This window comes from Rhodococcus zopfii NBRC 100606 = JCM 9919, assembly GCF_001895025.1.
Taxonomy (GTDB): Bacteria; Actinomycetota; Actinomycetes; order Mycobacteriales; family Mycobacteriaceae; genus Rhodococcus; species Rhodococcus zopfii.
In genome coordinates, this window is the sequence record NZ_BCXI01000052.1 from 1 (window position 1) to 47,787 (window position 47,787).

The window sequence follows — 47,787 nt, forward strand, 5'->3', positions numbered from 1 at the left end:
GGTGAGTGGTGTTGGTCGGCGGGGGTTGGGTGGGGGCTTTTCGCAGGTGTTTCAGGTGGAGAAGGGGGGTGATGGGGTGTGCGCGGTAAGCCCCCGTGTGGAGGGTGCGTTGGTGGGGGCCTTGTGGCTGGAGTGGCTGCTGGGTTCAGTGCTGGCGCGTTGGACGTGATGTGAGGAGTGGTGTCGGTGCCGGAGTACGTGGAGAAGGCGTCTGAGTCGGGTCTGGAGTTGCGGCTTCCGATGACGCGGAAGCGGCGTGCGGCGGCTGCACGGCGGGGCAATCAGGGGATCTCGTCGGGGACGGTGCGGCGGCACGGGTGGCGGCGCACGGCGGCGGATGAGCAGTTGCTGGAGTTCGCCGGCGCGTTCGGTGCGATCACGTTGCGGCATGCCGCCGAGCATTTCTATGGCGGGGTGTGGGAGACGGCGCGTAAGCGGGTGCAGTTCATGCGGGAGGCGGGGTTGTTGGAGCGGTCCGACAACCTGCGGTGGGCGGGGACGGTGCTGTATCCGACGGCGGCGGGGATGGCGGCTGCGGCTGCCCCGGGGTTCCCGGACCTGCGCGCGTTGGTGCCGTCGGAGGAGCGGATGCTGCACCGCTTGTTGGTGGCGGAGGCGGCGCTGCGGATGCGGGCGCGTGGGGTGCGGGTGGTGTCGGAGCGGCAGATGCGCGCGGTGGAACGCGCGACCGACAGTGGGGAGGCGGCGGAGGCGTTCGCGCGGCTGAGTGGTGTCGCGGCGGCGGGGTCGGCGGCGGGGGAGGAGTTCGGTGTGCGGGTGTCGCCGACGGTCGATGGGACGGGTCGGGCGCGGTGGTTCGGGGTGCCGGTGGGGGCGGCGGGGGAACTGCATTGGCCGGACTTCGCGGCGATCGTCGGTGGGCGGATCGTGGCGGTGGAAATGGAGATCACGCACAAGGAGCGGTGGCGGATGCTGCAAGTGCTGCGCGGCTACAAACTGTCGATCGAGGCTGGTCATATCGCGCAGGTGCTGTGGGAGGTCACCCCGGATGTGCAGATGCAGTTGGAGGGTCGGCGCAGTGTCGATGGGTGGGATGACGGGTTGCTCGCGGACCTCGGTTTCCTCGAGTCCGGACAGGCTCCGGACTGGTCGGTGAAGGGCCGGCCGATGGTGGTTCGGTCGGCGCAGGGACGTGATGACGGGGTGCGGTACGCGCTGTCGCAGAAGACGCTGCCGCCGTCGCTGCGGTGCTCGTACCGGTTGTGGCGGCAGTGGCTGCAGGTGTGGGAGCGGGACGACTCTGCGTTGGAGTTCGAGGAGTGGTTGATGCGGCCGCGGACATTGGCGCGGTTGCGTGACTTGGTGTCGTGAAGACGTTCCAGTCGGTCTGTCCAGCTACAGTGACCCGCCAACACGGGGAGATCGGACAGCTATGGAACCTGAGATCGAATTCATCACTTCGGCGGAGCAGGCCGAGAACAATGCCGCGAAGCGGATGCGGGAGATGGGGTTCTCCGATGCTGGGGTGACCGCTGGCGGGCCTGATGGAGGCATTGATGTGCAGGCGTGGAACGCGGTCGCTCAGGTGAAGTGGAAGTCCGCGCAGACAGGTCGGCCGGAGCTGCAGAACCTGTACGGCGCTCGCGGTGTCGACCACTCCAAGCAGATGCTGTTCTTCACCGCATCTGGATACACGCGGGAGGCTGTCGAGTATGCGGACAGCACGGGGATGGCGTTGTTTGCATATGACCCGACCGGCGCGGTGCGCGCGGCGAGCCGTGCGGCCGAGGCGCTGCTGGCACCGGCCTCGCCGTGGGCTGCCGCGGCAGGGCCCGCGTCGTATGACCCGGACCCGTTTGTGTCGGGGCCGACCAGGTCCGCCGGATTCTCGCCGACCCGGGCCCGGGACCGGAGCCCGCGGCTCGGAAAGACCGTGACTGTCACGATCGTGCGCCTCGCGATTCTTCTCGGTCTCGGGTTCGTCATGACCGTGACGAGTACGGATTTCTGGTTCATCGGGGTGGCTGCGCTCATTCTGATGATCGGTTGTCTGGTGTGGTGGGGGATCCAGAAGTTCCGATCTCCGAGCCGGTGATCGCGGCTCTCGCTTGGAGAGCACATCTGCGCGAGAAGCGTGCCTTTGGATCACCGTCTCGGTGTGACTGGGCACTGATGTGAGATGGCCCGGACCTTGCCGGGGGAGGGAAGGTCCGGGCCACTCGGTCGCCACGCAAGGGGGAGGAGTGTGGCGACCAGCCCGTCATCGTTCCCACGGGGGACAGGAACGAGGACGGGAGTCTGGCTACACCGGTTTGGTGTCGGTGCGTGAGTCCACTGTCGCAACCGCCTTCTCCAGGTGTTGCAGATCGGCGTTCGGGGCTGCAGCGAAGCCGCCGCGGCGGTCCGAATGGGCGATGAACCCGAGCTTGGAAAGTGCGTTGAGGCGGTCCGGGTCGGTGAGTTTCCCGGAACGCAGTTCCTTGCGGCGCGACTGAACCCACATCCCGAGTGCGAAGCCGTCGCCGGTGACGTGGCGGCGCGGTACATCGGCGTCACCGTGCGCGGCGACATACGTACGGAGGTGGTCGAGTCCGTGTTCCCACTGCTGCTGGTGCAGAGATGTAGGGCCGCGGACACCGCGGCGGCTGGTGGTTTCGAATCCTGCGGCGCGGAGTCGGGCGAGGCGTTCGGGGGTCAGTGCGGCGTTGCCGGAGCGGAGGGCGGTTCGCTTGTGGGCGACCCAGCTGCCGAGTGCGAACCCGCAGTCCGGGCACACCCACGATCGGGGAACGTGCCCGTCACCGCGCTGGTCGACGTAGGTACGAAGGTGCGCCAGACCCGTCTCGAACCGCTCTTCCCTCATGGCCGCAGACGGTAGAGAGCACCTTCTCCAGGTCCCGCCGCAGAAGCAGGCAAGCTCCGTGTGGCGGTGGCGGTCGGCACGGTCCACTCCTGTAACAGCGCAGGGCGTGAATGCGACACCATCGCCGGTAGTTGGAAGGTGCGGCGCCGCTGCGTCTGGTCGAGACAGGCAGTTGATTGGATACGACAGGTCTCATCGGGATCGCCCTTTTCGGATTGGGCTTGGTCGTGACGGCGATCCTCGCTGTTCGTTGGGGCAGGCGACTCGACGCGAAGGACGCCGCCGACGTAGATCACCGCGAAGCGGACGACCGCGAAACGTTGGATCGCATCCGGAACGCCGAGACCTTCGGACATCCGCTCCCACCGGTGGCCTCGCTCCGAGCGGTCCTACCGGACCCGCCGCAGCACCATGCCTGGGAGATTCATGTTCAGTACGACGCGGTGGGAGTGCCGCACGTGGTGTTGGCGCTACTGACGTTGCCGGGTACGGCGGTCGTCGACTCGGTGTGGTTCGACCTTTATCAGCGTCGGGACGGTGGTAGGTCGCAGCAGCCATGGGCCGCGTACTACCGTGCACTTCCCGGTCACGACGATGCGTTGCGCGAATTCAAGCATCAGGTCCTCGGTCCGCTCATGGATTGGGCGCGACTGGCCGTCTACCGCATCGAACGGCCGGATGACTACGAGATCCGTGCGTGAACTGATGCATCGCCCACGCGGGCTTCAACAGCATCGGTAGAGCGGGCTATCCGTCCTCGACGGTGGCGAGGAGTCCTTGGATGCGGGCGAGGAGTTCGTTGGTGCGGTCGTCGAGGTCGTCGAAGGTCGGCTCGAGGTCGGCCATTGCTTCGGCCGAACCCCGGCGTGCGGCGAGGCCGGCTTCGTAGCGGGTGGCGATTTCCTCGCTGGACAGGTCGGCTGGCTCGACCTGGTCGGCGGTGGTGGCGTCGTCTTCGGTGATGGATTCGACGACGTCCTCGACTGCGTCGGCCCAGCCGTCGTCGAAGAACTTCACCTGGCGTTGGTCGCGGGTGCGGGTGCTACCTGTGAGGTGTGCGGTGAGGATGCGGGTGATCGCGCGGCGAGATAGTCCTGCTTGGCCGGTGTTGGCGTGGCCCCACTTGTCGAATGAGGGCAGCAGTGGCCCGTTGTGCCGGATCGCGGGGAGCAGTTGGAGGCCGGTGACGGTGTCGTCGGTGATCGGAGTGGCGGTGGTGAGGGACTCGCCGAGCCACCGGTTCGACGGGGTGCGGTCGGTGAAGGCCTGCAGCCTGGCCCATCGCAGGTACACGGCGACCGGGTCGGTGCGCGGTGATTCGTCGGGGTCGTGGTCGACGAGGATGCCGTGACTGGGGATGCGGAGGGTGCGGCCGTCGAAGGTGATGTCGCTGCGTTTGAGGCGCCCGATCTGGATGGGGGAGAGGCCCAGGCGGCAGGTCAGGGTGAGCAGGAGGGCGTCGCGGCGACCGAAGAGACCTCCGGGCCAGCCCGTGGTCGGCAGCCGGCGGATGACGTCGTCGGCGGCGTCCCGCAGGTCCGGGCGGGGCCGGGTCCGGCGGGTCAACCGCTTCCGCAGTGCCTGTGCAGTACCCGGCGCCGGGTACCCGCAGCGGGTGTGGACGGAGTTGATCGCGGCGATGCGTCGGCGCTGGGTGCCGGGTGCGGCGGGGTTCTCGTCGAGGTACAGGGCGACCGTGATCGGGTCGGCTGGCATTCCGGACAGGTCGACGGCGTTGCACCAGTCCGCGAACAGCTGCCAGTCGTACCGGTATCGATCGACGATCGCGACTGTCGGCACGAAAATGTCGGTGCTGTGGGAGCTCATCATTGCGTGATGCTCGCATCGGCCTGGTCCTGCTGCGTGGGGCCGAAGTCCGTGCGTGGCAGCTGCATGAGCGCGTCGGTCACGAGCTTCTCGACGTGGTGGGCGAGTCGTGAGAAAGGCCCGTGCCAGATCCGGATAGCGTCCTCAGGCCCGGGAAAGTCTGTGGCTAGTTCGAGCTCTTCGCCGTTCGCAGCCTGCATCGACCATGTATGTGACTGAGCTCCAACCCACTCGACCAAGCGCACCGCTTCCTCCAGTACAGAGTGGAGGTCATCCGTGACCACGGAGAAGGCCGCTGACTGAATGTCCTGCAGCATCGACCGCACAGCATCCACGTGCGGCTTCAAGGTATCGAATGCGGTGGGATCACTCGGCAAAGAGTCAGCCTTCGGGGGACGTTTGCCCTTCGAGCGCTCGTCGTCGTACGCCATGAACGCGAAGTCGGACTCGAGCATCTGCGCTGTGAACTGCCGCAGAGCGGGGAGCAACCCGACCACTGTTGCCCTGTCTGCCCGCAGCGTCGCCTCCCGAAGCTGCTCACGGTGAATGCGATCTGCATCAATCCTGGCCGCCTCCGCATCGACCCGAGCCTGCTGGCTCTGCCGCAGAGCCACAACCACGGCGAACACAGTCCCGGCGCCGGCGAACCATCCGCCTGCGGCAGCCCATCCGTCGGCAGTCCACTTGCTCGGATTGACGACGTCCCAGAGCAGCGTGAGGCCGATGACCACAGCCGCGGTCGAGGCGACAAGGCATGTCGTCAGCTTCGCGATGTCGCGGGTGGACAGCGGCCAGCGGGCGAGGGTGGCGCGGTCGGGGAGTGGTTCGTCAGTCACCGGTGAAGGTTATCCAGGGTCCGCGACAGGTCCGACCTACTCCGACTGGGTGCCAGGGAGTGGGCCGATGTGCTGGTCGTGCGGGTTGTTGGGGCGCCTTGCGCAAGCCGAGGGTGACAGTAGCGGGTTCGGCGCGGAAAGCCCCCGGCACCGGGTGGTGTCGGGGGCTTCTGGCGCCGATCGGGTGAGGGTCAGACGGTCTTGTTGGTGCCTGCGTCGGCGAACTGGTCGAGCAGGCACTCGGCGGGGGCCTTGTCTTGGCGCTGGCGGATGAGGCGCGGCTGGACCATTCGCGGGTGTTCGGGGTTGGTGACGTAGAGGAAGGTCACGACCCAGACCTGGCCGACCTCGACTGCGCCTTTGCCGATGGTGGACGCGGTGCCGATCTGGACGAGGTTCCCCTCGGCGTCGTGGACGGAGAGCTCCGCGGAGTCCTTCACCTGGTGCAGTGCGGTGACGACGACGTCGACGTCCTTGATGAGCTTGTGCTTGACCAGCAGGGTTGAGCGGCGACCGGACTCGTAGGTTCCGCAGGAGTGGCGCAAGATGATGCCCTCGCGCTGCTCGGTCACGGCGGCGGCGAGCATGTCAGCCTTCGCCTGCGCGGTCACCGCGACGGGCGCGAGCACCACCGGGCTGCCCTCCGGGGCCTTGTCGACGGCGGGAATGCCCAGCACCTTGGTGAGGATGGTGAGCGTGTGGTGGCGGACCGGGAACCCCATCGACTCCCGCGTCCAGGTGTTGACGCCGTCGGTGGCGACAATGAGGTCGAACAGCACCAGGACGCGACCCACCACTTCACCGTCGAAGACCCAGCGACCGGAATGCAAGGCAGTGAACGGATTCAGGTGCGACGGTCCGACGTTGCGGACCTTCGCCTGACCCTGGCGGTTGAGGACGCGAATCTCGCCGTTGTCGACTTCGATGACGACGCGGTCGCCGTCGTACTTGAACTGGGCGTACCAGTCGTCGGAGTCCATCGCGTCCGCCACGGTCGCGGCGGGCTGCACGGAGGCCAGCATCGGTCGCACCGGCAGCGAGGGCATGGTGTCCTCGGCGACCGCGGGCTCCCCGAGGAACACGGTGGCGGTCAGAGCCTCGACAGCGAGGGCGGTGAAGTCGTCGCGGCGGGCGTCCATCTCGACGGCGGCGACCGGCTCGGTGACGATGCCGACGGCATCGCCCTTCTGCAGACTCTCCACGAGCTTGTCGAGCACCGTGAGGTTGTCCGCGGTGATGACGGTGCTCGTCTCGACGGCACCCGAGCGCACCGGCTCGTAGCCCTTCTTCACCTTGCCGGCGAACTTGGCTGCGGCGGCCTTCGCTGCCGCCTCGGGGCTGGCGGTCTCGACGATCTTGGTGAAGGTGCCCAGGGTGCCGTTTCGGCCGTACTGGGAAACCCATGCGGAGTCGAAGGTGAAGGTTCGGTAGAACTTGTCGTTTCCGGCGCGCGGGTCGATGTAGACGGCCTCGTTGATGTGGGCGGTGGTGGTCACTGCGGGTCTGTTTCCTTCCGGGGGTGGGGTCGATGTGCTGGTCGTGGGGGTCAGGACGCTTTGAGCAGGCCGACGGTGTGGGCCAGGCCCTCGATGTCGTCGCGGTCCTCTCTCGTCTGGATGGTTGGGTTGACGATCGTGACCGGCAGTTCCGCGTCGAGGTAGAGGGTTCCGGCCTCGGTCTCGACGCTGACCATTCCGGGCATGACGTGCGACGGTTCGACGGTGCCGGTGACCTGGATGCGGCCGTCGTGGTCGCCGACGATCACGGCGCCGGTGATGTGGGCGAGCTCGGTCGGCGCAATCTCGATGTGCGCGACGGCGGCGGGGCTGTAGGAGTGGGTCGTCATGGTGTCCTCCTGGTCGTCGGTGCTGGTCTGGGGCAAACGTAGGAGTGGGCCGGTCCAGGTGTTTCAGCACGACAATCCATGAGTCGGTCCGGGTGTGGCCGGCCGTCGGTAGGTTGCGCAGATGGCTCAGTTCACGAGTGACCCGGTGCGGACCCGTCAGCGGATCGCCGAGCTCGACGAGTACATGGCCCGCTCGGTGTACGGCAGGAACGGTTTCGTCTGCGACTCGGCCGCACGGTGCCGCCGAGCGGCGGCGGACAAGGGTGCCGACTTCTACGAGGGACAGCTCTCCCACGTCGGACTTCACTACGACCTGTTCGATGACGGTGTCCCACTGCGGGTTCTGGTGCTGGGGATGGAGATGGGACGACCGGACCGGACCGGGGTATTTCGCTTGAGGCGCGGCGCCTTCGGCAGGACGAGGCGATTGGGATGCGGTTCGGCGCTCGGCACGCGCACATGCTCGGTACGACGAGTGCGCTGCGTGTCGCATTCGGTCGGGCTGGGCGACGACCGGGCCGGTGAGCTGCTGCCGCTGTCGAACGACCCGGTCCCGCAGCACGTCATGCAGTGCTACGCGCTGGTCGACAAGCGCCTGTGCTCGGCGGTGCGGGCGGGCGAGTCAGCGAAGGGCCGCCGGTTCCAGGCCTCGGGGGTGCCCGCGATGGACAGGGCCTGCCTGCCGCACCTCGCCGTGACGGTCCGGATCCTCGAGCCCACCCTGGTGATCCTGCAGACCAAGAGTCTGCGATCGCGCATTGGGTCCCATCTCAAGCACGTGGAACTAATCGATCCTGACATCCCGGATCTTGAGTACGCCGAGTTCGCCGGGGTGCCAACCGTGATCGCAAATTTCAGTCATCCAGCTGCGCAGGCGCCCTACAACTGGGGCCAGCTCGCACCGGAACAAGTACGCGATGGACGTCGTGGAGCCGACGCTCTCGGCGGCTCGCGAGTTCGTCCTGGGGTAGACGGCCAGCGGACTTGGCTCCCGCTATCCCTGCCGACTGTGTTTGTGCTGCTTACACTGCCGTCATGGGTGAGCCCTGGGCCGACCATGAGCGTCTCGTCGACGCCGCTGACCTGTTCGCGGAGAAGGTCGACGTGCTGCTCGACCGTGTCGTGGACAGCACCATCGGGCCGTCCACCGCTCATTCCCCGGAGCAGTTGCGCGACGACAGCGCGGCGCGGCTGCTGACACGGATCGCGATCGAACACCGCGCCGGCGTGGATCCGGCCTTGGATGTGCAGCGCGCTCTGCGCGCGGGGATGACGTGGGATCAGATCGGCGGTGCGGCCGGGATCGGGGCGGACGCTGCGCGTGCACGCTGGTCGGCCGGACAACCGGCCGATCCTCATCCAACGCCTGAGCCCGTGCCGGTGCCTCCTGAGCAGGCTCGGCGTCGCCGGCCAGGACGCCGTCGCGCGGGCGATGACCAGCAGATGTCGATGTTCTGATCCGACCTGCTGGCGCAGGTTGACTCCTCGCTGACTGGTGAAACACGTGGAGAAGACGTAGGGGATGGTCAGCGGCAAGCTCGGCGGCCCGACCGAGCGGTCCCGCGCCACATCGGAGGTTCCATGCCTGTCACACCCGCGTCTGCCCAGATCCCCGAGGTCAAGCCGGAGGCGCCGCCGTTCGTCCCCGACTTGGTTGGTGCGCTGAGCCCGGTGTGGTGGCTGCTGCTGGTGCTCGCTCTCGTGGCCTTCGCCGCCGGTTTCGCGTCGTACCGCGGTCTGATCCGGCTGTCGATCAGCTCGGAATTCCCGCTGCTGTTCGGCGGCCCGATCGTGGCCGGGTTGGCGATCTGGGCGCTGAGCTACGGCACGTAGCGGCCCGCGCACATCTTCACGAGAAACGGCAGATGGGCTGCTCCGAGACAACTCGGCGCAGCCCGCCTACTGTGGGGAACCGCTGCAGCCCCCCGATCAACGGTCGACAGCGGGTTGGCGTAGAACTCAATTGTGCGCCGGAAGTCAGACCGAGGAAACCCCGGCCGCGGCAGTTCAGCGGGCGAAGCGGGTGACGGCGTTGCCGGTCAGTGGGTTGTGCTCGCGGGCGTAGATCCCGACGGTGGTGGGGGAGGCGTGCCCGGTCTGCCGTTGGATCTCGTGAGGTTGGGCGCCGTTGCGGAGGGCTTCGGTGACGAAGCCGGCGCGGACGGAGTGGCCGCCGAGCTGCGCGATCTTGGCGGGGGAGAGTCCGCCGGCCTGGGCTGCCCTGCGGTAGGCCGCGTGGATGGCCTGCCCGGACAGTGCGGTGTCGCCGAGGTTGCCGTTGACGCGGATCGGCCGGAACACCGGCACGTCGATGTCGGTGAGGTCGGGGTGGGGGAGGTGGCAGACGTGGCCGGTCGGTTCGTCGTCGGTCCGGAGCAGTCGGATGATGCCGGGTCGGCCGTCGGCTTGGTGGGCAGCGAGGACGTCGAGCCAGCGGCGGTACGTGCAGGGCCCACACACGGTGTGGGTGAGAGCCACCGGTGCAGCTTTGACCAGGCCTTGGCCGGTTTGGTCGGTCTTCGAGCGGCGGACCCGCATGTGGAGGCCGTCACTGGAGTGGATGGTGACGTCGCGGATCTGCAGGTCGGACAGTTCGGAGCGGCGGAACGCGCCGAGGAAACCGAGGAGCAGCAGCGCGGAGTCGCGGCGCTCCCGCATCCGGGTCTGCCAGGTCGATGCCTGCGCTCGCAGGGTGGTGACGATGTGCTCGATCTCGGCGAGCTCGAGCGGGGCGACCCGTTTGACCGGGCGGTCGCCGGCGGCCGCGTAGGTGCGGCGCAGACCGGCGATCGTGTCCTTGACGAGCTGGAAGTCGCCGGGTCCCCGGTGGTCGACCGCGCGGTGCCAGTAGTTGATCGAGGCAACCCAGCGGGCGAGGGTGTTCATCGAGTAGGCGCGCTCGCCGGTCTCGGTACGCAGGTCAGCGCAGTCGGTGAGGTAGTCGGCGACGACGGCCGGGTGCGCCGGTATCGAGATGTGGCCGTGGGTGGTGCACCACGCGGTGAACTTCTCCCAGTCCTGCCGGTAGTTCCGGGCCGTCGATGGGGAGTGCCGCTGCTCGAGCGCGGCGATAATGCGGGCCTTGGCGTCGGGGGACAGCACTGGAGGTGTCGGCGTCGAGCTGCGGCCGACTGCCGTGGCGGCCAGTCCGCTGATGACGATGGCCTCGCCCGGCGTGGTCTCGGTCGTCATCACCTCTCCTCTCCTGTTCGGAGGGAGCCTACTGAGGATCGCCGACGATTCCGTGTATCCGCAGCTCATCCCCCTTGTGCTGAGGTCGGAGGTGAGTCAGCCGGGATCAGGCTGGCGAGAACGCTCAACCGGCCGGCGAGATGCGTGGTGATGCGCGGCGCGTTGTCCAGGTGGGTGTGCGGCCGGGACAAGGGTTGAGTGCGGCGTAACACCAAGGGGTCTGGGGTAGACATTCCAAGCAAGAAATGTGTCCTGCATCACACTTCAAGGGGTCGGGATGTCAATCCGAAAGCTTGGACTCACAGCAGTGGCCGCGATTGCGGTAGTCACCGCCTGCAGCAACACCGGAGGCGAGTCCACGCCAGACGCGGGGACGGGTGTTAACCACCCAGACGCGACCTCTGAGGTGACGACCTCCGCCGAGCCGGCGACAGCGAAGTTCGGGGAGGCATTCACCTTCCGGAACGGCCTAGGGGTGGCGGTCAGCGTTCCCCAGCCCTTCACTCCGAGCGTCAGCGCCGCGGGCTTGGAACCCGGAGACCAGGCCGTGGTCTTCACGATCACCATCGTCAACGGGTCGACCGAGAACTACGACCCCGCCCTCTTCTCGACCAGCCTGCAGAGCGGAAACAGGGAAGCGAGTGAGATCTTCGATACGCCGAATAACGTCGGGGGTAGCCCGAGCACCGCGGTGCTGCCCGGGCGGGAATCCGAGTTCCAGGTCGCGTACAGCGTCACGAATCCGACCGACCTTGTGATGCAAGTCAGCCCTGGATTCGAGTACCGGGACGCGATCTTCACCTTCTGACCGATCTGGCACGCGAGATCACTTCCTCACCCCGCGACCTGCTCAGGTGGTTCGCCCGCGGCGATGCGGGCGAGGCGGTGCTGTTGTTCGCCGATACTCCGGGTGGCAGCAAGTGGAGTGCGGGCGTGTGGCCAGACCTGTTGGGCAAGCCGGGTGTAGTCGCGGCTGGCGAGGATCACGACGTTGGGATGGCCGAGGAGTCCCTGCTGATCGGCCTGCTCCTCAAGCTGCTCTGCGGTGATGGATCCGGGTCGGCCGAAACGCAGATCGTACGGGGCGATGATCTGGTCTAGCGGCAGCAGGCCGTGGAGGGCGCTGACGATGCGGATGTTGTCGCTGCTGGTGAGGGCGTCGGCGGCGCGGCGGGTGAGGCGGTGGTAGCTGCCGGTGTACATCTCGCCGGCCGGACGGGGGAAGGCTGCTTTGGTGGCGCCGCAGGGCACGATGACCAGCGGGTCGCCCTGCTCCTCGGGGTAGACCGGGGTGATCCCGAGGTCGGCTGCAGCGGCCTGTCGCTGCAGGTCGTGGGCCACGTGGTCGGCGATCGTCCACCGCAACCAGTGCCAGCCGGGCCGTTCCGAGAGCTTGAACTCGCCGTGGCGGTGGCCGGCGGTGATGAATGGGGTGTTCCAGAGCTGGACGTCGGTGTTCGGGAGGGTCATCTCGACCTGGTCGTGGGGTCGCCAGAGGCGGGTGTGGAGCGGGCCGATCGCGCGGGGGATTCCGATGTACCGTCCGCCGGTGGCAGGGCCGATTCCGGGCAGCGATTCCACGAGCCCGACCTGCATGATCAGGTCGGCGCCCGGGGACGGCGGGGTCAGGTCGGGGTCGTCGTAGTCGTAGGTCGGGCGGAAGTGCGGAGACATCGGGGTTCCTTCGACGGTCGGGGCGGTTGAACTCGTCGAATGGTGCTGAGCAGGGGTGCGGGGTGTTGCAGTTCTGGGCGTGGTCGGCGCAGGTAGAGGGCACAATCGTCCGCATTGCGTCACAGTGACGATTTCGGCTCGAACCGATAGCGGGACAGCCTGCGTGGAGCCGGTTGGGGAGGGTCGCGTGCGTCGTTTGGCGCGCGAATCGGGGGAGTCGACGGCCGACGCGGCGGGTGTTGACTGCCGTCAACGAGGACCCGATATGCGCCGGAATTGTCCGTATTTGGGCCGCGCCCAGGTCACCGCAAGGGCCGAGAACGCCCTCGCCAGCCGCCCCAGGTAAACGAATCGATGTTGGCGCTAACTGTCATTAGCGCTACTCGCGCCACCAAAATGGGCCGCTACTCGAAATGACGGCCTGTGAGACGCCAAAAGCCCAGGTCACGGAACTTCACGAAACGAGCGGACTCCGCGCTCTCATCCGGCCGTCACAGACAACGACCTACCCCCATTAACTCATCTACCTGCACATTCACGCCGCATTTCCATCACGACGACGAGCCATCTCCTGGTGTCAGGGGAGATCCGCGACGTTCTGCTACTTTCGTGAGCTAGAGCCACGTTGCATGGCTGATCCCGACGCTGCCGACAGGTGCCCGCATCACCACCCGGCCGCGCCTGAGGGCAAGGTCCACCGGATCTGCAACCCCCCTTGAAGACCGTCACATCGTCCGTGGCGGCGGATGCGGGGCGCCGCGACGACCATGTGATCGGAGCCCGCCATGACGAAGAACTCGGCCCGCAAGAAAGCCGCCCGCGCCTATCAGGCCGCGCACCCCGAGACCACCTTCCCGGAAGCCATGCGCGCCGTTGCCCGCAGCGCAGACCCCACCTCTGCAGTCGAAGAGACATCGCTCCTGCAGCCCTCCCAATCGGGTGTCGACCCGAAGGCCCGACACACGGCGATCGAGGTATTGACCGCACTTGCGCTCAGCACCCGAGAAGACGGCAGTGCCATCGATTTCGCCGACGAGCTCGCCGGCATCCTCGCCTCCGTCACCGCGAACGTCGGATCAGTCGAGCGGCTGCTCATCGGGCGGACGGGCTCCTGGGAATCTGACCTCGTCGCCCAGCTCGTCAACGGAACAGTCATGGAAGAGGACCTTCCGCGACGACGGACCGCGCCTGTCCGTGTGCTGCTGGACGTGGACCAGTACTGGTACAACTCAGGCCTCGAAGACGTCTACATCGAGGACGTCGACGCGATCGAACAACTCCTCAACCACCACGCAGACGACCGAGAACGAGAACAGCCCCCTGTTGACGAACTCGACACCATCGCCGAACTCGACGACGACGACCGAACGGCCTACATCGCTGCGTGGACCCGCCACGCCCAGGAGGCCGCAAGAGAACTCGGAGTCGAGGCGCCGATCACCGTCGTCGTCGCAGAAGACACTCGCGCCTACACGGACATCGATCCTCTCGCCGACCGCATCGAACAGCTCGCTCATGCGCGGACCCCTCACCCTGTCGTACCCGAACTCGGGACACTGGTGGGGTCGATGAAGCACCCGCCGGAGGCCCTTGCAGCGCGCATCCGGGCTGCCGGGCGCAGCTATCGAAATCGGGCCGCGAGCGCTTGAGTTCTGGTGGTGACACCTCCCGACGCTCTTGATGAGCAACTCCCGACGGAGAAGTTCGGGTCGTGATGCGACCGCCGACAGGTCGGTGGCGCATAAAGCACGAGGTCCTCGAGATGACTGTCATCTCGAGGACCTCAGAACTATGGGACAGCCTGGGGCTGTCAGCAGGTCACCAGGAAGGAGAAGATCGCGTTGGCGTTCCGAGGGGAATCCTCCTCAGCCAGCTTCAGCTGCACGTCGCCGGTGCCGTCGATCTCAACTCCGTTCATCCCCCAAGTCACAGACTCCGTGCGTATCGGATTCGTGACGGGCTGTATCTCCGGCGCGGTCAGTACGACCGTCTCGGTGGCACCGTCGATCTGGACCTGAATGTCATTCGGGAAGACCACATCCGCCTTCAATGACGGTCCCGTTCCCTCGCATGTGACGGACGCAAGGGCAGGGGAGACGTTGTCGAACCCGATCTTCTTCTGCTCCTTGTTCCAATTCACTTCCAGCATGACGCGCCCGTCGACCTGACTCACTGAGCCAGAACGCGTCGCGGAGGCGGCGGTCGACGACCCGGTCCCCGATGCCGCTTCGCTCCCGTCATCGTCGGATGAACCGCATGCCGCGACACCGATCAAGCACAGCGCAGCGAGCGCACTTCCTGCGTACGTCTTCATCCGGGTCACGACCGTTTCCCCAACCTTCCGCGGCCGCCGTACTTCGGCGGTCTTGGTTCGAAAACTACCGGACGAGCGATACGGCCTCTCGGATGCAACACGACTCCCTGTTGCATCCTGTGCCGGTCGACTCGCGCGCGCCGGGGCCTGGAGAAGGCGTTTCCGAGACTGCTTCCGACCGCATTCCGGTGAAGGGAGCACGATGTCCGACGAGGACGGCTACGACGAGGACCCTGGGTCGTCAGGGCGATCCAACGAAACGTCTGCAGGACTACCGATCGCGGCCCGCGCCCTGGCGGTGCTCGTTCCGATCGTCACGGTTCCGGCGACGATCGCAGTGACTGCGGTGTCATTACTCGTCGTCGAGCGGCGACGAGTCCGCGGGCGGTGGTGGGCAGCCTGGGCGGCCCTGAGTTTCCTACTCGGCGTCCTCATCTCCGGTTCGGTACTGGCCTGGGCGCTCCAGCCTCTCCGACTTCCCGCGTGGCTCATCACATCTCTGGCTGGCGCATCGCTGGCCGACGCGGCCTCCGGTGTCGACGGTGATGTCGGCGCCGCGCTGCGGGACGTCGCGACGTCGACAGCCGGCGCCGCGGTACTCGGGCAGCTCCTATTCGCCTTGCCTGTCGGCTTCGCGGTCACCGCGGTGTTCACCCGGGTGCGCCGATTCAAGCGGGAGAAGCTCGGCGAGATCGAAGGACCCGAGTTCTCGAACTGGCGGCCTGTCGGCGTCCTCGATCGGATGCGTGCGCGCCGCGTCACCGAACAGATCCGCGCCGGCCATCACACCATCGCACCGACCGAGGCGACCACATGACACTGAATCCGATCTCTGCCACGACCACGCTGCTTCGCCGGCACGGCCACGATGCGGGGCAGGTGGCCGTCGGCATCGGCCGATACGGTCACCCCGCCGTATGCGACCTCGACACGTTGAAGCTGCCGGCGCTGGTGCTCGGCGGGCCCCGTACCGGCAAGACACGACTCGCGAATTCGATGAACGCTCAGCAGGTCCGGGTGACCGGTGGCGGCGCGTGCATTATCGATTTCAAGGGCGGCGACGACATTCCCTCCTACTGGGCGGAGGTCGCGCAGCAGGAGAATCGGGCGTTCCATCACTTCACGCTGAACGAGAAGTCCTCCGGCGCCTACCGTCGCCCACACCCGTACGCGCGCACCCAGCCCTCGTTCTACGACCCGCTGGTGCGCGGCAACGGTGACAGCAAGACCGCGATGCTCCTCAATTCGGTGGACCGTGACGGCGACGCGGCGGCATACCTGCGGACAGCCGAGGATGTCGTGATGTTGGCGTTCGACATCGCCGACCTGACTGGGTTCTCCGCCGGCAAGGGCGGGCTCGAGACGCTCACCGCGATCCTCGACCCGGCCGCCCTCGACAAGGCAGCCAACCAGCTGACGGTCGACGCGGTCCTTCGCGCGCATCCGTCGATGGCCGATGTCGATGCCCGACGCCGCGTCAACGATCTGCAGCAGCGGGTCGCGGAGATGGGGCAGAAGACCCGCGGGGCGGGCAATCTGCTGGCCGGGGCGATCGGGGACAGCCAGACGCTGATCTCGAAGTTCGCGAACTCGTCGGCGCTGGGAGGTCGAATGCGCCCGGGCCGCGATGCGACCGACACGATCGATCTCGTCCGGGCGGTGTTGCAGGGCGAGATCGTCGTGTTCTCGCTGCCGTCGAACGACTACCGAAGCCTGTCCATTCTGGTGTCGACGATGGTGCTGCTCGATCTGCAGAACACGACCTCGACGCTGCGGAAGAACATCGCCGATGTCCGGAGGCTGACCGGGGATTCCTCCCGCAAAGCTGACGCGACGCCGTGGAAGCCGTTCGTGGTGCAGGTCGAGGAGCTCGGGTCTGCGAAGTCGACGGCGGCCGCGGCCGCGTTGCTCGGGCTGCTCAACAAATCGTCGAACGAGGGCATCCGTGTGGTCCTCTCGTCGCAGGGCTGGGGTGACTTCGTCGCCGTCGACGGCACTGGCGTGTGGGCGAACCAGGTGCTCGAGCAGGTCTACAACCTCTTCTGTTTTCAGCTCGGATCCGACGCCGACGATCAGGCCGTCTGTGGGTTCTCGGGACAGGTCGACAAACGCAAGCCACGGATGAAGCACGAGATCGACATCGGTGGCAGGTGGCGGCTGTGGTCCGGCGCCCGGTCGATGAACTCGGGCATGACCGATTCCGTCCGGGAGACTCGCATTCCCCTCGGAACGCTGCAGGAGCTGAACAAGGACGACGCGACCGACACCCGCGAGTTCATCTGGATCGCGAAGACGCCGACGCTGAGCGCGGTGCACACCGTCAACGAGGGGCCGAACATGTGGTTCGAGCCGCTGCGGTTGGTGACCGTGCTCGAACCTCCGAACCGGCACGATTTCTTCGGCGATCCGGCCGCGGTGGAACAGGCCGAGGCCCTCCGTGACGAGGTGCTCGACAAGACATGGGAGCGGGTGCGGTCGGACGCGGTGCTCGCTCACGTGCTGTCGGCGGATGCCGCTTCGGTCGAGGAACCTACGCGCGAGGCCGCGGCGGTGCCCGTGCTGACCGCCGCCGAGGATCCGTGGGCCGTCGCGGCGCCACCGCCGAGGAGAGTGCAGCAGGTTTCAGAGCCCGTCTCCGGACATCCGGGCGATCCCGACGTGCCATTGCCGCCAGACCCTGGTCCGGACCCCTGGGACGAGACGGACAGCGAGTGGGGGCTCGACCCCTGGGATAGCGACCCCGATCGCGGCCAGGCCGAGGTGGAGAAGCACGGAAGTTGAATGTGCCCGCGCAGTGAATTGACCACGCCGCCCGACGCCACCGATCTGTGAGGCCTTGAATGTCAGCTCCCACCCCGCCGCCCGGGTATCGGCCCGTGCACCCGCTTCCGGGTTACACGCCCGCGCCGGCCGATCCGCACGCAGCGTCGGCTCCTCCTGCTGTCACGCCGACCATTCCTCCGGTCCCAGAACGCAGGCCGCCGCGCAGGCCGATGCCGCCCGCACAGGTAGCTGCCCCCGGGACGGCTGGAGCTGCCCCTCGCATGCAGGAACGCCCGACGCGGCCGCGCCCAGCGCCGCCTCGGGCCCCGACTGAGCCGCAACCCGAGCCGGCCTACACCGCTACGCCGGACACCCCGCCCGCGAAAGACAAGAAGACCGGTAACAGCCTGCGCGGGCGAGCAACGGCCGCGTTCTCGGCCGTGCGCGGAGACCACGAGCCGGCGCCAACGTACGACGGCTCCGCCAATGCCGACTTCGATGTCCCGCCGATCGGTGGACGTCCGTCCCACACGAAGAGCCGACAGTGGGCGGTGCGGCTGGGTATCCCGGTGGGTGTCCTGCTGTTGGCGGCGGGCACCACGTTCACGGTGGGGGTGAACATCGGATCGTCGCGTGTCCCGGCGCAGGGCGCGATCTCGCAGAACGAGGCGCTGCGATTCCGTCTGTCGTCGTATCCCGTCGAGCAGGCAGCGGTGTTCGGTCAGCAGTACCTCAACATCTGCCTGACCCGTCCGGCTGCCTCCGACACTGCCGCGGTCCGCACCCGCGGTGAGGTGTTGGCCCGGATGGCGACGAGCGGCACCGAGTCGGGCTGTGGCTACTCCGGTACATCGACAGCAGAGGCGGAGAAGCCGGAAAGCATCGTCTTCACCGGACAGATCAGCTCGGTGCGCGAGGGCTACACCGAAGGGGCCGCAGCGTATTTGACGTACCAGGTGGCGTACGGCGCGGAGAAGACCTTGGAAGCGGTCGTTCCGGTGTGGGTCAACGATCGCGCAGACCCGACGATGATGCGGGTCGTCGGCAATGTCGGTTTCATGCCGGCGCCCCGGTTGGGTGCTCCTCCCGCCTACGCCGAGACCCGAGCCAAGGACGCCCAACTGGCGACGCAGCTGCGCGATCAGGTGCTCTCTCCGTTCATGCAGGCGTGGGGATCGTCGGATGCCCAGCAGCTCAATCTGACGTTGACCGAAGACGCATCGTTTGCGGCCCGCGCTGGACTGCGTGGCTTGTTGGTCAACCCCGCGGTGGAGAAGGTGACCGTGTACACGGCCCGGACAGAGTCCGGCGGCACCATCCACTACCAGTCCGGCGACGAGGTTGTCGCCGAGACCACCGTGGAGTGGACCAGCGCGATGAGCACGTCGAAGCAGGCTGGCACGTACCAGATCCGGCTGCGGTACGTGCAGGGGAAGTGGGCGGTTCTCGACGTTACGGGGTCCGCCTTGGATCCCTCTGGGGGACCGGTTCCGAACAGCGGCGCAGCCGCGTCGTCATCGGGTGCGCCCGACAGTTCGTCACGCAGTGGATCGCCTTCGACCTCGTCGTCGCCAACGCCTGTGCAGCCGCAGGAGCCGACGCAGGCCGCGTCCGTTCCGTTCGATCCCGCAGAGGTCCCCAGCGCGTAATCCCCAGGAAAGTCCCTCGTAGAACGCCAATTTCGGCGGACGTTCGGCTCAGGTGGAGAACCCATGCGAGATCGTGCAGTCGCCGCGACTGGCCCGCCTGGCGGGTGCGGCCCTCACGAGAAAGGAAGCACAGCATGTGGGATCAGGTTCTGGCGTTGTCGGGAGACCCGTCGACCACTGTCGTCGCACAGCAAGGGTGGGACACGGTCAATGGCATCGGTGAGAACGTCCGCGACAATCTCCTCCTCATCGGCAGCACTCTGCTGACCGTCTTCGGGTCCATCCTCGCCGTGAAGATCGGTGGCTCCGGCAAGGGCAAGATGCGCGAGCGCATCGGTGACGTCGGCGTGTGGGTCTTCGCCGGGGTCTTCGCCGGCCTGGTCACCTTCATTCCGGGCCTCGCCACCTCGCTCGGCAAGGAGACCGTCCAGTCCGGCACCACTGGTGGCGGGGTATCCGTGGTCGACGGACAGTAGGGCCTCGCGATGTCCGCCGGCGACAACTCTTCCCGAATCATCTCCCATGACTGGACCAACCTGTTTCGGCACCGGTCCCGTCAGTTCTCGTTGGACGAGTTCCGTCTCCCCGGCGTGGACTGGGTCGGAGCAGGTGTCGCAGGCGGAACCGCGCTGTCCGTCGGGATCGGCACATCGCTGCTGCTGTGGCTGCTCGGAATCGGCTGGTGGTGGATCGGACTGCTGGTCGGCGTCGTAGCTGGCGGCGCGGCGTACACGGTGGTGGCCAAGGACACCGAGGGGCGGGTCACGCCGCTCGAATCGACCACCCTGTGGGTCGACTACCACCTGTTCCAGCCCGCGATGCTGCAGGGCACCGGCAAGGACGAGTACCCGACTGATCTGCACTGGCAGGTGATCCTCTACCGCCCCGAGGACATGCCGGACTACAGCGACAGCTTTCCCGCACCCGCGCCCTACGGCACCTACCGGAAGTAGCCTCCCGTGACATACATCTTCATTGGCGTCCTCGTCATTTGCGGCGTCTACTTCGGCGCTCGGAAAGCCCAAGCGCGCAAGACCTCCGCACCAACGGGCCGCGCTCGACAGAAGAAGCTGACAACCGTGGCGGACCGGGAACGGCTGCCGTACCGATACGCGGACGATCTGATCTTCATCTCCGACGACTCGGTATGGACCGCGCTGCGGCTCGCCGGCACAACCGACGAGTTCCTCACGGCCGAGGAGAAGCAGTCCGCTGCCGAGTTGGTGGCGCAGACCTACAACACGCTGCTGGCCGTCTTCAACGGCAAGTCGGTGCAGTGCCACGAGATCATCCGGTACCGGCCGACGTCGGCGGAGGAGTGGGCCCGGGGTTACCTCAAGACGTCCTGGAATCCGTCGCGACTGATGCGTCAGCTTCTGCGCCACGTGTCGGCGTTGCTGTCCGAATCCACACCGGAGCGCCAGCGCTACCTGATGGTGCGGCTCGGCGAGTTCACCGGCGAGACGGTTCCCGACCCGCTCAGCGTCATCGCGAATCGGGTCACCGCCGTCGCTGACGAACAGTTCCGAGCATCGGATCTCGAACCGTTCCGCGATCTCGCGATCCGGGTGCACCTGCAGCTCGCCACCTTCCGCGCAACACCGTGCACCCGCGGCGACCTGATCTGGCTGATCCGAAAGACACTGTCCGGGCACCGCTTCCCGACCGAGCAGCCGATCCTGACATCGAAGCCACTGCGGACAAGTTTCTTCGACATGGCGGTGAACTTCCGCGGTCGCAATGGGCAGGACTACGTCGAGATCATCGACACCGACCCGGACACCGGGGATGAGCGATCGACCTACACCGCGACCCTCGTCGTTGCGTCGTCCGCACCGATCCTCGAGTTCAACCCGGTCATGGCGTGGGGCCCTGCCCTCGCGCAGCTTCCTCGGCCGGTCGAACTGTCGTGGCGGTACGAGCTGATCTCGGCGGCCGAGTTCAAGGACCGAGCCCTCAAGGTCGCCAAGAACATCAAGGATGAGGCCGCCGACCGCGACAAGGTCCAGGCCTCGGAGGATCCGCGATTCGAGAACAAGTACGACCGGGCGCAGGCCTTGTTCGAGGAGGCGAGTACCGCTCCGCAGCCCGCGATGATCGGCCGTTTGCGGCTGGTGCTCTCGGCGCCGACACCCAAGGAACTCGTCGCCGCAGAAGAAGATGTCCGCGCGATGATGGGCGACTTGGAAATGGTGCGCGTTCCCCGCGCCCAGTCCCACCTCCTCAAAGAGCAGCTGCCCGGGGACTACACGGGCAAGATCTTCGGCGGCCTCGTCGCTGCGCAGGGCGGCGGGGTGAAGATCGGCGAGCGCACCACTGACGTGTGGGCGCCGGCGGTGGCCCGCCTCGACTCGGACGACCAGGTCGGTGACGCCGTCGAGGCCAACCGGGGGAGGACCCGAGGCTGGCGAGGGTTCCCGGTCGGCTACACCTACACCAACGGCGCACCGGTGCACTTCGGGTTGCACGTGCAGGTCGCGCGGGACCGCGGCGCAGGCATCGCGATCATCGGCGCATCAGGCGGCGGCAAGTCGACTCTCGCCCTGCTGCTGTACTTCTGGGAATCCGAGTCCGGCACCCAGTGCATGGTGCTCGACCCGAAGAACGACTTCGAAAAGTTCACGTACTACATCGCATTCGGCGATCAGGTGATGCAGCCGGGGTTCTCCGCCGACGCCGAAGCCGGCATTCTCGGCACCGAGGAGTCCCAGTTCCAGCCGGTCAACCCCGAGTTCTGGGCCGAGACCACGATCGTCAGCCTCGCCCGTGGTGCCGCCGGCCAGCTGGATGCGTGGTCGCTGACCGACTCGTACGCCGAGGCCGACGAGCTCGCGCGCGGCCAGGTCGAGGTGCTGTTCACCGACAAGGACGACCGCACGATCGTCGAGCAGGCGTTGGCCGCGATGAAGGAAGCCTACGACGCCGAACAGGCCGGTGAGCCCATCCACGGCGACCCGATCGTGCCGTCGATGGGGACAGTGGTTCGGTTCCTCGAGCAGAGCCGTGAGAAGTACCGGCCGATGGCAGAGGACGCGGACAACGCGAACGCCTTCAACGCGACCGAGAAGCTCGAACAGCTCGATCGAGTGATCAACCGGTTCAAGCGTGCCCGTGACACTCGATACGCCAAGCTGCTCGTCGGCAACGGCCAGCGAGTAGACCTCGGCGACATGACCCGTCGACGGGTCATCTTCACCCTCCACGGGTTTGCGCCGCCGAAGAAGCCGGACCAGCCCGAGACGTGGTCGGAGTCCGAGCGTAATGCAGCGGCCGCGATGTTCACGGTGCTCGATCTGGTGCAGAAGCTGTTCGACGACCGGCCGAAGCCAAATCCGGTGACGGGAGAGATGAAGACGCCGCCGCGTGCACTGTTCGTCGACGAGGGGTACATGATCGCCCGGCAACCGACCGGACAGGGGATCCTGTCCCGCGGCCTGCGTCAGGGGCGCTCGCTCAACCTGGTGATCGTGTTCATCTCCCAGCAGCCCCGCGACGTGCAGGAGATCGAACAGCAGGCCAAGGACGCCGGTGAGGCCGACTCGAACCAGTTCGGCACCATCTTCATGTTCCGGCAGAAGTCCCCGGTCGAGGCTGCCCGTGCGCTGGAGCTGCTGCGGGACACCAGCGGCGGGACCACAACCGAAACGGTCGCGCTGGCACGCAAGCTCCTCGAGGAAGGCAAGAGCGCTGGCGGTCAGCTTCGTGGTGGTCGGTGTGTGATGCGCGATGTCGACAACCGCGTCGCCACGGTGTCGGTGGACCAGATGTTCGCCGAGCTCGCCCGGGCGACCGAGACGAACCCGAATGATCGTCCTCGAGCGCAGAGCATCCCGATCAGTGGCAGCGGGCGGGACTGGGAGATCGACCCGACCACGATGCTCGAGGTCCGCACGGGCATCAGCGAAGCCAACATGCGCGGCGACTACACCGATGACCTCGAACTCGACGAGGACTGGCACGACTTCATCGCTCGCAACATCGACGAGCTCGAAGCGGCCAATGCCGCGGCAGCAGTGGCTGCCGAGGGCCTGTACACCGATTCCGGACTGGAGGATGTGCGCTGATGGCTACCCTTGCCCCTCAACAGTTCTGGACCGGGCGCGGCTCGAGGTGGGGCCGCAGGTTCATGGACGTGCTCTCGGAGCCGCGTCTGATGTTCCGTGGCGTCGCCGTGGTGTCTGCGCTGTTCCTAGCTGCCGGCATCCTGCAGGAGATCGGCGTCGTGTCGACCCTCGTGGTTGCCTCGATGCTGGCCGGGGTCGCCGGTCTGGTCGTCGCGTGGCGGCGCAGCCCGGCGCACGTCCTGGCGGCGGCCTCGACGCTGGTGTACGTGGGCGTGGTCGTCGCGCTCGGTGCGGCATCGTCGTGGTTGACGATGAGCGAGGGCGGGTATGCGTACTTCACCGCCTATCTGACCGGGTTGCTGGCGCTCGCAGTGCTGGTGCTGCGCTCGCGACGAGTCGGTCCCTCGCCGGCGCTCACCACCTTCCTGGCGCAGACCGCGTTGATGGCCACCCTTCCGCTCCAGCTGTGGCTCTCGTCGGCATCCGCTGCGATCGGCGGGCTGATCCTCGGAGTCGCGGTTGTGTGGTGGCGCCAGCGCCTCGCACTGCGACGAGAGCGGTCGAACCAGCGGACCCAGCGCCTCGCAGGTCGGGTGTGGCAGGTGGTAACCGGGGTGGTGGCGACGTTGCTGGTCGCGGCCACGGTGATGCTCGGCTCGGCAGCACCGGCTGGAGCTTGGGGTTTCTCGTCGATCACGAACGCGATCACTGAGCCTGTCAAGGAAGCGATGTGCGGTATGACCGCACCCAACCTCGAGCAGCAGCCGGTGGGTTCCGGTCCCGAGGCATGGTTCTCGAACCTGAACCTGGCAGGTGCGGTCGATGCGGAAACGGGGCAGCGCTCGGACAACGCGAAGGACATTCGTCTCGCGGCCGGCGGCGACATGACGCAGTACACCCTCTACGAAATCTCTGGTCTACGAGGCTTGGACTGGGTGAACTGGCAGTACTCTCCGGACGCTGACGGCGAGGCGAAGCCCGACCAGTGCTCGATTCCGGCGTGGATGTGGACGATGTCGGGCAACGCCATCTTCACCGTCAACCTCTACATCCTGCAGGCGACCATCGCGCTCAAGGAACTCGCGCAGGCAAAGAACCCGGTCGCCTGGCTGTACGACAAGTCGAACTCAGTGGTGGCGAACGTCTTCACCAACCTTGCACTGCCACTGATGAGCATCGCGGGTGCACTGGCCGTGATCGCGATCGCAATGGCAGCGGTGCGAGGCGGGGGCCGCGATGCGATCGGGAAGGCGGTCGCATCGATTGGCGTCATGATTCTGGCCGGAGCAATGTTCGGCGGCATCCTCGCCGACAAGAACAGCGACCAGTCCCTCGACGAGCCGCAAGGGGCGGGCTTCTACGTCATGGCGAGCACGCTCGATTCGATGATCGGGCAGTTGAATTCGGCGCTGACGACGGCGATCTTGTCCGACCTCAACGATGACAACGGCGAGGAGTTCTGCCACGTCCCGCCGGGGAACACCGAAGGCCTCGGGCAGCGGGTGTCCTCCTGTGTGCTCGCGGAAACCCTGGCGTACCGTCCATGGGCGCTAGGACAGTTCGGTCCGTCGGGCGGACGTGCAATCAACGTCGATGAAGGAAACCCCAACGCCGGATCCGGGCAGGCTGTGGAAGGTGTCCGATACGGCCAGGACGCAGCGACCAAGGGCGATGGACTGCCGTGCTACATCAACCTCGACATGTGCCGTGATCTGCGGACCTACCTGATCGTGCAGCAGGGCGGACCGGCCATCGGCGATCTCGTCACCACATGCCTGAATGCCAACAATCCGAAGAACCTTGCCGATGCGCAGCAGTGCGTTCCCTATTTCGCTGCAGGGAAGGTTCTGGCTGATCGGGTCACCGCCGTTACAGACGCGTCTGACGGTGATACGGGGCAAACAGCCAGTTCTCCCGCACTGGCTGGAGTTGACGCGAGCACGATGTACTCGGCGTTCACCGGCACCAATGGCCTGCAGCGGCTCACTCAGGCCGCGTCGTCTCTCGTCGCGACGCTGGTCATTGCGATCGCACTCACGTCGCTGTCGATCATCACGATGCTCTGGCACGTGATGCTGTTCGCGCTCTTCATGATCGGCCCCCTGGTCCTCGCAGTAGCGACATTCACCGGTAAGACCAACGGCGCTAAGGAATGGGTGTTCAACGTCCTGCACACGTTCAGCGCACGCTTCGCCTACGGCCTGACCATGACCCTGATCATCTGGCTGATCTGCCTGGTATTCCGCTCCGACAGCATCTACACCGGCATGAAGATCATCATCGTCGGAATGGTGCTGTTCGGGTTCTTCAAGCTGATCCGCAAGATCGACGAGAAGATCCGCCCACAGCAGGGCTCGATGAACGTGAACATGGCCGACCAGGCTCGCCGCGGTATGACCACGACAAAGGCCATGACCGCGTACGCCGGATACAAGGGTGCGCAGCGCCTTTCGCGGGCACCCGGCGCGGTCGGCCGCGGAACCGGCGCTGCTGCGCAGGCCGGCGTCCGCTCCGCGAAGTCCGCGGTAGTCGCCGGAGGCCGGATGGTCAGGGGCGCCGCGGTGGGCTCGGTCAACGCGCTCGGTGGCGAGCACAAGGCCAACATCGCCGCATCCCAGGCCATGGGCCGCAGCGGGACCCGTGTGATGGCTCGGCGTCTGGTGACCGCCCCTGTCACGGGCACCGCCGGCGCGGTCCGTGGCGCCTACCAGGGTGCGCGGGGCCGGACCCCCGTCTACGCCGGTGAGGGAACGAACCGTGCCGTGGACTCCCTGGCTCGCGGCGCGAAGTCGACGGCCAAGGTGACCAAGGAAGCCCAGTTCCTGGCCCAGTACACGGCGCTGCGCGCACAGGAAGCGGTGGGCAACAGGCTCAATCCGGCGCGCAAGCTCCCCGATCAGCGGCGCGGGCAGACCGCGAAGCAGGGCGCTGACAGCAGCGGGGGAGGAGAAGCGTAGTGACATTCTCCGACCCGACTTCGATCGATCTCAGTACGACGCAAGGACAGCGCATGGAAACCACGGCCAACGGCAACCACCATCCCGCCGAGGAGCTCGCCGACGCGTTCGACGCATTCGACGCCGCCGGATACGCGGAGGACGTGATCTATGGCTACGACCCTCAGGTGCTGTACGACAACGAGACCGGTGAGGTTCGGATCCTCGTCGTCGTTCCCGTCGAGGGCGGCGGCGAGCAGCCGATCCACATTCCACTCGACGACGAGGGGATGGTCGCGGTCGTCAATGGTCTCGCGGAAGCGCGTGGCGTGCAGCCGCGCACTTCTATGGCGGCACGCGGCCCGGTGGCCGAGGAGTTCGATACTCCCGGCGAGACGCCCAAGCGGTCAGCAATCCGCCGAATGGTGGACCCGGCTGGACTCGGCGGGCTGACACCGGACGACCTGCCGCCGACGATCTTCGGGGTGCAGTCGAACAAGATGATCGCGTACATCCTCATCGGAGTGCTCGTCATGTCGTTCCTGCTGATGATCCTGGTCTGATTCTTCTGGCTCTCGACACGGCGGCCCCCACCAGACCGGTGGGGGCCGTTTCGCGTTCCGGATATGCGTTTTCGCTGCTCAACAAATGGTGGAGAAGCCATACGCAATGGTCTGTCCGACCGATCGACGATCCACGCAGGAAGGACCCGTCATGGATCTTGCTGACCGCACACGGCGGTGGGCTGGAGAGACCATCAACCAGGTCGGGGACAGCCTCACCACCACCCGCGGCCGCCTACTCCTGTGGGTCATCGTTCTCGTGCTCTCGGCGTCGTTGTCCGAGACCGGATCACAGCGCCTCAGCGACGGTGGCGTGCGCATGGCCGCACTGATGCTCGCGGTGATCGCCCTCGAGCTCACGGTTGCCGCAATCCGGTGGTTGTGGCGCCGCTTCAAGCAGCGGCGTGCGAATCACGCTGTCCGGAGCGGCCGATGAGCACGACCAGTACGCGGACCGCGCTGGCAGCGCTGCTGTTCGCAGCAGCTGTCGCCCTCGCTGGGTGCGGCGGTGACAGCCCGCCCGCCCCCACTACACAAACTGTGCTGCCTGACGACCCGGGAAACCTCGAGGTCACCCCGAAGCACACCTACGCCGAAGTGCCCGCAGCCGACGCTGAGGCATTCGCGATCGACTTCATCAAGCTGTACGGCACGTTCAGTCCCGCCAACCCAGATCCGGGGCGGACGTGGCTGTCGTCGTGGCGGCCGCTTGCCATGCCGGAAGTCTCCGACCGGGCCGAGGCGGAGTTCGACCAGACGTGGGGGTGGACCTGGGATCAGCAGGCACAAGCGCAGGACGTGTTGCCGACCGGGCCTGCTCAACTCGACGCAGGCTTCGGGACCGTGACCGTCCAAATCCCTGCCCGCCGCTACGTGCTCAGCCTGCTCGCCCAGCACGTGGAGGACGGGCATTGGGAGAACTTGAATTTCGAGGTCGTCGTCGGGCCGCGGACTGTCGGTGACGCCGACTCCGGTCTCGCGGTGTACCGCGTCGAGATGCGTGGTGCCTGACAGATGTGGGTTGTAGCAGGGAAGGTCGCCGCGAAGGCGGCCACCAAGGTGGTCGCGAAGAAGGCCGCCGGAGGGCAGGCTCCGAAGAAGAAGCGGTGGCCGCTCTACCTGTCGATTCTCGGTGTGATTGCCGCGTTCTTCGCGGTCCTGTTGCTCCTTGTTGGGAACATGATCACCGCGTTCGTCGCAGCGATCACCGGGACCACCACCGTCGTCTCGACGGACTGTGGTGTCGACCGTGGGCGGGTGTCTGCGTTCGGTGCCGCCGGCGGATCGTTGTCCGGTGTCCGTGCCGGCTCACTGGCCATCCCGATGGCCTCGGGCACCTACACGATCTCCTCCGGATGGGGGATGCGTGACGGCGGCATGCACAACGGCAGCGACTTCGCCGCCCCAGTCGGGACGCCGATCTACGCGGCCGCCGACGGCGAGGTGACCGTCGCCGGCGCTGTCTCCGGATACGGCAACGCGATCATCATCGAGCACAACCTCAACGGGCAACGCGTCGCCACCCTCTACGGGCACATGTTCGGCGACGGCGTCCTGGTGAAGGTCGGTGACCAGGTCCGCGGTGGACAGCACATCGCCAACGTCGGCAACGACGGCGACAGCTCCGGCCCCCACCTGCACTTCTCCCTGCACCCCGGCGGATACGCCAACTACAACTCCGGTGTCGATCCGATGCCGTGGCTCACGCAGGACCTGCCCGCCGCCTCATCGCTGGCAGCTGCGCGACCCGAGTTCACGCCGATCGACCCCAACGCCACGTCCGGCGCAAATCCGTTCGACGCGCTCACCGCGCCGGCCGCCGAAATGGTGGCCTTGCCGACCGAGAAGGGCACCGAGTCCGGCATGCAGGTCGACGGCGTGCGCGTCATGCGGGCCGCGTCGGCGAAGTTCCCCGCCGTCACGACGATCGGCGGTCTACGGCCCGGGGACACGGGCGACCACGGGTCCGGTCGCGCCGTCGACATCATGGTCCCGGACTACAAGAGCCCCGAGGGGACCAAGCTCGGCGACGACATCGTCGCCTACTTCCAGGCCAACGCCGACGCCTTCCACGTCGACTATCTGATCTGGCAGCAACGACTGTGGCAGAACGGATCCTGGTCTCCGATGGAAGACCGAGGATCGGACACCGAAAATCACTTCGATCACGTCCACGTCAGCGTCGCGGGTGGCGGGACCCCGAACGGTGACACCCGCTACGGCACCGCGCCGGGCGTCTCCCCGAATTCGCCACCCGCGGTCCTCGCGGCCGACACGTCTACCTCCACTGTCGACTGCATCAAGCCCCAGACCAGCGGTGGAGGCGGTCTCGCCGATGGCTCGGTGCCGGAGAAGTACCGGGCCGCGGTCATCGCCGCGGGCTCGATGTGTCCGGAGATCAAACCCCCGCTGATCGCCGGGCAGATCGAGCAGGAATCCGGCTGGCAGGAGGGTGTCACCAGCGCGGGCGACGGTGTCAACTCCGGTGGCGCGCAGGGTATGGCGCAGTTCATGCCGGGCACGTGGGCGACGATGGGTGTCGACTCCGGCCTGGACAGAAGCGGACGGCCCGAGGGTCCGAACGCGCCGGACCCGTTCAATCCGTTCGACGCGATCGCCGCCCAGGGCAGGTACATGTGCTACATCGTCGACCAGCTCAAACCTCACGTGGCCAGCGGAAAGGTCAAGGGCGACATCGTCGATCTGGCGTTGGCCGGCTACAACGCGGGTGAGGGTGCGGTGATCGAGTACGGGGGGATCCCACCGTTCGGGCAAACCCAGGCGTACGTTCCCGGCATTCGCGCCCGGATGGCGAAGTACGAGGCCAACATCGGGTCGTCCCCGGAAGTCCCGGGGGGAGGCCCGGCCATCACCGTCGCCGGCAGTCCCTTCGCGCGCGCGATGATCGAAGCCGCGTCACGTCAGCAGGGTCTGCCCTACGTGTGGGGTGGCGGTGGAGCTGACGGCCCCACTGCCGGTCAGGGCGGCGGCGAACTCGGCTTCGACTGTTCTGGGCTGGTGCTGTACGCCGTCGCGCAGGCATCCGGACAGCGGACGATCCTTCCTCGCACCACCTGGGGGCAGGTCGAGACCGGCACCGCGGTGTCCAAGGAGAACATTCAGCCCGGTGATGCGGTGTATTCCAACGGCACCGCGCATGTGGCCATCTGGCTCGGTGATGGGCAGGTCCTCGAAGCGCAGACCTTCGGGGTGCCCATCGGTGTCCACCCATTCGACCTGAACAACGCCGAAAACATCAGGAGGTTCGGATGATCCGCCGTGCACTAACCAGTGTCGCCGCCCTCTCGTTGGTCGCTGCCGTTGTGGCCGGCTGCTCCACGTCGAGCGAGGAATCGGCACCACAGCCCACCGAGGCCGCACCGACGAAGGTGATGCCGTCGTCCTTGCCAGCACTCGACGCGTCGACCATCGACACCAGCGACCCGGATGCCGTGGCCATCGCGTTCGCTGAGACGTCGTACACGCTGTTACCGGGAGTCGACCCCGACATGAACGCTGGAATGGCCCGTGCTGCAGCAGTCCTGGAGCCGAAGCTCGCCAACGACATCCGTGGCCAGGTCGGGCGTTCCTCTCCGGGGTACGAGTGGAACCAGTGGGCGCAGGCCGGCGCGATGGTGGACGCAACCGCTGCGATCGACACGCAGGAGGTTCCGCCGCAGACCGATCGCGAGGCGTACCGGATGGTGCGGGTGACGCAGACGGTCGAGAACTCGACCCGGTTCATCGCCCGCCGGCAGCTGGTGCTGCTGTTGACGCTGGTCAACATCGACGGCGAGTGGAAGGTCTCGCGTCTGACCCAGCTGTGAGCTCTCGCCCCGGCCGCCATCACGCGGCTTCGAGTGCCGATGCGCGCGACAGTGACGCCAGCAGGCGGCCCAACGCTCCAGCGAAATCGGCTCGCCCGTCGGCCTTCGTGGGGAAACGACCCCGCAGCAGGGGAGTTGGATGCTCAGCGCGGATCGGCTTCCGCAGCCGCGGAGCGCGCCGCCAGGCCAGTTCCCGCTGCCACCACTCCCACATCAGCGACTCCGCGGTGTACAGCCGCCGCCGAGCCTCGACCACACCGGTCACACCGAGTCGTGCTGCAGCCGCTGCCATGGCCGACGCCACCTTCTGGACCGCCCGCCCGCACCGCGTGACCAAGCCCAGTTCCCGTAGCTGCTCGAGGTGCTCGGAGATGCTCTCGGGGGAGTGGCCGGTGGCGTGCACCAGAGAGGCGATGCCGCGGTGGCCGGCGAGGAGGGCGCGGTGGGTGGCACCGCAGGGTCCGCCCAGGCCGGGGGCGGACCAGAGGTCGTGGCGGGCGTGGAGCAGGGTCTGGTGGAGGTGGGTGCCGAGGGTTGGATCGGGGGCGGGTACCCCTTGTGATTCACTCCCAGATCCAATCGGTGGAAGCTCCATCCGATACCGGTCCGATCGAGCCCCTCGTGATGCCTCAATCCTGCTGACCCAGCCCTTCTCCCGCAGCCACGCCAACGCCCGTGATGCCGTCGGCTGAGTGACCCCTGCGGTGAGAGCGAGTCGCCGCTGATCGATGTCGAACTCCGTGCGGCCCGTTTCCCACGCGACCAGGCACAGGGCATCGAGGACGCAGCGACGGTGCACGCCCGCATGACCACTCCACAGGGACCGGTCTGTGCCAGCCGCCTGCTGGATCTGCTGTGCGCGGGCTCGGCCGCCGTTGTCGGTGACCATCCGGGTGTGGCGGGGATTCGCCTCGGTCCATGCGTTCCACGCGGCTACCGCTCGGGACCACTGGCGGGCAACGAACCGATCCGCGTTGGGTCGCTCGACGCGGCCGGTTCCGCTGTACCGGCTCGTGCGCAGGTACTCGAGTACGGGAGCGGTGCGGGCCGCAGCGAAGACGTCGTCGTCGGACCAACCGGACGCCGCCATACGCAGCAGCGCCGCGAATGCAGGGGCGCTGTGATCGTCGCTCGGAGCGATCGGCGTGGAGAGAGCTGCGTGGAGTGCGGCGCGGTGGCCGTCGGAAACGGCGTCCACGCGGAGACCCGGGGTGCGGGTGCCCACGATGGTCGGGCCGGTGAGGGCGGTGGGGGCCTCGACCGGTCGCGGTCGCCGCTCGATGGCTGCGGGTGCCGACGTGCCGGCGGTGTCGAGGACCGTCAGCATCATGGTCAGGTGCTTGGTGAGCCTGCGCAGGTCGAGCATGGTGGCGCCGGCGGAGAACGCGGCGAGCTGCTCGTTGGGGTCACCGTCAGGGTCGTTCAGGACCGGTGTGGAGCAGGTGCCGGAGCGGTGGGCGGCCGCGGGGATCCGGACGCAGCCGGTGCGCGGGTTGGTCAGAGGGGAGAGGTCCAAGCTCCGGTGCGCGCGCTTGACCAGCTGAGCAAGGGATCGGACGGTTCGAGCGGCGACTGGATCTGTGAGTCGGATCCACACGTGGCGACCCCACTGGCTGCCGGATGCGGCCACGAGGTGGGGGATACCGAGGGAGCGCAGGGCCGAGGTGAAGGCGATGGCGTCGGCGACGGAGTCCGGGAGACCAACGGCCGGGGTCTGGCTCGAGTCGAAGTCGAATGCGAGGAGCTGGTAGGTGCCGTGGGTGTCGGCGAGGTACATCGCGACGGGGATGCTCGGCAGTTGCTCGGGCAGCGGCGCGTCAATGTAGTTGTGCGTACCGGCGGGGTCCACGCGTGCTGTTGCGCGGGGCGACAAGGCACGAAACGCCTGGTAGTAGGTGTGACGCCAGTTGGTTGCGGTGACAACTGTGACACCGTTGTTGTGTGTTGCCGATGGATCAGCGCATAGATGTGCGCTACCATCGAACCGTCCTGCTAACACAGGAGAGCTCCTAATCAGTTGCGGAGCCGCGGATCAGCAGAGCTGGTAACTCTGCCCCGCACATGAACACCGGTTCGGTGAGTTGGTCCTCATCCGAACGGCTAGCTACAAACCCCGCATTTATGCGGGGTTTAGCTATTTCTGGGGTGGTAAGTCCCGGAAGTATGCGAGTCCACGGCTGATGTAGTTGTCGCTGGGTGGACGTCGAGAGGCTGGTGAGACCCCGGGTCGACGCCAGGCGGCTAGCCCGTCATCAGCAGCTGGCTCCTCTCGGGCAACAACCGACCCAGGCCGAGGCGCTGCGCCAGCAGCATCGCGACAACGTCGGGGCGACGCATGCCGGCATCGATCGCCAGCTCGTCGAGAGTGGGGGTGAGCTCGGTGGGGACGCGGATCGCGAGGGTCGCGGTCTCGTCCGTGGAGCGAGGGGCGGCAGTGGCAGTGACGTCGTCGAAGTCGAACTGCGGATCTCCGTGGAGAACGAGGTCGGGCCGTCCTGCTGCCTCAGCGAGGAGGTCGGAGACCGCCCGGCTGACAGGCAGACCACGTCGCTCCGCGTAGGCGGAGAGAGTGTCGACGACGGCCTTGGGCGCGTGGAAGCGGATCTGGGTCCGCTCGCCGAGATGTGGTTGAGCCATGGCAGTCATTAAACAGGTGTAACTGTTACGGAGTTGCACGACACGCCGCGCTCGTAACAGTTACGGCTGAAACATCCGGAGAAGTGCGTCCGTACGTTCACGGCCATGAGCACACCAGACGCCTTCTCCGTCGGCGGTGACAGCCCCGCCATCGCAGGGCAGTCCCTCCGCAACCGCTCACGAGCGCAACACCGCGCCCTGCGCACCCTGACCGGTCAGCTCGTCATCACCGGCTGCGCGATCGCCGCGACGGCCACCACCATCGCTCTACTGTTCGTGCTCCCGGTCAAGGACGCGCTCGCCGTGGGCACGTACAGCGCCGCGGCTCTCGCAGCCGCGTACGGCCTGATCACCTTCCCGCGCCGCGCAATCGGGATCGGCTTCGCGCTCGTCGCAGCACTACTGGTGTTCGCCATCGCCGGCGCCTACCGACTCGGAACCGCTACGCCGTGGGGCGCCGTCCTTGCATGCGCGGTCACCTCGGTGTCGGTGTTCTCGACCCGCCGCACCACCCGCACCCCATACCTGCCGGCGGTCGCGGCCCTCGCCGTCATCGTCGCGGCCTTCTGGGCGACGGCTGCCCTGGGGCTTCCTCGTTGGCTGTGGGTGGCCCCTGCCCTCATCGCGGGCCTGGCAGCTGTCGGGTGGCGCGCCGACTGGCCGATCACCTGGCGGGCGCGCCGCGCCGCCTGGCGGTCGAAGATCCGGTACCGCACCGGCGCACCGCTCGCCGATCGACCGGAGGGGGACGGCCGGTGGATGGCCGAGGAGTCCCTCGAGGTCGGCGCCGACGCCGAGCACATCACCGCACAGGCATTGACCGGCCTCGACGACCGCTGGCACGTGCTGCACTCTCGGGCACTGCATTACACAGCGGCCGACGCAGACCACATCGTCGTCGGCCCTCCAGGTGTCGTCCTGGTGGACACCAAGTACCGATCCGGGCACTTCGAGAGCCACCCTTGGGTCGCCGAAGACGGCACCGCCGGCAGCGACTGGTCCTACAACGGCCACGTCCTCGACGCCAGCCTCGCGCAGTCGGCGATCTTCGAAGCGGACCGCATCGCCTGGGCCTTCCACGCCGACGGCCTCGACCACCAAACCGTCCCAGTGGTCCTCGCTATCCACGGCGGCCGAATGAATGTGCCCTGGGGCAAGTGGACGATCGAGCTACTCGGCGAGCCAGCCGACCAAGAGTCCGAGGCACCGGTCGTCGGCACCCGGGTCGTCACGCTCGTCGACGCGACCCACCTGGTCGACTACCTGACGTCGCTACCGGCCCGACGGTTCACGACGCCGACGAAGCGCGAGCTCGCCGTGGGCCAGGAGCAGACGTTGTCACCGGAACTGGTCGAGGAGCGCGCACAACGACGCTATGTCCGCGACCTCGCCGCAGTCTGCGAGCACGTATTCGTGCCGGTATCAAGGTGATCGACAGGTAGAGCCTTTACACGGACATTGCCCGGCAAATAGTCCATGATGATCGGCACCAAATGATCATGGGCCTGAGCGAAGGATGACCTGTGTCGACTAATCAGATGGAGGAAGACCAGCCGAACGCCAGCGACACGGTAGATGCCGAGACCCACGTCGACGGCCAGGCCGAAGCGAGCACGCCGGACCTCGACCAGTCGTCGGACCCAGCCCCATCCGGAGACCCGAACCCCTCGGCCGGACGGCCACTCCGCTGGTGGCACAAGAAGCGTGGAGAGCGGGAATGGAAATCCGGAGTCCGTGAAGGACTCATCGGCGTCGTCGCGGCAGCCCTCATCACGATCGCAGGTATCGCCTACACGACCACCACTGAGAACCAGAGGACGCAGGCTAGTGAACAAGCTGAACAACAGCGCGCGGATCAGGCAGAAAGACTCGAGAACCTTCGATTCGTCCGAGAACGGTCCGACCAAAACCCACAGACTCGCCGGCCGTATAACGGAATGGATCTGGCCGACCAGAATATTCAGGGCCTCTACCTCGAAAATGCAAATCTGATCGGCGCCTATCTCGCTGGCGCCGACTTCACCGACACCAACCTCGCTGGTGCCATCCTCACCGGCGCCGCCAACCTCACCGGCGCCGACCTCGACAAGGCCACTCTCACCCGCGCTAACCTCACCGGCGCCATCCTCACCGACGCCTACCTCGCCGGAGCCAACCTCATCGGCGCCATCCTCACCGACGCCTACCTCGCCGGAGCCAACCTCACCGGCGCCATCCTCACCGGAGCCGACCTCACAGGCGCCGACCTCGAGAGGGCCACCCTCACCGGCGCCGACCTCGACGGCGCCACCTTCACCGGCGCGTACCTCGCCGGCGCCACCCTCACCGACGCCACCTTCACCGGCGCCGACCTCACCGGCGCCGACCTCGCCAACACGGCAGTTACTTCAGGGCAGCTGTCTAACATCTGCAGATACGATGGCCGGCCGCCGCTGCTTCCGGCGGGCGTAGAGCTCCCGGGTAACAGCGACTTAGCCGAGTGCGATCGCTGACTGACCCACACAAACGGGAGATCCATTCGCGTACGCCGATGAACCTCTCGTGAAATCCTCTGGAAAGAAAAAGATTCACAGGGACAGCATCCAAGCCTTCGCCTTCCACAATGTCATGCCGCTGTGAGGTGCGCCGCTCGGTCGTCGCGGCCATTCAGTCAGCGAAGTTTCGGCGAATGAGCTCGTCGAATTCCTGACTGTCCCGGTCTGTGTTCCGCTCGCTGCTGCGCTGACCGTCAACCGGATTGTCAGCCTCGATGTCTCCTACCGGATCACCCGCCAGCCGCTCCTCAACGGCCGGTGCATCCCACCATCCTTGCGGTGCCGCAGGAACCTTCGTAGATGCAGTTGTCTCCTCAGACTCGGGTAGGCGGAGGGTTTGGCTAGCGTTGTCCCGCTCACGGCGAAGGTGCTGCAACCTCCGATGCTGTTCGACCGCAACGGCGGACAGCATGAAGGCCAGCACCCCGAGTATCGCCACGAGCGGGAGGGGTATGACCCATCGCGGGGCTTGCGCCCACACGAGCAGTGCGACCGGGATGTTCATCAGTGCTGAGATCGTCAGCGCCACCCACCATGTGGGGACAGCGAGCGCGGTCTGGATGAGGGCGATGCTGATGAGGATCGCGAGCACGAACGCGCCCGCGTGAAGTATCGCGGACATGGCCGGCGCCTTTCTGTTTGGTCAGTTGCCCGCGGCTACGGGCTCACCCTCGACGGTAGAGGCCGGCCGGGACGGTGTTGCAGATGTCGTCGCCGGAGCCTTCTTGCTGGTCGTCGTGGCCGAATTGCGGCCTGCGAGTTCGCTGGTGAAGTAGTCCGCGGTCCAGCTCAAGGCGTCGCGGCCTCGAGAGTCGACGACAAGCTGACCGTAGTTCTGGTGCGCGCCACCGGAGTAGAAGGAGATGGCTCGAGTCGCGGAGCGGGTGACGTCGCCGACGTTGAACGAGGTGGCGAGGTTCGACACGGCGCCGAGGTCGACGCCATCGAGGATGCCGCTGGTGTCGGCCGCGGTGGCGAGCGTGTCGAGGATCAGAGGCGGGATCGCGAGCAGGTCACCGCTCATCACGTACTTCACGATCAGGGCGACGTTTTGGGCGAGCGCGGTCAGGTCGAGGCGGTTGATGACCTTGAGGACATCCCCGGCCAGCCGTTCGGGTGACCCGGGGGGCATGGTCTGCAGGATCGCGATCAGCGGGTCGAGGTCGACCGAGTCGACGGCTTCGACGATGCCGACGAGCTTGGCGTTGAGGGTGTTGACGGTGTTGGGCATTGCAGGGAAGTCGCCGATGGTGGCGAGCGCGCCGAGGGTGGTCAGGTCGTTGACGATGCCCTGGAAGTCGATGCGGGCGACCTTGCCGGAGGTGACGGATGCCTGACGGAGCAAAGACACCGGCTGGATGCCGCGCACGATGCGTGCGGCGGCGGTGACATCGCTGCCGCCGAGTCCTGCGAGCGGGCCGAGGATTTCGGCGAGGTCGGCGGCGGAGCCCATGAGCTGGTTGACGCCGAGGCTGTTGGCGCCGTCAGCGAGGTTGTCGAGGATCCTCGATAGGTTGTCGACGTCGACGTTGCGGACCGTGTTGAGGACGGTGCTGGCGCGGTACTGGGCGGTGTCTTGGGAGAAGTCGGTGAGGGTGGCGGCGGCGTACCCGTTGCTGATGTTCTGCGCGAGGTTGCGGAACAGCTGGCTGTCCTTGCGCGTTTCGGTGGCGATACTGCGTGCGCCGGCGGTGTCCCCGGATGAGAGGGCTGCCTGGATGCGGGTGGACGCGGTCTTGAGGCCGTCGATGTTCAGGTTCGCGAGGTCGGTGGCGGTGGCGGTGTCGGCGGGGTTGGTGGGGGCGTCGTCTTTGGTGCTGGCCAGTCCGGCATTGCCGAGCACCGATCCGATGCCGTTGAGGAGCCCGTCATCACTGGGGGTGGCGCAGTAGAGGTCGGGGGCGGGGTCGCAGATGGTCATGACCTTCATGCCGGCGAACCCGTCGGTGCGGGGACCGGCGATGCCGTGGCCGGGCGGATTCGGGCCGACGACAGTTTCTCCGGGGGTGCCGCGGCGAGGATCTGCGATCAGGACGGTGGCGCGCAGTCGGGATGCAGGGATTGGGCCGTTGCCTTGCGCGATCTGTTCTGCGAGGTCGCCTGCGATGTCGGCGCCTTGGCTGTATCCGGTGAGTCCGAACAGGGTGGAGGGGCAGCGGGCTGCGCGCTGCTTGAGCGCGGCGCTGACGGCGGTGACGCCGTCGGCTTTGCTGTCGGCGTATCCGACGCCCTGGTCGAATGCGGTGGCTTCGTAGGCGGGGAAGAGAGAGCTGATGGTGCCGCCGGAGTTGGCGGCAGCCTTGTCGGTGACGGTCTTGAGCATCCCAACGGGGTTGCTGGGGTCTGCGTTCTTGTTGGTCTCCCAGGTGCCCGGGACGGCGATGATTTCGGCGGGGGAGCAGTCGCCGGGGGCGGCGTATGCCGGGGTGGCGGCGAGTGCGCCGACGCCGAGGCCGGTCGCGCCTGCGACGGCTGTGGTGAGTGCAGCGGTGGCGGCGCGTGTGAGCATGGATGCACGGGGCGTCATCTGGCGTCTCCGAGTCAGGTGTGGGCCCAGATCGACGTCGAGGGCCGATGGGGTTGACCGGCCTTCGCTGTCCCCCGGATCCGCTGGGTGTGGACGCGGCCACCCTGACAAACGCCTTCTCCACCCTGATGAGAGAAGTTGTCTACCTGCACAAAAAGGAGGAGCGCCGGCAAAGGCCGACGCTCACTACGCTCTATCGGATCTGCCCACACACCCCACGCGAAGGAGGAGAGCATAGGTAGCGCGTCTCTCTGGGAGGCGCGGCCGCACGACGTGGATGAGACCAGCCGCCAGCACGTCCAATAGTAGTAGACGTTTTGGGCCAGGCCAACCGCGATCGGGGAATCGGAGCGGCACGCGCGGCCCGCGGCCACCGGGCGTCCGCTCCGCCAGCAGGTGGTGAACCGCACCGATAACTTGTGCCGCACCACCGCTTGAAGGGAGCGCATATGACCAACGCCGAGTCGGTATTCGAGATGGCCGCCACCCGGCTGCGGAGCGTCGCCGGGCGCGCCACCCCGGGACCCTACCTCCGATCGAAGGCCGTGCCTGGCGCACTGCGATGCGTGGACGCTCCCGACGGCGGGGAGCAGCACCTCGCGTTCGGAATTGCGCGACAGGAGGATTTTCGCCTTCTCGTCGGTGCCGATCCTGGGATGTTCGAGCTGCTAGCTGCGGTGTTCGCGTCGGCCGCCGGGTCCGATGCCGCCGCGCCGGAGCTGGCGGACCTGGCGGCGTACCTGAGTCAGAAGATGGGGTTGAAGCTGCCTGCGGTCGCGTTCTATCCCGCCGACGAGCCGGTCGACGAGGACCCGGAACCGCCCGCCGCTGCTGCGCCCGTCATCGCCCCGGAGCCGACTCCCACAGCACCACCGCGGACGCCTCGACCACACTCCGCGACCCGCCCCGCCGCGCCCGTCCCGGCGTTGGACGCCGCCGACCTGTAGTCACGGTTCACGCGGCGACCGGCTGAACTGCGTCACCGCCGATCCTCCTGTACATGTCGGACGCGACGGCGGGGGAGACGTCGAACTCGTTGTTGCGCCGCACCGCAATCGCCGCGCGGTTGGCCGCCTCGTTCAGCTGGTGTCCGTCGTGGCCACGGACCCAGCGCACCCTGCTTCCGGTGCGCTGCAGTTTCTCCCGCAGCGCTCGGATCCTGCCTGCGTGACTCGAGATGAGCCAGCGCGGGACGTCAGGATCGTTGCTCTGCAGGTAGGTGGCGACCTGCTGACTGTCGGTGAGGATCTCCAGGCGACCGGTGTGCCGGCGCACCGCCATCTCGATGGCGAGACACTCGCCCAGATTGATGCTCTCCACGTCGGGTAGGTAGTCGACGCAGACTCCGCCGGCGGCGTCCACTGCGCTGATGCCGACACCGGGGCGGCCGCGACGCTTCGATGCGTCTGTCGCGACCTGCATGACCGGCGCCCGGCTCCCGCTTCGGGCCGGTCCGGGGAGCGGCGACGATCTCGGTACCTCAGGTAGGGCGCGGCCGGCGGCGTGGAAGAGCTCGGAAAGGCAGCCGAGCGGGTTCTCCGCAAGGATGACTTCGGGGAAGCTCGCAGCGCATCCACGAGTTTCGGCGCGAACTCCCGCATGGCCGATGTATAGCGTGGGACTGATGATGGACTGCTCGGCGAGCGCGTAGAAGTGCTCGAACGCATCGAGTATTACGGCCTCGTAGCGCTCCGTGCGGTCACGTTCGAAGGTGACCGTCGTGGTGCGGCCATCTATCCCCCGATACGTCAGAACGGCTGTGCGCGATCGGATGCGCTGCATCAGGTCCGCCGTCGGCCGATCGGCGCGGATGACCCCGGCGACCACCGTGTTCTCGGTACGGTGCTGCCAGTTCATCCAGGATGCTTGCAGTGCAACGGGACTGAGGATCGCGCGGAGCGGCGACAGCGTGGTCATGAACCCTCCTCTGTGGGGTATCGGTCCGTAGGACCCGGTTGTTGGGACGCCTTCACAGAACCCCCTCGGGCCGCGGGTGTTTCAGTCCCCGGCGGCCGCACCGTCAGGGGGTTGGGCAGACCGAGTCGCAGTTCAGCTTGTTCGCGATGTAGAACCGCCCTCCGGCTGAGACCACCGTGTACTGCTGGTGGTACTCGTGGCTCACGCCGTCCGGCGTGGTGACCGTCAGTCGGACGTTGTAGACGTTCTCGGTCTCGGTGCTGGTGATCACAAGGTTGTGCGTCGTCAGCGGGTCGAGCCGGTCGATGTCAGTTTGGATTGCCTGCGCGGTGGCGGGCGTGTTCTGGCTGGCAACAAGGAATCCGGCCGCGACAGCACCGTTGCGCTGCGTGTAGTACGCGTCGTCGAAGCCGAGGATCACCCCAGGGCCGCTAGTGGTGTCCCCGGGAGCAGGAGCGGAGGCGACGGTGCTCGGCGTTGCCGGAGCGGTCGTCGTGACAGCAGCGGTCGTACCCACCGCCGCCGAGGATTCCTGGTCTGTGCTACCGCCCCTGAGCGTGCCGAAGGCGACGGCGCCGAGGACCACAACACCGGCGACCACAGCGACCGCGCCGACACGGCGACGCTTTCCGGCGGGGGTGCGGGTCGGCTTCTGGGGCGTGCGGAGAAAGGCATCGGTGTCGAAGCCCGGGGCCGGCGCGCTCGCGTAGGGATCTGCGGTCTGGGTGTAGGCGGCCGGGTGGCCGTAGTCGTGGATCTCGTAGTGATCCGTGCCGCGATACTCGCTCTCGGCCCGCGGATCCCACGGCTCATTGTCCTCCGCAAGGGAGGCGGCCACCGCGGGGATCGCTCCGATCAACTCCTGGTCGTCGTCGAAGCCGTCGTAGCCGGCGTCGTCGAATTCGCCCGCGACGTACTCGTCGCCGAATCCCTGGTCATACCCGTCGCGGACGAAGGCCTGTCCGTCGATCGCTGATTCGTCACCCCACGGGGCATCGCTGTCCCACTCGTCGTTCCCGGGCGACGGTGTTGTGTCCGGTTCTACGCGTCCGCGTGCCATGGCGTTCCTCGTATCGGGTCGGTCTGGTGGTTGGTGCGCAGAACCGTAGTCCGATGCTTCTCCTCGCAGGTCAGCAGTTGTTTGCCCTGCATGCGAACGTTTTTCGCTCGACGCCGGATGGAAGTGGAGAACCTCCGATTTACGGTCGGCGCGACCTTTGCGACAACGTGCGGGGCCCCGCGTCGCACAGGCTCACCGACCCTGGACTCCCCGGACTCGGTATCAGCACTGCTGCAGCACAGGAGGAACAAGATGGCCAAGAAGCACCGCAAGCCACGGAAGTCGTGGCTTGCCCCCACGGCGGTCGCGGCCGGGATCGGCATGACCGCCGTGACCGGTGCGGGAATCGCCCAGGCAGCGCCGGACTCGGGGTGGTCGAACCCGAATCCGTCGGACAGTGCACCCGAGTCCGGGTGGTCGAACCCGAACCCGACACCGACCGCTCCTCAGCCGGCCCCTGTTCAGGTTGCTCCGGAACCGGCGGAATCGTACTGGGTGGCCCCGCCGCCGCAGTACAACCAGGGCACGCGGGCGTACAACCCGGAGACCGGCGGCGGCGTGACGACCACCTGGTCGGGCGGCGGCTACTCCGGCGGCGGGAACTACTCCGATGACGGCACCGGCGCAGCGAGCCCGGCCGTCTGGAACAACCTGCCGACCCCCAACCCGCTGATCACACCGACCCTCCCAATCGAGGCTCCCAAGAACAAGATCCGCATCGGCCGAGCCGTCTTCGACCAGCCGAACTGGATCTCGGACATCGACGCCGAACGCACCAACAAGACCACCGCCTGGATCGAGGCGGGCGTCACGGACTTCCATCGCGCAAACGGCATGGAAGATCAGGAAGCCGAGAACATCGCCTCGGCACAGTTGGCCGGCACTGCGGCCGGTATCGCGGCCGGCGGCACAGCCGGTTGCCTCGCACTGGGTCTACCGACCGGGCTGGCATTCGGCACGATCGGTGGTATCGGTGGCGCGCTGCTCGGCGGAATGCTTCCGTCGCCCATCCCGGGCACCGCGCCGATCACCACCGGTGTGGCGGGCACCGCCGGTGGCGCGGCGCTGGGCGCCGGCCTCGGTTGCGCGGTCGGCGGTGGCCTCGGCGCTGCCGGCGGTGGAGTGGCCGGGTACGCCGCGGGCACCATGTACGGCGCTGGTGAGGATGCCACGCCGCTCGAGGTCGAAGTGTCCGATGTCGAGCACGATGCGGTCGTCGAGCAGGTCGACACCACCCTCGCTGAGTGGTCGCAGGACCCGGTCGGTGAGGTCGCGGTCGACGCCGTGCAGACTTTCGTCACGGAGACGGCACCGGCGCTCGACATGCAGGCGCGCGACTTCGTCGCTGCGCAGCCCGGCGGTGAGCAGATCATCGAGCAGGTCGATTCCGTGCTGACGGACTTCTTCACCGATCAGACGGCGGGCTTGAGCGGCAATCTGATCAGCACCGCGGTCGGCGAGGGTATCGCGGCGTTCGGCGCTCCGCAGGCTCCTGCCGCTGATCCGGCACTGGCACCGGCGGCTGCCTGACACAACCCAAACCGCGGGCCCCACACTACAAGTGGTGTGGGGCCCGTCTCGTGTTCAGGTCAGCGGATCAAAGTGCCGCGCTGGTACTCCCAACTACCTCACACGCCGGACTGACGGGTATCGACGGCGTAGCGCCCGCAGCCCCGAGGGAGTCAGCAGATTCGCAGTGCCCGGCCCAAGCTCGACCGGCATTCTGCCGGACCCATCGAGGCCGGGGCGCCACCACTGAGCACCGTGAGCATCACCGGGTATGTCAATATGGATATTCCTCGTGGGGTGAGCGATTCCCTCTCGAGTGAAGGATGCCCCCGCCGTTGGCGGTTTCAAGGGGTCGTCGCAACACTGCCTGTCGATTGGTGGTGATTAGATCACGCAGACGCTCGGCTGGGGTATCCCAGCCGAGCGTTTTGCGTGGCCGGCCGTTGAGTTCCTGGGCGACGTGCTCGAGATCTTCAGGACCGTAGACGCTCAGGTCAGTGCCCTTCGGGAAGTACTGCCGCAGCAGCCCGTTGGTGTTCTCGTTGCTGCCCCGCTGCCAGGGACTGGCAGGATCGCAGAAGCAGACGGCCAAGTCGGTTGCCATGCTGAACTGCCTGTGCCGGGCCATCTCGGCGCCCTGGTCCCAGGTCAGCGACCCACGCAGATGCGCAGGAAGATCCGACATGGCGGTGATGAGCGCATCACGCACGGATTCGGCGTCATGACCGTTCGGCAGGTGCAGCAGCATCGTGTAGCGGGTGGAGCGTTCAACAAGGGTGCCGATCGCGGTCTTGTTCAGCTCACCGGTGATCAGGTCACCTTCCCAATGTCCGGGAACAGCGCGGTCCTCGACCTCGGCCGGCCGGTCGCTGATCATCACCATCGGATCGATGAACCGCTGATACCGTTCGCCCTCCTTGCGTTGCGGTTTCCTCCTGGTACGACCGGACCGAAGTGCTTGCTTCACTTCAGTTTTCAGCCCTCCGCGGGCCTGGAAGTACAGGGCCTGGTAGATCGTTTCGTGGCTCACCCGCATACTCTCGTCGTCAGGGAAGTCCCGGCGCAGGCGGTGTGAGATCTGCTCGGGAGACAGCTTCCGGGACAGACCTTCCTCCACCTCCGCACGCAGGACCGTGTTCTGAACCAGTTTGGACTGCTTCGGCGCTCCCGGGCAGCGGCGGCTTCCCGGTCCGCCTGATACGGCAGGTACCGGCCGTCGATGCTGTGCCGACGAACCTCCCTCGAGACGGTGGAGACGTCCTTGCCGATCCGGATTGCGATCGTCCGCAACGAGTCCTTCACGAGCAGGCCGTCGGCGATAGCGATCCGGTCCTCGATCGACAGGTACCGGTCGCTGATCGCCGGTTGCGCGGGATCGGCGCAGGCTGCACTGGTCACCGACTGGTTGTAGACGGTGCCACGGGTGTAGTCCACCACCCGGCCGTCCGGGTGGATCCGCCAGTTGCGGGAATGCCGGATTCCCTGACGCCAGTCCCGCGCGGTGCGTTCGTTGACCCCGACCTCACGCGCCGCTCGTGTGGTCGACCAACCCGCCTCGATCAACTCCAGGCAGCGACGCTTCGCCTCGGGTTTGCCCTTCGGTGGGAGCTTCTCGCTGCTGACCAGCCCCTCGGCCACCAGGATCCGGCGGGCAACCGTGTGCGCCACCCCGGACGCCTTCGCCGCCCGGGTGATCGAGCCGGTCTCGCCGAAGACCGTCGCGATCAGTCGAACGTCGGCGGTGCCGGCCCGGCCGCGAGGCTTACCCATCGGACGGCCGATTGCCCTCAAGATCGCGTAGCACCGGCTCCGTGGCAGCCCGATTGCGACCGCAGCCTCCGTGACCGAAACCCCGGAATCGGCCAGCCGCACGAGTTGGTCACCGAACCGGACACAGTCCTCCTGAAACGACATGATCGTCGCAACCTCTCGTTGAGAGTGTTGCGACGATCATGTGAACCCGCCCGTTCGAACCGGGGGCATCGCCATGCCGCCGCCCTGCCCCGCCCCCCGGGACATGGTGAACCGCCTCCGTACCGTCGGGCCGCCAGTTCACCAACGATCAAGGGGATTCCATGAGCAAGCTCAACGGTGCAGTTCGACGTGTCATTCAGGCGGCAGCTGGGGTGGCGACAGCAGCAACGCTGACCGTCTCCGGAGCCGGGGTGGCGTCGGCTGCTCCGCCGCCGGCCACCCCGAGCATTGCAGGAGACAACATCTCGCCGCTGATGAACGTGGAACGATGCGGCGGCCCGATCCAGGTTTCGTTGGACTCCGTTCCCGGTCGGACCGACCTGCTCGGAGTGAGCTTCACACCTACCGGCGCGTTCGGGGCCAGCCCGGAGTGCGCGGCCCCGGTGAAGGTGGAGTGGATCAACGGAATCGCGCCGTTCGCTCACGTGGCGAGCGTGACGGTGGACAAGCCGGGTCCGACCCGGATCGATGTTCCGGTCGGTGCCGGTGTGAGCCTGCTGACGACCCAGACACCGGCTGTGTCGTCCATCGGCACGTCCCAGTACGTGTGGATGCAGCCGTGATCGGTGGATAGTCCCGTGCACGGGGGCAGGCCTTGCCGTCGGTGGCGGCAGGGCCTGCTCCACGGCGGTACGAGCAGATCAGGCCGAGAACGTGATGTGGGCCTGGGTCTTCCCGAGGACCTTCTGCTCCTCGCAGGTGACCGTGATGTCGATCCGCGCTGTGCGTTCTTCGGCGTCGAGTCGAGCCACCTTCGCCGAGATGGACAGCTCGGCGCCGTTCACCTGGTCCACCACCACCGGCCGCGTGAACCGGGTCTCGTACGAGACAACGGCAGTCGGGTCGCCGATCCAGTCCACGACCGGCTGCAGCGCGAGGGCCGCGGTGAGCATCCCGTGCGCGAGCACACCGGAAAGCCCGGCGTGGGCTGCGGCGGCATCGTTGAAGTGGATCGGGTTCAGGTCGACCGAGGCCCCGGCGTAGCGCACGAGGTCCTCTCGGGTCACCGTCAGGTCGGCTTTCGCGACGATAGCTCCGATCTCGAGGTCGTCGAACTTGGGGGTCTGCGTGGTCGTCATGCGTCGTCTCCTCGGTGCAGCAGCGACGACGTCACCGTGGCGACAAGAGCACCGTCCTGGTCTCGGAGCTCGCAGATCGTCGAAAGGATGGAGTTGCCGGCGCGCTCGGCGACGTCGGTGATCGTCAGTGTGGTGGACAGGTCGTCTCCAGCGATGATCGGCCGTCGGGACTCGATCTTCTCGGACCCGTGGACGATCCGGTGCGGGTCGAGTCCAGTGTCCGGGGTCTCGACGAGCTGGGTGATCGCGGGGGACTGGACGACAGTGGTGAAGGTGTACGGGGCCACCACATCGGCGAAACCGGCTGCGCGGGCAGCCTCGACGTCAAGATGAAGCGGGCTCGTCGACCGCACGGCGCGAGCGAACTCGCGGACCTTCTCACGACCGACGAGGTACGTCGTCGGCGGGAAGACCCGACCGGCGAGGTTGAGGTTCAGTGGTGGCATCACCCGAGACTATCGTCGAGTCGATGGTGGGATTGCCGAGCGCGATACCAGGCATGGAAGCATGACGGCGTGAACACCGCTACCACCAGCAACGAGACCTCCGAAGTCACCAACCTCAAAATCAGAGAGCTCGACTGGTACGAACGACGGAGTATCCCTGGCGATCGACAACTCCTGGGATCTTTCGGTCATGTGCCCATGGCCACCTCGATTCCGGAGTTCATCCGGATTGCGCAGGTAATCGCCAAGGAGGCTGACCACAACGGAATTTGTGGGTGGCGCGGACAGGCCGATTGCGAGTGGGTTGTGCAATCGGGCGCAGCCCGACGAGTCCAGGGCCCCTGGCTCGAACACTTCGGACGTGACTACGAGACCGTGCAGGACATGCTTCGTCTGTTTGGAGTAAAGGCCGCCCGGGATGCGGTGGTGCTGATGCAAGGCTCTGCTCAGCATGAGGAGATGGTGTGCGAGTACGAACGCCTTCTGCTGAATGAGGCCCGCGTGAACGGATTCGGTCATCAGGATGGACGCCACCTGTCCGACCTCGAACTACTCGCAAACCTCCAGCACCACGGCGCGGCAACCAGGCTGCTCGACATTACTAAGAACCTCTTCGTCGCACTTTGGATGGCTACTACTTCACAAGACCCGGACCTGGACAATCAGCCGGGGGTCGTCATTGCATTCGGGCAAGCACCACTTCGGACGATCAGCGCTGAGTTCGCTCAGAAGAAGTCACTCACTGAGGTGATGAACTCGATGCGCGAGGAGAACCGGCGCGCGGGCTACTGGATTCCTTCGAAGCTCAACCTCCGGATTGTGGCCCAAAGTGGGTTCTTCCTTCTGTCACCGATTGCCAATCAGCCCTGGGGAACAGTGAATCTCCGAGGCACACGTGTCTGGGAGACCGAACTGATTGACGATCCCGACTGTTACTTCATCGGAGTGGCACCGGAACTGAAAGCAGAAATGCGCGATGCTCAGAAGTACGGGCTTCTCCCTTATGCGGAAAACACGATCTACCCGGACCTCTCTGGTTTCGCTGCCTACCACGGGGCGATGCGTCCTCTACCGTATCGTCGCTAGCCCTTCGGCCGAGTGTCACTGTAACGTGAGGGCAGTGCAACGGATCCTGGACATCGACCTCGACTTCTTCGTTACTCCCGTGGTTCATTGGCCACCAGATGATGAACGACCATCATCGGAGGATTATTCAGTGTGGCCGATAGCGGAGGCAATAGAATTTCTCAGAGAGAAATTCGGGTTAGCTGGCCGCCTCCCTGGATTCCTCACCGAGAATCACGGCGAACTTTTTCCCAGATGGCGCGAAGCAATCAGCGTCGGGCTACTCAAACCACCTTTCCACGTGACCCATTTAGACGCGCACGCGGACCTTGGACTAGGGGACTCTGGCTATGTCTATTTGATGTCATCTTTACTTTTCGATTCGCCCGAAGATCGGCAGTATCCGCGGGCGGGCGCAACGGGGCTGAACGATGGCAACTTCCTTCTGTTTGCGACCGCGTGCAGGTGGATCCATGATTTGACCTATGTCTACGGCGACGGAGGCGGATCAGACGAACTCTTCTTCGCGATGAAGGACTTCAAATCTCGTTCCGACCATATCCAACTCGCAGCCATGGGCACGCGAGAGATTGACAAGATGATCCGCGCCCGTCCCGGAAGCTACAACCCCGTAGTGTCACATTTCGAACCAGCGGTCCCATACCGTACAAGTCATTGGGACAGTTTCCAGGCGGACGGCCCGTTCGACTTCGTATGCCTTACT

The 47,787-nt window shown here is 66.6% G+C and carries 42 protein-coding genes and 1 pseudogene; 26 read left to right on the plus strand and 17 right to left on the minus strand.

Features of this window, described 5'->3' with window-relative positions; all coding sequences use genetic code 11:
• Positions 1–186 precede the first annotated feature (186 nt).
• Both RZ1_RS25875 and RZ1_RS25880 read left to right on the plus strand, forming a co-directional pair.
• Positions 187–1,332 (plus strand): hypothetical protein, encoded by a 1,146-nt coding sequence (locus tag RZ1_RS25875; RefSeq protein ID WP_139281981.1) that lies wholly within the window; start codon positions 187–189, stop codon positions 1,330–1,332.
• Positions 1,333–1,393: 61 nt separating this feature from the next.
• A complete protein-coding gene (locus tag RZ1_RS25880; protein WP_072815493.1) occupies positions 1,394–2,056 on the plus strand; it encodes a restriction endonuclease in 663 nt (220 codons plus the stop codon).
• Positions 2,057–2,263: 207 nt separating this feature from the next.
• On the opposite strand, the gene RZ1_RS25885 is transcribed toward RZ1_RS25880, so the two are convergent.
• Complete coding sequence (locus RZ1_RS25885; protein ID WP_072815494.1) at positions 2,264–2,824, minus strand: helicase associated domain-containing protein; 561 nt, start codon at positions 2,822–2,824, stop codon at positions 2,264–2,266.
• A 227-nt stretch (positions 2,825–3,051) separates the two neighbouring features.
• On the opposite strand from RZ1_RS25885, the gene RZ1_RS25890 reads away from it, so the two are divergent.
• Positions 3,052–3,525, plus strand: a complete 474-nt coding sequence (locus RZ1_RS25890; protein WP_139281982.1) for a hypothetical protein — start codon at positions 3,052–3,054, stop codon at positions 3,523–3,525.
• A gap of 46 nt (positions 3,526–3,571) precedes the next feature.
• Here RZ1_RS25890 and RZ1_RS25895 read toward each other — a convergent pair whose 3' ends face one another.
• The 4 genes from RZ1_RS25895 to RZ1_RS30730 form a co-directional block, all read right to left on the minus strand.
• Positions 3,572–4,654: a site-specific integrase gene (locus RZ1_RS25895; RefSeq protein ID WP_238072290.1), complete on the minus strand. Its 1,083-nt coding sequence runs from the start codon at positions 4,652–4,654 to the stop codon at positions 3,572–3,574.
• Entirely contained in the window at positions 4,651–5,487 is an 837-nt protein-coding gene (locus RZ1_RS25900) for a hypothetical protein (protein ID WP_072815497.1), read from the minus strand. Before RZ1_RS25900 ends, RZ1_RS25895 begins: the two co-directional genes overlap by 4 nt.
• 191 nt (positions 5,488–5,678) lie before the next feature.
• Positions 5,679–6,983 carry an ATP-dependent DNA ligase gene (locus tag RZ1_RS30725; protein ID WP_072815498.1) on the minus strand — a complete coding sequence of 435 codons (1,305 nt, stop codon included), beginning with the start codon at positions 6,981–6,983 and terminating at the stop codon, positions 5,679–5,681.
• A 50-nt stretch (positions 6,984–7,033) separates the two neighbouring features.
• Positions 7,034–7,333 (minus strand): hypothetical protein, encoded by a 300-nt coding sequence (locus RZ1_RS30730; RefSeq protein ID WP_169918123.1) that lies wholly within the window; start codon positions 7,331–7,333, stop codon positions 7,034–7,036.
• 1,035 nt (positions 7,334–8,368) lie between these two features.
• On the opposite strand from RZ1_RS30730, the gene RZ1_RS25920 reads away from it, so the two are divergent.
• Both RZ1_RS25920 and RZ1_RS25925 read left to right on the plus strand, forming a co-directional pair.
• Positions 8,369–8,791 carry a hypothetical protein gene (locus RZ1_RS25920; protein WP_072815501.1) on the plus strand — a complete coding sequence of 141 codons (423 nt, stop codon included), beginning with the start codon at positions 8,369–8,371 and terminating at the stop codon, positions 8,789–8,791.
• A gap of 123 nt (positions 8,792–8,914) precedes the next feature.
• Complete coding sequence (locus tag RZ1_RS25925) at positions 8,915–9,166, plus strand: hypothetical protein (protein WP_072815502.1); 252 nt, start codon at positions 8,915–8,917, stop codon at positions 9,164–9,166.
• 174 nt (positions 9,167–9,340) lie between these two features.
• Here the strand turns inward: RZ1_RS25925 and RZ1_RS25930 are convergent, their stop codons facing one another.
• Positions 9,341–10,525: a tyrosine-type recombinase/integrase gene (locus RZ1_RS25930; RefSeq protein ID WP_072815503.1), complete on the minus strand. Its 1,185-nt coding sequence runs from the start codon at positions 10,523–10,525 to the stop codon at positions 9,341–9,343.
• Positions 10,526–10,802: 277 nt separating this feature from the next.
• On the opposite strand from RZ1_RS25930, the gene RZ1_RS25935 reads away from it, so the two are divergent.
• Positions 10,803–11,333 carry a hypothetical protein gene (locus RZ1_RS25935; RefSeq protein ID WP_139281984.1) on the plus strand — a complete coding sequence of 177 codons (531 nt, stop codon included), beginning with the start codon at positions 10,803–10,805 and terminating at the stop codon, positions 11,331–11,333.
• Positions 11,334–11,359: 26 nt separating this feature from the next.
• Here RZ1_RS25935 and RZ1_RS25940 read toward each other — a convergent pair whose 3' ends face one another.
• Entirely contained in the window at positions 11,360–12,199 is an 840-nt protein-coding gene (locus tag RZ1_RS25940) for a DUF6884 domain-containing protein (RefSeq protein ID WP_072815505.1), read from the minus strand.
• Between the two features lie 785 nt (positions 12,200–12,984).
• Here RZ1_RS25940 and RZ1_RS25945 point away from each other — a divergent pair.
• Entirely contained in the window at positions 12,985–13,848 is an 864-nt protein-coding gene (locus RZ1_RS25945; RefSeq protein ID WP_072815506.1) for a hypothetical protein, read from the plus strand.
• 161 nt (positions 13,849–14,009) lie between these two features.
• Here RZ1_RS25945 and RZ1_RS25950 read toward each other — a convergent pair whose 3' ends face one another.
• A complete protein-coding gene (locus RZ1_RS25950) occupies positions 14,010–14,522 on the minus strand; it encodes a hypothetical protein (protein ID WP_072815507.1) in 513 nt (170 codons plus the stop codon).
• A 193-nt stretch (positions 14,523–14,715) separates the two neighbouring features.
• Between RZ1_RS25950 and RZ1_RS25955 the strand changes: the two genes are divergently transcribed.
• The 12 genes from RZ1_RS25955 (at position 14,716) to RZ1_RS26010 (ending at position 30,315) form a co-directional block, all read left to right on the plus strand.
• Positions 14,716–15,330 (plus strand): hypothetical protein, encoded by a 615-nt coding sequence (locus RZ1_RS25955; protein ID WP_072815508.1) that lies wholly within the window; start codon positions 14,716–14,718, stop codon positions 15,328–15,330.
• Positions 15,327–17,294, plus strand: coding sequence for a type IV secretory system conjugative DNA transfer family protein (locus tag RZ1_RS25960; protein WP_072815509.1), 1,968 nt, complete (start codon positions 15,327–15,329; stop codon positions 17,292–17,294). The genes RZ1_RS25955 and RZ1_RS25960 overlap by 4 nt, the downstream gene beginning before the upstream one ends.
• Before the next feature lie 263 nt (positions 17,295–17,557).
• Entirely contained in the window at positions 17,558–18,925 is a 1,368-nt protein-coding gene (locus RZ1_RS25965; protein ID WP_083583922.1) for a conjugal transfer protein, read from the plus strand.
• Positions 18,926–19,059: 134 nt separating this feature from the next.
• A complete protein-coding gene (locus RZ1_RS25970; RefSeq protein WP_072815511.1) occupies positions 19,060–19,401 on the plus strand; it encodes a hypothetical protein in 342 nt (113 codons plus the stop codon).
• 114 nt (positions 19,402–19,515) lie between these two features.
• Positions 19,516–19,878 (plus strand): hypothetical protein, encoded by a 363-nt coding sequence (locus tag RZ1_RS25975; RefSeq protein ID WP_139281986.1) that lies wholly within the window; start codon positions 19,516–19,518, stop codon positions 19,876–19,878.
• Between the two features lie 126 nt (positions 19,879–20,004).
• Positions 20,005–22,989 (plus strand): ATP-binding protein, encoded by a 2,985-nt coding sequence (locus tag RZ1_RS25980; RefSeq protein ID WP_072815513.1) that lies wholly within the window; start codon positions 20,005–20,007, stop codon positions 22,987–22,989.
• On the plus strand, positions 22,989–25,946 hold the full coding sequence (locus tag RZ1_RS25985) for a hypothetical protein (RefSeq protein WP_139281987.1): 2,958 nt from the start codon (positions 22,989–22,991) through the stop codon (positions 25,944–25,946). Before RZ1_RS25980 ends, RZ1_RS25985 begins: the two co-directional genes overlap by 1 nt.
• A gap of 53 nt (positions 25,947–25,999) precedes the next feature.
• A complete protein-coding gene (locus tag RZ1_RS25990; protein WP_072815515.1) occupies positions 26,000–26,488 on the plus strand; it encodes a hypothetical protein in 489 nt (162 codons plus the stop codon).
• Positions 26,489–26,639: 151 nt separating this feature from the next.
• A complete protein-coding gene (locus RZ1_RS25995; protein WP_072815516.1) occupies positions 26,640–26,924 on the plus strand; it encodes a hypothetical protein in 285 nt (94 codons plus the stop codon).
• A complete protein-coding gene (locus tag RZ1_RS26000) occupies positions 26,921–27,499 on the plus strand; it encodes a hypothetical protein (protein ID WP_139281988.1) in 579 nt (192 codons plus the stop codon). The genes RZ1_RS25995 and RZ1_RS26000 overlap by 4 nt, the downstream gene beginning before the upstream one ends.
• 3 nt (positions 27,500–27,502) lie before the next feature.
• Entirely contained in the window at positions 27,503–29,761 is a 2,259-nt protein-coding gene (locus RZ1_RS26005) for a VldE C-terminal domain-containing protein (protein WP_072815518.1), read from the plus strand.
• Positions 29,758–30,315 (plus strand): hypothetical protein, encoded by a 558-nt coding sequence (locus RZ1_RS26010; protein ID WP_072815519.1) that lies wholly within the window; start codon positions 29,758–29,760, stop codon positions 30,313–30,315. Before RZ1_RS26005 ends, RZ1_RS26010 begins: the two co-directional genes overlap by 4 nt.
• A gap of 19 nt (positions 30,316–30,334) precedes the next feature.
• Here the strand turns inward: RZ1_RS26010 and RZ1_RS26015 are convergent, their stop codons facing one another.
• Both RZ1_RS26015 and RZ1_RS26020 read right to left on the minus strand, forming a co-directional pair.
• On the minus strand, positions 30,335–32,164 hold the full coding sequence (locus RZ1_RS26015; RefSeq protein ID WP_072815520.1) for a helix-turn-helix domain-containing protein: 1,830 nt from the start codon (positions 32,162–32,164) through the stop codon (positions 30,335–30,337).
• Positions 32,165–32,556: 392 nt separating this feature from the next.
• Entirely contained in the window at positions 32,557–32,952 is a 396-nt protein-coding gene (locus tag RZ1_RS26020) for a hypothetical protein (protein WP_139281989.1), read from the minus strand.
• A 105-nt stretch (positions 32,953–33,057) separates the two neighbouring features.
• On the opposite strand from RZ1_RS26020, the gene RZ1_RS26025 reads away from it, so the two are divergent.
• Both RZ1_RS26025 and RZ1_RS29780 read left to right on the plus strand, forming a co-directional pair.
• Entirely contained in the window at positions 33,058–34,383 is a 1,326-nt protein-coding gene (locus RZ1_RS26025; protein WP_072815522.1) for an NERD domain-containing protein, read from the plus strand.
• 92 nt (positions 34,384–34,475) lie between these two features.
• A complete protein-coding gene (locus RZ1_RS29780; RefSeq protein ID WP_139281990.1) occupies positions 34,476–35,444 on the plus strand; it encodes a pentapeptide repeat-containing protein in 969 nt (322 codons plus the stop codon).
• A 154-nt stretch (positions 35,445–35,598) separates the two neighbouring features.
• Here RZ1_RS29780 and RZ1_RS26035 read toward each other — a convergent pair whose 3' ends face one another.
• Both RZ1_RS26035 and RZ1_RS26040 read right to left on the minus strand, forming a co-directional pair.
• Positions 35,599–36,108, minus strand: coding sequence for a hypothetical protein (locus tag RZ1_RS26035; protein WP_072815524.1), 510 nt, complete (start codon positions 36,106–36,108; stop codon positions 35,599–35,601).
• A 21-nt stretch (positions 36,109–36,129) separates the two neighbouring features.
• Complete coding sequence (locus RZ1_RS26040; RefSeq protein WP_169918125.1) at positions 36,130–37,995, minus strand: cutinase family protein; 1,866 nt, start codon at positions 37,993–37,995, stop codon at positions 36,130–36,132.
• Between the two features lie 467 nt (positions 37,996–38,462).
• Between RZ1_RS26040 and RZ1_RS26045 the strand changes: the two genes are divergently transcribed.
• Positions 38,463–38,960, plus strand: coding sequence for a hypothetical protein (locus tag RZ1_RS26045; RefSeq protein ID WP_072815526.1), 498 nt, complete (start codon positions 38,463–38,465; stop codon positions 38,958–38,960).
• Between the two features lie 7 nt (positions 38,961–38,967).
• On the opposite strand, the gene RZ1_RS26050 is transcribed toward RZ1_RS26045, so the two are convergent.
• Positions 38,968–39,930 carry an RNase H family protein gene (locus RZ1_RS26050; protein WP_072815527.1) on the minus strand — a complete coding sequence of 321 codons (963 nt, stop codon included), beginning with the start codon at positions 39,928–39,930 and terminating at the stop codon, positions 38,968–38,970.
• A gap of 103 nt (positions 39,931–40,033) precedes the next feature.
• Complete coding sequence (locus tag RZ1_RS26055; RefSeq protein ID WP_072815528.1) at positions 40,034–40,990, minus strand: DUF8176 domain-containing protein; 957 nt, start codon at positions 40,988–40,990, stop codon at positions 40,034–40,036.
• A 252-nt stretch (positions 40,991–41,242) separates the two neighbouring features.
• Between RZ1_RS26055 and RZ1_RS26060 the strand changes: the two genes are divergently transcribed.
• Positions 41,243–42,520: a hypothetical protein gene (locus RZ1_RS26060; protein WP_072815529.1), complete on the plus strand. Its 1,278-nt coding sequence runs from the start codon at positions 41,243–41,245 to the stop codon at positions 42,518–42,520.
• A 355-nt stretch (positions 42,521–42,875) separates the two neighbouring features.
• Here the strand turns inward: RZ1_RS26060 and RZ1_RS26065 are convergent.
• A pseudogene (locus RZ1_RS26065) lies at positions 42,876–44,059 on the minus strand (IS30 family transposase); the annotation flags it as partial.
• A gap of 515 nt (positions 44,060–44,574) precedes the next feature.
• On the opposite strand from RZ1_RS26065, the gene RZ1_RS26070 reads away from it, so the two are divergent.
• The gene (locus tag RZ1_RS26070; RefSeq protein ID WP_174565247.1) at positions 44,575–45,036 is read left to right on the plus strand and encodes a hypothetical protein; all 462 of its coding nucleotides are present in this window, start codon (positions 44,575–44,577) and stop codon (positions 45,034–45,036) included.
• Positions 45,037–45,114: 78 nt separating this feature from the next.
• Here the strand turns inward: RZ1_RS26070 and RZ1_RS26075 are convergent, their stop codons facing one another.
• Together RZ1_RS26075 and RZ1_RS26080 are read right to left on the minus strand one after the other, a co-directional pair.
• A complete protein-coding gene (locus RZ1_RS26075) occupies positions 45,115–45,552 on the minus strand; it encodes a MaoC/PaaZ C-terminal domain-containing protein (protein WP_072815531.1) in 438 nt (145 codons plus the stop codon).
• Complete coding sequence (locus RZ1_RS26080) at positions 45,549–45,998, minus strand: FAS1-like dehydratase domain-containing protein (RefSeq protein WP_072815532.1); 450 nt, start codon at positions 45,996–45,998, stop codon at positions 45,549–45,551. The genes RZ1_RS26075 and RZ1_RS26080 overlap by 4 nt, the downstream gene beginning before the upstream one ends.
• Before the next feature lie 69 nt (positions 45,999–46,067).
• Here RZ1_RS26080 and RZ1_RS26085 point away from each other — a divergent pair, with 69 nt between their 5' ends.
• Together RZ1_RS26085 and RZ1_RS29785 are read left to right on the plus strand one after the other, a co-directional pair.
• Positions 46,068–47,084: an FRG domain-containing protein gene (locus RZ1_RS26085; RefSeq protein WP_169918127.1), complete on the plus strand. Its 1,017-nt coding sequence runs from the start codon at positions 46,068–46,070 to the stop codon at positions 47,082–47,084.
• Between the two features lie 34 nt (positions 47,085–47,118).
• Positions 47,119–47,787 (plus strand): UPF0489 family protein (locus tag RZ1_RS29785; protein ID WP_169918130.1); only part of this gene is annotated, 669 nt, incomplete at its 3' end.

Excerpts from the sequence above, each read along its gene's own strand:
- RZ1_RS26000 (WP_139281988.1), top strand. The coding sequence starts at position 26,921 with ATGAGCACGACCAGTACGCGGACCGCGCTGGCAGCGCTGCTGTTCGCA.
- RZ1_RS25995 (WP_072815516.1), top strand. The coding sequence starts at position 26,640 with ATGGATCTTGCTGACCGCACACGGCGGTGGGCTGGAGAGACCATCAAC.
- RZ1_RS25935 (WP_139281984.1), top strand. The coding sequence starts at position 10,803 with ATGTCAATCCGAAAGCTTGGACTCACAGCAGTGGCCGCGATTGCGGTA.
- RZ1_RS30730 (WP_169918123.1), bottom strand. The coding sequence starts at position 7,333 with ATGACGACCCACTCCTACAGCCCCGCCGCCGTCGCGCACATCGAGATT.
- RZ1_RS26020 (WP_139281989.1), bottom strand. The coding sequence starts at position 32,952 with ATGGCTCAACCACATCTCGGCGAGCGGACCCAGATCCGCTTCCACGCG.
- RZ1_RS25990 (WP_072815515.1), top strand. The coding sequence starts at position 26,000 with ATGGAAACCACGGCCAACGGCAACCACCATCCCGCCGAGGAGCTCGCC.
- RZ1_RS25965 (WP_083583922.1), top strand. The coding sequence starts at position 17,558 with ATGCAGGAACGCCCGACGCGGCCGCGCCCAGCGCCGCCTCGGGCCCCG.
- RZ1_RS26075 (WP_072815531.1), bottom strand. The coding sequence starts at position 45,552 with ATGACGACCACGCAGACCCCCAAGTTCGACGACCTCGAGATCGGAGCT.
- RZ1_RS25970 (WP_072815511.1), top strand. The coding sequence starts at position 19,060 with ATGTGGGATCAGGTTCTGGCGTTGTCGGGAGACCCGTCGACCACTGTC.
- RZ1_RS26045 (WP_072815526.1), top strand. The coding sequence starts at position 38,463 with ATGACCAACGCCGAGTCGGTATTCGAGATGGCCGCCACCCGGCTGCGG.
- RZ1_RS26005 (WP_072815518.1), top strand. The coding sequence starts at position 27,503 with ATGTGGGTTGTAGCAGGGAAGGTCGCCGCGAAGGCGGCCACCAAGGTG.
- RZ1_RS25895 (WP_238072290.1), bottom strand. The coding sequence starts at position 4,654 with ATGATGAGCTCCCACAGCACCGACATTTTCGTGCCGACAGTCGCGATC.
- RZ1_RS25945 (WP_072815506.1), top strand. The coding sequence starts at position 12,985 with ATGACGAAGAACTCGGCCCGCAAGAAAGCCGCCCGCGCCTATCAGGCC.
- RZ1_RS25960 (WP_072815509.1), top strand. The coding sequence starts at position 15,327 with ATGACACTGAATCCGATCTCTGCCACGACCACGCTGCTTCGCCGGCAC.
- RZ1_RS25925 (WP_072815502.1), top strand. The coding sequence starts at position 8,915 with ATGCCTGTCACACCCGCGTCTGCCCAGATCCCCGAGGTCAAGCCGGAG.
- RZ1_RS26080 (WP_072815532.1), bottom strand. The coding sequence starts at position 45,998 with ATGCCACCACTGAACCTCAACCTCGCCGGTCGGGTCTTCCCGCCGACG.
- RZ1_RS26055 (WP_072815528.1), bottom strand. The coding sequence starts at position 40,990 with ATGGCACGCGGACGCGTAGAACCGGACACAACACCGTCGCCCGGGAAC.
- RZ1_RS26040 (WP_169918125.1), bottom strand. The coding sequence starts at position 37,995 with ATGCTCACACGCGCCGCCACCGCTGCACTCACCACAGCCGTCGCAGGC.
- RZ1_RS25940 (WP_072815505.1), bottom strand. The coding sequence starts at position 12,199 with ATGTCTCCGCACTTCCGCCCGACCTACGACTACGACGACCCCGACCTG.
- RZ1_RS25985 (WP_139281987.1), top strand. The coding sequence starts at position 22,989 with ATGGCTACCCTTGCCCCTCAACAGTTCTGGACCGGGCGCGGCTCGAGG.
- RZ1_RS26060 (WP_072815529.1), top strand. The coding sequence starts at position 41,243 with ATGGCCAAGAAGCACCGCAAGCCACGGAAGTCGTGGCTTGCCCCCACG.
- RZ1_RS26070 (WP_174565247.1), top strand. The coding sequence starts at position 44,575 with ATGAGCAAGCTCAACGGTGCAGTTCGACGTGTCATTCAGGCGGCAGCT.
- RZ1_RS25955 (WP_072815508.1), top strand. The coding sequence starts at position 14,716 with ATGTCCGACGAGGACGGCTACGACGAGGACCCTGGGTCGTCAGGGCGA.
- RZ1_RS25930 (WP_072815503.1), bottom strand. The coding sequence starts at position 10,525 with ATGACGACCGAGACCACGCCGGGCGAGGCCATCGTCATCAGCGGACTG.
- RZ1_RS25885 (WP_072815494.1), bottom strand. The coding sequence starts at position 2,824 with ATGAGGGAAGAGCGGTTCGAGACGGGTCTGGCGCACCTTCGTACCTAC.
- RZ1_RS25880 (WP_072815493.1), top strand. The coding sequence starts at position 1,394 with ATGGAACCTGAGATCGAATTCATCACTTCGGCGGAGCAGGCCGAGAAC.
- RZ1_RS26025 (WP_072815522.1), top strand. The coding sequence starts at position 33,058 with ATGAGCACACCAGACGCCTTCTCCGTCGGCGGTGACAGCCCCGCCATC.
- RZ1_RS26010 (WP_072815519.1), top strand. The coding sequence starts at position 29,758 with ATGATCCGCCGTGCACTAACCAGTGTCGCCGCCCTCTCGTTGGTCGCT.
- RZ1_RS26035 (WP_072815524.1), bottom strand. The coding sequence starts at position 36,108 with ATGTCCGCGATACTTCACGCGGGCGCGTTCGTGCTCGCGATCCTCATC.
- RZ1_RS25920 (WP_072815501.1), top strand. The coding sequence starts at position 8,369 with ATGGGTGAGCCCTGGGCCGACCATGAGCGTCTCGTCGACGCCGCTGAC.
- RZ1_RS26050 (WP_072815527.1), bottom strand. The coding sequence starts at position 39,930 with ATGACCACGCTGTCGCCGCTCCGCGCGATCCTCAGTCCCGTTGCACTG.